This window comes from Brasilonema sp. UFV-L1 (genome assembly GCF_012912105.1).
Classification (GTDB): Bacteria; Cyanobacteriota; Cyanobacteriia; order Cyanobacteriales; family Nostocaceae; genus Brasilonema.
Genome location: NZ_QMEA01000048.1, coordinates 1 through 41,771, shown reverse-complemented (window position 1 = coordinate 41,771; position 41,771 = coordinate 1). Strand labels below are relative to the sequence as shown.

The window sequence follows — 41,771 nt, the reverse complement described above, 5'->3', positions numbered from 1 at the left end:
CCTCCCCATCTTCCCCTACTCCCCAATAGCTGTAAGCGCTCATCAGGCGTATGCGTACACGATTTGATTGCCAAAGGACACAAAGCAAAAACTGGCTACTGGGCACAAAAAGACGGTGGCATGATGCTGAGGCATTCTCAATCGACGAAGCACCAAGCGATTGTAGCTCTTGATCCCTTGGTGCAAAACGACTGTGTTCACTATAAGCTTTACGAGTGGAAAATTGTTGTCGAATGACACACGCAAGAGAAAATTTAATGCTATGCTGTTGTATAGACTCGGATCTACGCGGCTTCAACGCCCAAACTTTGTCAGGACCGGAAGGTAGCAGCAATACGGGATGCTTGTAGCAGGCGTAGTCTCCGGGTCGCCCCATTTTAGGAGCGCAAAAGCAACAATGCCTGGTTTTGGAGATATTGTAAAAAAAGCTTTTTACCTTGGTGTTGGGTTAGCTTCTTACGCGGGAGAGAAAGCAGGTGGGACAATAACTGAACTGCGATCGCAAGTCCAAAAGCTGGCAGATGAAATGGTTGCGCGGGGTGAAATGACAACAGATGAAGCCCGGCGCTTTGTGGAAGATATGATGAAGCAAGCTCAAAATGCACCCACATCTGACACAGCACCAAATAAAACACCTCCTTCTGAACCGCGCCGCATCGAGATTGTAGAGGAAGATGAGGAGTCAACGACTGTGAAAGTGACTTCATCTACTGAGAATGTTGATAAACTACGCGATCAAGTCAGACAAATGCAAGAAGAACTGCGTAGGTTGCAACGCGATAAGTAGTTGGAGTGCTGATAGAAGTGCTTGAACTCAGTACCGAAACATTTCTCAACTCATGTAAAATTTTTGTTCAAATGCGCTCGTTATGGTATACAAAAGTGCTTCAAGCCATGTAGCATTAAGCGTCCAGTAAACAATTTATCAAGGACGTCAAGTTTATGGAAAAGTGGCAAAAAGAGTTTTGGGACATGATGGAAACAGTGGCAGATGAAGTAGAACGCTTCTTCGTGGGAATGACGGAGATAGTAGACACCTTTTTTGAGATGACAGAAGAAATTACCGAGCAAGTACAAAATACCGTTGCCACTGAGTTAGAGCAGTATTTGCAGGAATTGACTGATCCACTTTTGGAAGTTTACTGGGAATTAGAAGACACTGTTATAGATGACGTTGATTTGGGTTTTCCTTATCCTGTTGAACCCTGTCAAGAAAAAAATCCCGCTTGTATTGGTTGTCGTCATTACCACGGTCAAGTGTATAGTGGAAATTTATTAGTTTGTGGTATGCATCCCTACGGTTGGGAAGATGAAAATTGTCCAGACTGGGAACAGGAAGAGTTATAAGTTTGATGTTAGTCGTTAGTTGTTAGTGAGAGTGTTTAAAAACTAACTACTAACTACTAATATATAAATTATGTTTAATCAGTCAAGAGTCATAACTAAAAAACGAATAATTATGGAAATCAAATATGGAGAACGCAACATTGCGGAAGGGCAACTGATAACATTTCCCAATCCGCGTGTTGGAAGACAATATGACATTAATATTACTCTGCCAGAATTTACGTGTAAATGCCCGTTTTCAGGCTATCCTGACTTTGCCACGATTCACATCAGCTACATTCCTGATGAACGAGTCGTGGAATTGAAGGCGCTCAAACTTTATATTAATAGCTATCGCGATCGCTATATTTCCCACGAAGAAGCTGCCAATCAAATTTTAGATGATTTTGTTGCTGCCTGTGACCCAATAGATGTTACCGTGAAAGCAGATTTCACACCCCGTGGTAATGTACATACGGTGATTTCAGTACGGCACCAGAAGAAGGCGTAGAAATCTGACACTATTGTAAAAGATTAGACTTTTGCCCTTCAAGAAGAGGTAAAATGCAAGGACTTTGGCTCGAAGAGAATCAACTACAACTACGAACCGACATCCCCATTCCCGAACCTGCACCAGGGGAAACTTTGGTCCGTGTTCTGTGTGCTGGTATCTGTAACACTGACTTAGAACTGAAGAGGGGTTATTATCCGTACACTGGTATTCCAGGTCATGAGTTTGTTGGTATTGTTGAACAAGGACCAGAACATTTAATCAATCAGCGAGTTGTCGGAGAAATCAATGCTGTTTGCGGAAAATGTCGGTTCTGTCGTAGTGGACAACCTACTCATTGCGAAAATCGTACTGTCCTTGGTATTGTCAACCGTAACGGTGCCTTTGCTCAATACCTCTGTTTGCCAACACAGAACTTGCATCCTGTACCTGAAAATATTCCTACAGAAGTCGCAACTTTTACCGAACCTTTAGCAGCAGCCTTGGAAATTCAGCAGCAGGTACAGTTAAGTCCAGATAACCGGGTGCTTGTTGTTGGTGATGGTAAGCTGGGGATACTGGTGGCACAAACAATAGCTTTAACAGGCTGCGATCTCTTGGTAGTAGGGCGTCATCGAGACAAGCTTGCTCATTTAGAAGCACGGGGCATAAAAACTGGTTTTGCTGATACAGTGTCTGATAGAGCTTTTGATATTTCTGTGGAATGTACTGGTAACTCAGAAGGTTTTGCGCTTGCTCGCCGTGCCTTGCGTCCACGCGGTATTTTGGTACTTAAGAGTACTTATGCTGGTAAACTGAGTCTTGATGCTTCATCTTTAGTTGTGGATGAAATTACTCTCATTGGTTCCCGGTGTGGTCCTTTTCTACCTGCACTAGAACTTTTAGCACAAGGAAAAGTTGACGTCAAATCTCTGATTCATGCTCGTTATCCTCTAGCTGATGGACTGGCTGCTTTTGAACGTGCTCAGACAAAGGGGGTTTTAAAGGTGTTATTAGAAATTGGAGTTTAGACTATGACACGAAAAATAGCCCAGCGATGCGCTCGTTAAAGATAGTTGATACCAGAAAATTAGAAAATTACTTAGCTAAGCAGGGATTATGTTCTTTAACTGCTGCAATTTTGATGAAATCTACAATTTTGGCAGTTTTTGATTTCTTTAATCAGAAATTTGGCTTTTAGTGTCGTGTCACGCAAGTGCGCTCACTTGCGGTAATTAGTCAATTGGAGGCTATTTAATCAATGAAAAGCTTTTTGGCTCTAGCCGCAGCGCAGGTAGCGACTAGTTTAACACTCTGTGCGACTTCCATCATTGCTTCTACTAATCTGGCTCAAGCTGCTGATTTAACATTTAACTGGAAGGGTGAAGCCGGTTATTCGGTTTCTGGCTCATTCAGCTACGATGAAACCACTACAAGAGCCATAATTTCCGAAAGAGGTGCAGGATCTACAAAAGCTTTGGAGTCACTATCAGTTTCTTTTTTCAATCCATCACAGCAATTGATTGGAAGTGGAAAGGAGGTTGTTAATGGTATATCAAGCAATCAGTTTTTCGAGTTTAACTTTGACACGACTACAGGCAATTTCTTTGGCGCTTTTGATGTAGGCACTGGTACAAGCATAGGTGATTTTTTTATCAGCAATGTTGAGGCTCCCGGTCGTATCTTCATCTCTCCAGGACAGACCTATTATCTTTACCAAAATGTTACACCAGACAATAGTCAATTACTCGATTCGAGTACGAATCGAGTTAAAGCATCTGCGGTTCCTGAACCGACAACTGTTTTGGGAATCCTGGTAGTTGGCATGTTGGGTGTTGCACTCAGCAGCAACAGAGTTGCATTCTTCTCAAGGAAGCCAAAGAAAATTCAGAAGGCTGTGCTTACAAGTATGTTTTCAAAGCTTTGCAGGTTGGAAGTCTGAGGGGACACAAACAAAGTAGTTGCTCCGCAGGCTAAGGCAGCGCATCTTAAGCTTACGCCACGCAAGCTATCATAAGGAAATGGTATTGAAATCAATGAGTTATGAGTCGTTCTTTTTCAAAACTCACAACTCATAATTCCTAATAAAGCATTGGATTCGTTTTTGGTTGATAATCCAGACAATTTATTGCTTCTTCTGTGTTAGCAACAGAGGGACGAACAGTGCATTTCAGGTGGTAATCATTGGTAAAATACTGGCAGCCTGTACAAGGAATTTGATGCATTTCCTGCGCTCTACTAACAGTGTCTCGCGTTGCTGTCCAAAGACTCCAAGCAACAAGAAGAATTAACGCCCAAGCACTGAGAAAGCAAATCGGGATGATCAATGGCTGAATAAAATGAATGAGGTAAGACAGTAGTTGCAACACGACAAGTCCTAACAAAAGTTACGAGTTTTGATTTTTGAGTTAGGAGTTTTTCATTTTGACCTTATCAATTATCAATTATCAGTTACCAGTTATCAGTTTGAAGAAGAATTCAGCAATTCTGAATTCAGTATTCACCAAGAAATAAATAAAGAATTGCGACTCCTGACTCCTGACTCCTGACTCCTGACTCCTGACTCCTAACTTCTCACTTTGTGATGTTTGACAGCGGTTTTCAGCTAAAGTGGGCATTGCTCGCCAATATCTTAAATGTATTATTACATAAGCTTTTGGTGGCAATGCCTACCCGATGATTTGTGGTTTAATCATAAGAATCAGCGCTGTCAGTTAAATACCAGCATGACCAATTGCTAACCCAGCAACGAGCATACCTAAAACGAGAAATGGTTGAGCACTTGCTTGATATTTGACATCATTTCCTAGAGGATCACGTAGGAAGTACATATCCTGGAAGGTGATTTGCGGAATGATGAGTAGTGCGAGAATTGCTGCATACAAGTTCTCATGGATGTAAACTAGATAAGCAGCGATCGCCACTTGAAAGACATCAATCATGACTACGCAAATCCACGCAGCAGTTGTCACACCAAACATCACAGGAAGTGATTTTAATCCGAACTTGCGATCGCCTTCTATACTCTTGAAGTCATTGACAATGGCGATACCCAACCCTGCCAAACTATAAACCACGGTGAGAACGACAATTTTCCAATTGAGTGTACCAAATAAAGCATGACCTGTACACCAAGGCAAAGCGATGTAGCTTGCACCAAGGGCATAAGTTCCTAACCAACCGTTCTGCTTGAGCTTCAAAGGTGGTGCGGAATAGATGTATGCTATAAAAGAACCCAATATGGCAGTCACTGTAATTGTGGGGAAGTCATGACCTGCCCAAACATCCAAAACAAAAGCTAAACCAATACCTGCAATAAGTAATACTAGAATCTGCGTAATAACCTGGGGTAAAGGAATTGCTCCGGAGGGGATTGGGCGATATGGTTCGTTAATCGCGTCAATTTCGCGATCATAATATTCATTAAGGGTTTGTGTGTAACCCGTCAAACAAGGTCCTGCTAGCAACATACACGTTGCTGATTTGAGGACATTTTCCAGAGTCCATGTGTAATCGCCGGAAGAAGCGGCACCGCAAACGACGCCCCATATCAGGGGAATCCAAGTGATGGGCTTCATGAGTTGCAGGCGGATTTTCCAAATAGATGTTTCCCCAGACGCTGCACCTTTCATACCCAGCAGTTGCCTAGTTTTGGCACTACGATCAACACTGGCTTTAACTTCCTCTGTTGGTGTTACCGAGTTGAGGACGTCTGGTGAATTTGGATCTGGAGTCATGGGAGTTGATTCAGACATAAAGCGTACTTCCAGTTATCAGTTATCAATGAACAGTTATCAGTTATCACTGTTGGGTGTTGATTGATAACTGTGTCCTGTTTTAACTCCTAGCTTGCTTAGAAAGAGATGATCAAATATTGGTTTTGAAACTTTGCTCCAATCACTGGTTTGCCACTGAGAGCAGGAGGTAGGAAGATATTACGTCGTTGGTCTCCTGCTTCTATGGTGACTTCTGGACCATACTGAGTTAGTTTAACCTGCTTTTTGTCAAAACCAGGCAAAAATAAGCGTACCTGACGCGTGTTTACGTCTATTTCTATAGGCTTAGGAGCCTGTAGTGCTTGCGCTGTAAAATTAGGTAGGGCATCGAGCAGCGGTTGCCACTCACCCCCTTTGACGTCTGGAACAACACTGATAGGTAGGGGAGTAAATTCCTCTGTAAGGTTTACACTTATGTCAGAAGACACTAGGATAACGCCGCCAATAGTGAGACCAACTTGTTGGGCACTACCCCAAAGATAACGGGTTGTTGCGACTTCTATAGGATCATTGGTTGTCACAAGGAAAGCAGCAATACGTTTGGGATCGGCAAGGGCAGCTTTTCCTTTGTCTAAGAAATTATTGACTTGGTTGGTGGGTAGGGAGAAGTTATCTGATGTCCAGTTGACATTGAAAAAGGTGCTAATGAGCGGTTGAATCAAGGGTGATTCGGAAATTGTTTTTCCTAAGTCGGAATTAACAAATAATTGGCGAAACCGTCGCACATACCAACTCAGAGACTCTGGCATTCCCAACATCCGTAAGGTGGAAGAGTCGCCTGAGCCATCATAGACTATCACGTCATATTTGCCGCTTTCGTCATACTCGCGGATGGCATTTAGGGCGAGGGCGCTGTCCATTCCTGGTAAGACTGCTAGTTCTTGACCGTAGATATCTTTTAGGATGGGTGTACGGAGGTATTGTGCCTCCAGTTTTTTGACTTCCTCCCAGCTGCGTTCTAGCAGTACTGCTGTTTGGAACTGTACGACTTGCAATCTTGGAGCAATTTCTTGAGGATCACAACCAACAGTTGCTCCCAAGAGGATTGACATTGCTGGTTCTGCCTGTCCAGCTAGAAGAACACGCTTTCCTTGATTTGCCAATAATTTGGCTGCGGCGATCGCAATTTTTGTGCGATCGCTACCGCCTTTGCCCAAAAATGTCAGTATCAGGGCCATTACCTTGATTCCTATTTTTACCGCTGGTTTTTCAATTCCAACTTAGCACTCAGCTTCTTTTAGCAGCTTCATACCCAAGTTCTGATTGCCAGACGCAGTTCAAATTCAAAATTCAAAATTTTTGGAATTTTGAATTTCATCCTTAGGGGGGTTGACTTTTCTGCTACTGGATGATTTTGAGTTCATCTTCAAAAAACCAAGTGGCAAAATTATCTTCAAACTCGACCACTACGCCGACACCGCTACTATCGGTCATTTTGTAGCCTTTGATGGTGCCGACTGGATTTTCCTTTATCTTTTTGATCACATTAGCAGATAAGCGATCGCGCAAACGAACGACTTTAACTTTTTGTCCGATTTCCATGCCAACTTAAAATACAACAAACCAAGACTCAGTGTAGCTGAATCTGTGACTCAGAGGGAGTAGGCCAGACTAATAACTCATGAGTACTGACTAGAATGAAATCAATAAGTCAGCAGGTGTAAGCAGATGTATGTCACAGCGCAGCAGCTAGAACAACAGATGCCCGATGCAAGTGGGTTGTTAAGTGATGAGCCAGAAATGGAAAGTTCTTTGCACTATATGCAGCTACTGCTCTTGGTGAGTTGCTTGGAGTGGTTGTGGCGCGATCAAAATGATTTCTTTATCGGTGCGAACCTAACTATATATTTTAGTCGCCAGCAATTGCGGAATCGGGATTTTAGAGGACCAGACTTTTTTTTGGTGAAGAACACGGAAAAAAGACCTCGTAATTCCTGGGTTGTTTGGGAGGAAGATGGGCGTTATCCAGACTTGATTATTGAGTTACTTTCTCAAAGCACAGCCCAAGTTGACCGAGATCTGAAGAAGAATCTATATCAAAATCGATTTCGCACTCCAGAGTATTTTTGGTTTTCACCGGAAAATTTGGAATTTGTTGGTTTTGAGTTAGTAGGGAATGAATACCAAGAAATTATACCAGATGCACAGGAATGGCGCTGGAGTCAAGTGCTAGGTCTATATTTGGGTGTAGAGGCAGATAAACTGCGGTACTTTACACCAGAAGGGGATTTAGTACCGACACCAGAAGAGGCAGCAAGAGTAGCACAACAAACGGCGATCATTGCACAGCAGCAGGCTTCCCAGGCACAGCAGCGGGCTTCTGAGGCAGAATTGCTTTTGGAACAAGAACGCGAGCGATCGCAATTGTTGGCACAGCAGTTGCGAAAATTGGGTATTGATCCAGAAAGTTTAACTTAACCGTTATAAATTTGAAGTCAGAGGTAGCACCTTATGTATCAGACTGATCCACCCCGTCCACCACAGGAAGTCTTACCAACGATGTATGATTTGCCTAGTGAATTAGTGGGAGAATCCGGATTGCCAGATGAATTTCATATTTTTCAACCAAGACTACTCAGCGAAACCTGCCAACCTTCTAACTATCCTAGCGAGGAAATTTTAATTGCTACTGACTTAAATCTCTACTACGATCCTCGTCATCCATTGTGGTACAAGCGACCTGATTGGTATATAGTTTTAGGTATTTCTCGTGCTCAACAACAACAAGACTTGCGCTTGAGTTATGTGATTTGGCAAGAGGGAGTTGATCCGTTTTTAGTCGTTGAGTTACTTTCTCCTGGTACAGAACAGGAAGATTTGGGACAAACTCTGCGAGAAGTCAACAAACCTCCAACCAAGTGGCAGGTTTATGAGCAAATTTTACGTATTCCTTACTATGTTGTGTTTGACCGATACAGCAATCGACTGCGAGGTTTTCGATTAGAGGGAACTCATTACCAAGAATTATCTTTATCTAACCAACGTTTGTGGCTAGAAGAGATACGACTAGGTTTGGGAGTTTGGCAAGGTTCCTACGAGAATATAACAGGTTTATGGCTGCGTTGGTACGATGCGAATAATCAATGGATACTAACATCTACACAACAAGTTGAACGAGAACGCCAACGGGCTGAACAAGAACGCCAACGAGCCGATAGACTAGCAGAGTTTTTGCGTACTCAGGGAATTGATCCGGATAATTTGCCTCAAATGTGAAAAAATGACTGACTTAATATTCAGCATTGAGTCAGCACAAGCAGCTATTTGTTTAGCAACAGTTAGCACAACAGTTCCGATTGTTAAGAAGTGAGTGAGCTACAGAGTTTCGTTTAGTTCTCCATAGCTAAAACCAAAGATAAAATCTGCTGCAAAATATTCAATTAATCGTATAATTTACGAGGTAATTTTAGTACACTTTTAAAAAAACTTATTCTTCCAATAGAAGTACAACGGGAACTTTCATAGCTCTTGGGCTTCATTGAGAGAAATTTGGTGTGTAGGTTGTGAGCGAGGAAGCTAGAATTGTTGCGAACAATGCGAGGAGTTGTCCGAAAGGCGGGGAAGTTAAAGCGCATCTTGCCAATTAATGAACAGTGGTTGGCAAAGTTCGATTTACTGAGAACTCTGGTACGACGAGATTTAGAAGCACGCTACAAGGGTTCAATCTTAGGAAACTTATGGCCTTTGTTGAATCAGCTATCGCAGTTGCTGATTTATACTTATGTATTCTGGATTGTACTAAAGGTAAAGCTGAGCCTTAAAGGTTTACCAGAAAACAACTTTACCTTTGGTTTGTGGTTATTTTCTGGCTTAGTGCCGTGGATTGCTTTCAGTAGTGGTTTGATGCAGGCGGCTTATTCTGTGATCACACAGACAAACTTAGTCAAAAAGGTCGTATTTCCCTTATCTTTGTTGCCGCTAGTGCCGATTTTCTCAATGTTCATTGAGAGTTCTTTTGGTTTAATGGCATTGATTTTTTTTGTAGCGGTCACAACTCATACTATACATGTAACTTTGGCGCTATTACCGCTGATTTGGATACCACAATTATTACTGACAGCAGGATTGGGTTACATAGTCGCAGGGCTGAGTGTGTTTTTGCGAGATATTCCGCAAACTTTGGGAGTTATTTTAAACATTTGGTTGTATTTAACACCAATTTTTTATCCAGCAACGGCAATACCAAAAGAATGGCGGAATTGGGTTTTTTGGTTAAATCCGATGACGGCTTTTGTGGAAGTTTATCGTGATTTGGTTTTAGTGGGAGAGATGAAGCATTGGGCAGAGTGGGGAGTTGCTTCTGTCATTTGTGTGGTTGTCTTTAGTTGTGGTTTTTGGATGTATCAACGGTTACGACCTGCTTTTGCTGATGTGTTATAGCTTTAAAATTAAACTTATGTCCTAGCATCAGTAGAGCTACCATTCGACACAGTTCGGATAGCTTAATAATCTCTTGTTGAAAAAGAAAGATTGTTGTGAATTGTGTACTTTGCTTCCTGTATATGTGGTGTTATGAGTGATGAGATTGTAATTTCACTTAAAAATGTATCAAAGTGCTATAAGCGCTATGCTCGTCCGGTAGATAGACTCAAGGAAATTTTGCTACCTGGTAAGAACCATGCACAAGAGTTTTGGGCTTTGCGAGATATTAACCTAGAGATTTCCGAAAGGGAAACTTTAGGAATTATTGGTCAAAATGGTTCAGGTAAAAGCACAATGCTGCAAATTATTGCTAAAACCCTGATACCAACCACAGGAGAATTACACGTGCGTGGCCGTGTTTCAGCACTATTAGAACTTGGTAGCGGGTTTAATTACGAATTTACTGGAAGGCAAAATGTCTTTTTTAACGGTAGATTGTTGGGATTAAGCAAAGAGGAAATAGAACAGAAGTTTGATAGCATTGCTAAGTTTGCAGACATTGGAGATTTTATTGATCAGCCTGTAAAAACATACTCAAGTGGTATGTTTGTGCGCTTAGCTTTTGCAGTTGCCGTGAGTGTTAATCCGGACATTCTTATTATAGATGAAGCTTTAGCAGTTGGTGATATTTACTTTCAGCAGAAATGTTTTCAAAAAATCAGACAACTTCGAGATTCAGGAACAACACTTTTATTTGTTTCCCATGATCCGGTTGCTGTATATAAACTTTGTGACCGAGCAATTTTGCTGGAATCAGGGCAATTAATTTTGGATGCTAAACCAAGACAAGTTATTGATTTGTATGAAGCTAGACTTCTGAAAAAGAATGACGCAGCACCTGAGAAAGTTGAAATTCAAATGTCATCTCATGCGAATGGAAACAAATTACAGGAAAACACAAGTGATGTAGCTAGTTCAGAGAAATCTGAAGAGGTCGTTATTAATTTACCAGAAGTTAGTATAAAGTTTATTAAATTTTTAGATGAAAAAGACAAAGAAATTGAATCTGTTATCAGTGACCAGAGTATGCAGCTATCTATAGGATTGCTGTTCTTAAAGTCTTTTGATGATCCACATATTGGCTTCAAAATTAGGGAGCGAACTGGAGAAGTTGTTTTTGAAACAAACACAGCCTGTATGGGAGAAAAAGTAGGTAGAGTGAATTGTGACACTTTATTGGAAATTCGTTTTCAATTTCAAATACCTATCAGACCAGGCGAATATACAATTACAGTAGGTGTAGCTGACGGTTACCTTGGAGAAGGTTTATTTAGACAAACATTACTTTATGCTCATAATTTTGCGGTTTTAAAAGTACTAAGAAATCAAGAAGCAATACTTTGGTCAGGCATTGTCAATCTTTCTCCTACTATATCTCTTTTTACAAGCAATCATGTTTGACTTGATAATTCAAAAAGCAAAAGAAACAGAATATGATTTTAAAAAAAATGTATATCCAAACGAACAACTTGAATTTAGTTTCAATCATCGGATTGATGACTACAAGTTAAAGTGGTCAGTTGCTCATGTCTTGAAACCTTCTTCAATTTTAGAAATAGGAGTTGGGTTTGGTTATTGCGCTGCAGCGTTTCTACATGGACACCCTGCTGCTAGCTATGTTGGTCTTTTAGATATGGATTCTCATAAGAGTTTAAATGGAGTCGTTGATTGGGCAAAAAAAATTACGACTCAATTTACGACTGAATTTATGATTACTGATACACAAGCAATGAAACGCTTGCCCGGTGATATTTACGATCTCATTCATGTTAAGAGACAACAAAATGAAGATGCTTCTTTTCATGATTTAAAGCTTGCTATTCACCAGGGACGCTATGTACTACTCGATGGTTTCTTGGGTACACAGCAAAATTTTATGGCTATTGGCTGTTTTCTATTTCGTTATGCAAATATTTTAGATTGGTATGGAGTAATACCAGGATATTCAGAACAACTTCTGATAAAAGTTTCTGAGGATTATTTAAGGCAAGTTGCTCAAGAAGAGCAATCTAACGTTAATTCCAGTTTAGAGATTCGTGAAACTTACACATCTGAGTATTATACCCAAGACTGTGGTGGTTATGATGCTTACAAAAAAAATCAAGGGAAAAAGTTAGAAGATCCAAGACTAAAAGCTGTTGCGACTATAGCTAGTTTAAAACAATCAGGACGCGTACTCGACCTTGGATGTGGTCGTGGTGAACTGAGTTTCTATTTTGCGCATCGAGGTTTTTCAGTCACAGCTATTGACTATTCACTCAATGCTATTGAGTTGGCAAAGAAGTGTTTTGATGGTGAAGACCAACTCAAGGAAAAGGTAGAGTTCATTTGTCATGATGTTTGTCATGTGCCTTTGTCTGGTAAGTATGATTTAGTCTTTGCGTCTGATGTGATTGAACACTTATCCTTTGAGGAAGTGGATACGCTTTATCAGAAAATAGCACGACATCTTCAACCAGATGGATTATTTGTTGTGCATACGTTTCCGAATCTTTGGTATTACAAATACGATTATCAACGCAAAAGGAAAATAGCTGCTTCTGTGGGAGCTTATTTACCAACAGAACCACGTTCAAGATACGAACTGCTGATGCATATTAATGAACAATCTCCACGGATTTTGAAAAAGCAGTTAAGTAAAGATTTTAAGAATGTCTTGTTATGGTTTGGTACTCCAGAAAATTCAGGCGGAAGTCTCATCAGAAGATTCTCAATCAGAGAAATGTCTGCTGCTCCTAGTCTATTTGCGATCGCCTCACATAAACAGATAAATCAGGAACAGCTAAAAAATACTTTACAAATGTCTCAGTTACCAGCTATTCCTAGTGGACAAATCAAGATAATAGTCATGGATTATCCAACCAAAGCAAATGTGAGTAGTGAGTTTGAAATTCAAATAGCAATAGAAAACAATAGTGATTTTATCCTGAATAGCTTTGGTTCTTATCCTGTTCATATCGCCTATCACTGGATGAATGCTCAAGCGAGCGAGTGTCTTGTGTTTGATGGAGAGAGAACAGGTTTATTTCCGCCGTTACAAAGAGCTGAAAAGACTGTTTTGCAATCTTTCCTGGGAGGTCAAAAAGCGAAAGAAATATTATATACTGCCAAAGTGAAAGCACTTCCTGAAAAAGGTGATTATGTTTTGAGAGTCACACTGGTGCAAGAAAATATACGCTGGTTTGATAATGTACCAACTCAGTTGATGAAAGATGTTTCCATCACTTTAGTCTAGAAGCGGAACTAATAACCAGTAAATAAAAGTTTTGTAGGAAAATTATAAAAATGATTAATGCTAACAATCCTGAAATCAATATTGACGAATTAATGGAAAAAATACGGGCTGAGGTGGCTAAGCGTCACAGTCAATCTCAGTCAGTAGAAACGACACAATCAGAAACGAAGACAACATACAAAGAATTACCTTATATAGCACCAACATTTAATTATAATTTCATCCACTTAGAAACTTTGCTAAGAAATGCGGAATCTAGAGCGATCGCCCGTACGAAATGGCCAGATCATCTTAGTAAGTTTCCTTATAATTTCATTAAACCTATACAAGTCATAGCTTTCAAAATACTAAATTTTATTTTCAAAGACCAACGAGAAGTCAACTTTAATGTCATTCGTGCTTTAAAAGAATCTGTCGCTCTTAATCGACAACTCATAGAACAAATCAAAGATTTAAAAACACAAATAGAATACTTGAATGCTGTAGATGCTCGCCTGGAAGGAATAGAAGAACGCTTCAGTACAGTGGATACTTGTTTGCAAGTCATGGAAGAGGGTTTAGGCGTTGTATCGAATCGTGTTCCAGGGATAAATGAGGACTTGAATAATTTCAACAGTTGGATTGGTGGTATACAAAAGCGCTTGGATGCTGTTAATAACCAAGACCATCTCATCAATGAACATTTAAGTACTGTTGATTCTCATATTCAAGGATTAAATGAACATTTAAGTACTGTTGATTCTCATATTCAAGGATTAAATGAACATTTAGGTACTGTTGATGCTCGTATTCAAGGATTGAATGAACATTTAGGTACTGTCAATAGTCACGTACAAAACTTGCACGAGCAACATCTGAGAAACGACAGTTTCCTTAAAAACGACTTAGTGCAGCAAAAGCGCTTGATAACCATGTTTTTGGAAGAAGCGCAGCGACGATTAAAAGAACCTCTGAGTAAAGAACATCTAGAAACTTTTGTCAAAGAAGAACAACATTTGTTAGACGCCTTCTACGTCGCTTTTGAAAACCAATTTCGAGGTACCCGTGAAGATATTCATAACAGATTAAAAGTTTATCTACCTTTACTTGAGGAAGCTAAGGTTGGTACACCCGATTCTCTAATTCTGGATGTGGGTTGTGGACGTGGCGAATGGTTGGAACTACTGCGGGAGTCTGGCTACACAGCAAAAGGTATAGATATAAACAGAGTCATGTTACAGCAGTGTCGCGCTATTGGACTAGATGTGATTGAATCAGATGTTATTGAATATTTGCAGTCTTTACCGGATGCAAGTCTCGGTGCAGTTACTGGTTTTCATATTATCGAGCATTTGCCATTTGAGACGTTGATGAAGTTATTTACTGAAACAGTTAGAGTTCTTAAACCTGAAGGATTAGTCATTTTTGAAACCCCAAATCCAGATAATATATTAGTTGGCAGTAATGCCTTTTATACAGACCCAACTCATCGCAATCCTTTACCAAGCCCCACAATCAAATTTATTGCTGAATCTTTTGGTTTATGCAAAGTCAAAATCATGAACCTTCATCCTTTAGAGAATCAAAAATTAGCTGTAGATGGTTCTCTTCTCGCTGAACGTTTTAATCAATATTTTTATGGACCTCAAGATTATTCTCTGATTGGATACAAACATGGGTAGCTACAGAATTGCAGTCGTAGTGCCAAAAATGGCAAGTGGTGAAATCGGTGGGGCTGAACGCTTTCACGAAGGATTGGCAAACTCATTGAACTGTTTGGATACTCATGCAGATCTTGTAAAAGTTGTCATTGATGAATCAAACTTTGAAACAATAGAGGAATCCTACCTCCGTTGTTATGACTTAGATGTGTCTGCATATGATGCAGTCATTTCAACAAAAGCGCCTACCTATCTTGTGCGTCACCCTAATCATGTATGCTATCTACAGCATACTATTAGAGTTTTCTATGACATGTTCGACAGAGAATTTCCCTATGCCGATGAAACTTTAAAAAAACAGAGAGAACTGATACATAAATTAGATACAGGATCCTTAAGAACTCCAAGAACTCGAAAAGTTTTTTCCCAAGGACACGAAATCCGAAATAGACTTCTCAAATGGAATGGTATAGACAGTGAAGTTTTGTATCCTGGCATAGTTTTGAATTGTACTCAACCAAGAAATTATGACTATATATTTATGCCAGGAAGACTACATCGTTGGAAACGGGTAGATTTAGTCATTGAAGCGATGCGCCATGTGAAACATCCCGTTCATCTGAAAATTTCAGGTATGGGTGAAGACGAACAACAATTACGCAGTCTTGCTGGTACTGAAGAACGTATAGAATTTTTAGGGCGAGTTGACGACTCAGAACTCATTAATTTGTATGCAAATGCTTTAGTCGTACCGTTTGTACCAATTCAAGAAGATTATGGCTATGTGACTTTAGAAGCTTTTGCTCATGCAAAACCAGTGATTACCTGTGAAGATTCTGGTGAACCCTTGCAATTTGTGAAAAACAGTATAAACGGTTTTGTTGTTCCACCTCAAGCAGAAGAAATTGCGAAAGCCATAAACTACTTGTTTGAAAATCCAGAACAAGCAAAAATCATGGGTAACAGAGGCAAGCTTGATACAAGTTATATTACCTGGTCTAATGTATCTCAAACGCTTTTGAATTTTTTACGAAGGTAAATGGAGGTCACGTGACTCAGCATTCATCATTCCAAGTTACTGTCTTAGATATGCAGCCTATTGATCCGCCTGTTGGTGGGGGAAGACTGAGGCTACTGGGTTTGTATCATGGGATGGGTGATAACCTTCCAACAACCTACATAGGAACCTATGATTGGGAAGGTGAAAAGTATCGAAAGCACCGTTTGAGCAGTACTTTAGAAGAAATAGATATTCCTCTGAGTGAAAAACACTTTTCTGTTTGTGGCGAATGGCAAGCACGGGTAGGTGGTAAGACTATTATCGATTCTTGCTTTAATTTACTAGCTTACCATTCACCTGAATTTGTGGAAACAGCTCTTGATAAAGTCGCTGAATCAGATATTGTCATCTTTTCTCATCCTTGGGTATATCCTCTGGTTAAAGAGAAGTTAAGAGTACGTCCACAGCTTGTGGTTTATGATTCACATAATGTAGAAGGCTTTTTGAGAACTAGTTTATTAGATGATGGTGCTTATGGCACTGAAATTGCTAAAAACGTCGTCAGTATAGAGTATGAACTTTGTCAAAATTCAGATTTAATTCTTGCCTGTTCGCATGAAGACAGAGAATTATTTCATAGACTGTATAATCTTCCTTTTAGCAAAATAGCTGTTGTCCCTAATGGCGTGTTTACTGATAAAATTCATAAGAGTGCCAGTCTCAAACAAGCAGCCAGAAAAAAATTAGGTTTAGGAAACAGTCCACTCGCTATTTTTCTTGGTAGTTCCTATCCACCAAATATTGAAGCAGCAAGTTTTATTATTGAAAAGTTAGCTCCTGCTTTGCCTCATGTCAAATTCGCTATCTGTGGAGGCGTAGGTGGTAACTTCAACCAAAGAGAAATTATTGAGAGAAATATTAATAACGTCATTATCACAGGTTTTTTACAAGAAGAAGAAAAACTGACTTATCTAGCAGCAGCTGATCTTGCTCTGAATCCAATGTTCTCTGGATCAGGTACGAATATCAAAATGTTTGATTACATGGCGGCTAGTCTACCTGTTATTTCAACACCTATCGGAGTACGAGGTATATTTCAAGGTTCAGAACCATCATTTCTGATTTGTACTGAAGAAAAGTTCGTCAACAGCATTGAGTCTTTGCTTAAGGATCAAAAGTCTGCTGAAGCTTATGGCGCTGCAGCTAGAGATGTCGTAGAAAGAAAGTATTCTTGGCAATTAATTTCCAAAAACTTAGGGCTTCTGTTGTACAGAAATAGAGTGAAGCTGGATAAACAGCGCCCATTTTTTAGTGTGATTATTCCGACATATGAAAGACACAGCAAGTTAAAGGAGTTACTTGACTGTTTACAAAATCAGGTTTTTAAAAATTTTGAAGTTATTATCGTTGACCAAAGTCAGACTTCATGGAATCCAGTTCAAGAATATTCTCAGCTAGATATTCTTTATATCCACACTAACATTCGAGGAGCTGTTACAGCGCGAAACACAGCCGCCTTTTATGCTAGAGGAGAAGTCTTAGCTTTTACTGACGATGATTGTTTACCACAGGTTGATTGGCTCAAGAATAGCAGAAAATATTTTGAAAATAAATATGTCGTTGGTGTAGAAGGGTTGATTGTTTCAGATAAACTCGAAGACAGTAATTACCGTCCTGTGACGAATCTTGGATTTGAAGGAATTGGTTTTATGACTGCCAATTTATTCCTCAGACGGGAAGCGTTTCTAGCAGTTGACGGGTTTGATGAATGTTTTGAGAATCCTCACTTTCGTGAAGACACTGATTTGGGTTGGCGAATTTGTCATTATGGAAAAATTCCATTTGCACATGATGTGTGTGTCTTTCATCCCCCTCATCTTCGGACTGAGATTCGTGAAAGTTGTGAAGAAAGAAATCGTTTTTTTGAAAAAGATGCACTGTTAATGAAAAAGCATCCTGAACGTTATCGAGAACTCTTCTTAAGGGAATCTCATTATACGAAAACTCCGGGTTTTCGAGAAAACTTTCTGAGAGGAGCAAGAAAGTATGGTGTAGAGATTGATAATTTTTATTTAGAACTTTTCGGGGAACAAAGAGTTTATTTAAAATTATCTAAAATAGGCAAATAACCTATCTATTTTGGGGTCAATTTTAGATAAAGAACTTGAAATCTAGGTGTGTGTGGTCAAGAGGAGATTTTTAAATGCATCTATCTGTCATAATACCCTGTTATAACGAACTAGGAACCATCGGTCAAGTTGTTGCAGCCGTTAAAGCATCTCCTGTAAAAGGGTGCGAAATTATTATAGTTGATGACTGCTCAACAGACGGAACGCGTCAACTACTCAAATCTAAGATAGAGTCACAAGTCGATCAAGTTATTTATCACAGGAAAAATCAAGGTAAAGGCGCAGCTTTGCGTACTGGCTTTGCTGCTGCAACAGGAGATATTGTCATTGTTCAAGATGCTGATTTAGAGTATGATCCACAAGAGTATCCTCTCATCATTCAGCCGATTATTGATAACAAAGCGGATGTCGTTTTCGGCTCTCGTTTTCAAAGTGGTAGACCTCATAGAGTTGTCTATTATTGGCACAGAGTCGGCAATGGATTTTTAACAATGTTGTCTAATATGTTCACTAATATCAACCTTACAGACATGGAAACATGTTATAAGGCATTTCGACGGGAAGTCATTCAAGCTATCAAGATACAAGAGAATCGATTTGGATTTGAACCGGAAATAACTGCCAAAGTTGCAAAAATGGAATGTCGCATTTATGAGGTGGGTATATCATATTATGGTCGCACTTATAAGGAAGGTAAAAAGATAGGTTGGAAAGATGGATTTCGAGCTATATGGTGTATTTTAAAATACAATTTGTTGACAAGTTAAAAAATTAGCTTCTATGAGGTAAACTGAAAAATAATCATTAACATCTATAATATGAAGTTTTTGTTCAGACCTCAATTTCTGGTGTATGTCATCTTTTGTATTGTGGGTGTGTTTAACGCATTTCGTCCTACAATCATGTCTGGATTTGCACATATGCAAACAGATCCAGGTGATACACGCTTAAATCATTACTTTTTAGAACATTTTTTTCAGGTCATTTTTAATAGGAACTACGTTGGTGAATTATTTTCACCAGCGTTTTTTTATCCATATAAAAATGTTCTGACTTTTTCAGATAACTTGTTTGGTTCAGCTCCTATCTACTTTATACTGAGGGCATTTTTTTCACCAGAATTGTCATATCAGTTGTGGATGATTGTCGTTTGTGTGCTATGCTTTGTTAGCTTTGCTGTATTGATGCGATATTACAAAGTCGGTCATATAAGCGCGGTAATTGGTGCTTTCCTTTTTGCATTTGGAATGCCAAGAATTGTTCAAATAGGTCATCAACAGCTGCTTCCTCAGTTTTTCACACCACTCGCTTTTTTGTTTGTCTGGAATTTCCTGAGATACCCAAGGAATAAACCACTCGCATATTCACTACTGTTTATCTATTTTCAAGTGCTTGCAGGCATTTACTTGGGTTGGTTTTTAATGTTCTCTTTAGCTATTTTTACTGCAATAGCTTGTCTATTAGATAAAAGTATTTGGCAGCGTTTCATTGTCTATTTTAAGCAGAATTATAAAGCAGCTATTTTGATAACTGGTGTCTGGCTGTTACTCATGCTTGGGTTACTAGGACCTTACATAAAGGCTAAGGGAATACTTGGTTCTCCCTCCTACGGACAAGCAGACTCTATGCTACCAAGGTTTTCCTCATGGTTTTTACCAGCACCTGATAGTTTTTGGTGGTCTTTGTTATCAGGGAATTCCAAGAACTTACCAATGTCTCATGAACACCACATCTTTCTCGGATTTTTGACTTTATTGCTGATTGCTCTGTCTATACATACCCTACTGTATCGCAAAAATATATTGAATGATGAAAGAACTCTACTCGTAAAAATTTGCTTACTTGTAGCTTTGACTATTTTTATTATGACTCTGCATGTGTCAAATACTTGGTCGATTTGGAGAATAGTCTATGCAATTGTACCTGGCGCTTCGGTGATTAGAGCAGTCAGTCGTATATGGACAGTATTTTATTTCTACATCCTGATTGCGGTGATGCTTTGTCTAGACTCTGTGCTGCTGACTATTCTTAATCAGCGGTTGCGTATGATAGTAGTCAGTCTACTTTGTATTGGGTGTGTCTTAGAACAAATTGTCACTAACTCATATAATTTTGCACTTGCACCTATAACAAAAGACGTTGCACAAATTCAGGAACTAATGGAAAAGGATTGCGATGTTGCATATGTCATTCTAAAACCTGAAGAACCACCTTGGTCATCACAACTCTCGGCTATGTGGGCTGGTATTAAAGCTAATGTACCTGTTGTCAATGGTTATTCAGGTAATGTACCACCTAACTATGGTACTATGGAAGACTCTATGAGTACACCTCAACTCATCAATTGGCTAGGAGAAGACAAAAGAGGACAACTTTGCATCATATCTGACAAGTCTGTGAAAAACGATCAGAAGTTAGTCTCTATGTACTCGGTGAAACAAAATTCAAAGACTTCAGGTAATTGGACTTCTTCTCAAATACAACTGCCGATTAATAAAATCTTCTCACAAGAAATCAAATTTTATGAAATTCCTAAAACTGTAAAAATAGATTCAGCGATTACAGTCCCAGTTATCGTTAAAAATATCAGCAACTTCTTATGGTCTACTAAAGGTAAGTATCATACAAGCTTCAGTTATCGTTGGCTAGACTCTGAAGGAAAGTTAGCAGTTTTCGATGGCGATGGCGATCGCACACCTCTTCCTTTTGATTTATCTCCCACAGAGTCAGCAGCAATAAACGCAGTTATTAAAACTCCTGTAAAACCAGGACAATATAGCTTGATTTTAACAATGGTTCAAGAACACGTTGCTTGGTTTCATAACAAACAAGCACAGTCTCCTAAATTTGAAGTGTCTGTGACTTCAAATTCTTAATCAAGGATAAAAGTCTGGCTAAAAACAAAAGTCAATGGTTGTGAGGAAACTTTATGAGTCTACAAGAATTTTTTTTACTGCTGATGTCTGTCATCGCTAGTGTAGCAGGGCAATTTTTTTTAAAGCTTGGTGCGCTGAAATTAGGAAGCTTAAATCCAGGAAACACTGTTAGCCAAATTCTTAGCATTGCTACAACGCCTGAACTACTAGCTGGATTAAGCTGCTATGGTTTAGGAGCTCTTGCTTATATTCTACTTTTAACTAGAGTCAATCTGAGCATTGCAGGTCCATCTGTGTCTCTGGTTTATGTTTTCTCTGTTTTAATGGGTTATTTCATATTTAGAGAACCTATTCCTATGACGCGTTTGGTAGGCTTAAGCTTCATTGTCAGTGGAGTGATATTGGTGATTTGGCAAAAGTAAATGAAATCACAAGAAAAAATATGCATTCAGAAGCTGAAATTTCATCTGTCAACACGAGTATTGCTTTTGGTGTCAATATCTCCGGTTACGTTAACAGCGAATTTGGACTGGGTGAAGGTGTCAGATCAACTCTTCGATCACTAGAATCAGTTAATATTCCTTTCGTGATTAATAACTGTACTTTTAATACGAATCACCGAAAATTAGATTCTACTTATACAAATTTTTCAGACGAAAATCCCTATCCAATCAATCTTATTCATATCAATGGAGACATGATAAACTTTTTTGTCTCCTCTGTAGGCATTGAGTATTTCAAAAATAAATATAACATAGGATTTTGGGCATGGGAACTTCCTGATTTTCCTAAAGAATGGCTATCTGCATTCAATCTTTTTGATGAAATTTGGACTCCCAGCAATTATAGTGTAGAGGCGATTGCACCAGTATCACCTGTACCAGTCATCAAATTCATGCACAGTCTTTCGCTACCACAACCTCAAGTCAGCAAACAAGAACTGGGACTCCCAGATAATAAGTTTATTTTTCTGTTTATCTTTGATTTTTACAGCGTCTTTGAACGCAAAAATCCCATAGCAGTTATTAAAGCTTTTCAGCAAGCTTTTGGTAAAAATGATGATGTCTTACTCGTGCTTAAGTTTTCTAATGCTAAACACTTTCCGGAAAAATCTAAGCAGCTAAAAGATTTCGTGAAAAACTTTCAGAACATTAAATTAATTGATAACTTTTTACTGAAAGATGAGATTAACGCACTCATTTACAATTGTGATTGCTATGTCTCTCTACATCGTTCTGAAGGGTTTGGTTTAACTATTGCTGAGGCTATGTTCTATGGAAAGCCAGTCATAGCCACTGACTACTCAGGAAATACAGACTTCATGAATATCACTAACAGTTTTCCGCTCAAGTATTCTTTAACTACCTTAACAGAAGATTACGCACATTACAAAAAGGGAAATACATGGGCAGAACCAGATGTTGACCATGCTGCATCTTTAATGCAAGAGGTTTTTAAAAATAAGGAAGAAGCTAAGCAGATAGGTACAAAAGCATCTGAAGACATTAAGTCTTGGTTAAGCCCAGAAGTGATTGGTCAAAAGATGAAAAATAGGTTGGAATATATAAGACAGAGCAGTCAAAAATCGAAAGAAAATCCTCAATTCCATACAGAGTTAAAACACAAAGACGCAGAAATTGAACGATTAAAAGCTTTAGTCAATTATATGGAAAGAAGTAAATTTTGGCAACTGAGAAATCAGTGGTTTAAGCTAAAAGAAACATTGCAATCAAAATTCAATTGATGTCTGAAATTGAAAACATTAAACCTCGTCCACACTTACTGATTGTCAGTCATGATGTGGTAGATACTAAAATGGCAGGTCCAGGGATGCGTTACCTAGAATTAGCGCGTGTCTTGAGTCAGGATTTAGATGTTACCCTCGCGATTCCGTCACAAACAAGTCTCGAAGTCCCCAATATAAAATTAGTGCGTTACTGGGATGAACGTCCGAAGAGTTTACAAGTCTTGGTAGAAAACAGTGATATCGCTTTGGTGTCTGGTTACATGGTAGAAAAATTCCCCTTTTTACAAAAGACACAAAAACGCATTGTCGTTGACCTTTATGATCCGTTTATTTTAGAGAATTTACATTATCATCTCAACAAGCCACTCGCCGCACAAGAAAGTTTGAACAACCGCGCCGTAGACGTAACCAATAACTTAGCTCGTTTGGGTGATTTTTTCATTTGTGGAAGCGATCGCCAGCGAGATTTCTGGATTGGTTTACTTGCTTCCAATGGACGCATCAACCCCCGCAACTTTGCCAAAGATACTAGCTTACGCTCTTTGATTGATGTTGTTGGAATTGGTTTTCCTAACCGAGAACCTCGTCCAAACCCTACATTACGCGGTATACATCCTGAATTTGGCGAAGATGCTCGTATTGTACTATGGGGTGGGGGCATTTGGGACTGGCTCGACCCGTTAACTTTAGTAAAAGCTTGGACTGGTGTCATCACTCAATACCCACAAGCACGACTCGTCTTTTTAGGAACACGTCATCCTAATCCTCAAGTTCTTCCACATAAAATGGCAGAACAAGTTCAAGTGCTTGCTGCTGAAATTGGCGAAAAAGACCGTACCATTTTCTTTTACGAGTGGATACCCTACGAACAACGAGAAGCGCTGTTATGTGAAGCTGATATCGGTGTCACTCTTCATCCCCCACACATAGAAACCCGTTATTCCATTCGCACACGAGTACTAGATTATCTTTGGGCGCGTTTACCAGTACTTGTGAGTGAGGGAGACGTCACGAGTGAGTGGGTAAAACAGTATGGTGTTGGTAAAGCTGTCCCACCTTTGGATGTAGAAGCAGTGCGAGTGGCGATCGCACAAATATTAGAACGTCCGAAATCATCTTGGGCTTCAGCATTTGAACCCTTACGCGACTCCTTAAGTTGGTTCCAAGTCGTCGAACCTCTGAGGCGCTACTGCTTACAAGCAGAGTATGCACCTGACCGACAAACACGTAAACTAGTCACACCGACTGTGGTAAAACGAGGTAAACTGGCGCGAGTCATTGAAATTTGGCGTACTGAGGGAAGTCGCGAACTTGTTAAACGTATAAGGCAAAAGTTTCGGCGAGGACTAGCGAGGTAACTAGCTTGACAATAGAACTCACCAACTCACAAGGGAAAAATCTTTTTCATGGTAAGGTTCGTGGCCTTTTCCTGTGAATGACTGGCTTGAAAAAAGCTATTCAAGAATTTCCGGCAGATATTATTGCTGTTTTATCTTTCCTGACTCGACTAATTTGAAACTTTTTGAATCCATACTTGATATTCTTTGTGCAACAATTTAATTTTGTGATCGTAGATTGAAAGAAACGCATCAATAGCTGGTTTTGGAAATGTTCCGTCGCTGTATCGAGCGTCGTTCCATGGATAGTCATCAAAGGCTATAATTCCATTATTTTTGAGTAATCGAAACGACAAAACAGCGTCCTCTAGTACATCTACTGCACTGTGACTACCATCTATATAAATGAAATCAAATTCTTCAAACTGAAAAGTTCTTAACACTTTCGTTGAACTACCTTGATGCAAGGTCACTTTATTACGGACCCCCGTTTTGTCCAAATTATCGGAAAGAACATCTAGGATGCATACGTCAATACAATCGATCTGGGCGTGTGTGTGAGTGAGAATATTGTCTAAAAGCCAAGTTGTTGCTCTTCCCTCATGCGTTCCTATTTCAAGAAAGTGACACGGTTGACCTACATATGCCGATAAATACTTCTCAAATAGAAATGTACTTCTGCTAAACCAATCGTCCTTAAATGTATATTTGTTGACCATTGTGAGTACAAAACTTTGGCTATCATTGTTCCATAATAGTGCAGAATATGTTTTAGTACAAGTCAGCTAACTCTAGCTGAACTCTACTAATGGTGAATGCACCGAAGTGAAAAATATCGATGATTTCGGTTTGGTAGCAGGTGTTATTGATGAAAATTCTGCACGTTACTCAAGGTTATACCCCAGCAATTGGGGGTACAGAATTACTTATTCAACGCGTTTCTGAAGAACTCGTTCAGCAATTTGGCGATGATGTCACAGTCTTCACCACAAATTGCTTCAATGGAGAAGGTTTTTTCAATCCAAAACTACCCCGCTTGCAACCAGGTAACGAAGAAATAAATGGTGTCAAAGTGCGGCGGTTTCCAGTCAATAGCCGAATCAGCCAAATGGTTCGATTTCCCCAGAAAGTCGCTTATCGTCTAAACTTACCATTCAACGAATATTTAAGAACAATATCTGGAGGACCAATTATTCCTGGGTTGAAAAAAGCTATCCAAGAATTTCCGGCTGATATTATTGCTGCTTCATCTTTTCCCTTACTACATATGTATGCGGCGCTGAACGGTGCAAGAAACTCTAGAAAACCGTGTGTCCTTCATGGAGGGATACATCCTGACGATGATTGGGCATTTCAACGTTCTAGAATCTATCGTGCGATTGCTCAATCGACCTATTATTTATCTAATACAAAATACGAAGCAGATTACGTTATTCAACAAGGAGTTTCACCTGAACGTGTTGTTGTCGTCGGAGTTGGAGTTGATCCAGAACCCTTTGAACAAACTTCCTCAACTCAAGCCAAAAAACATTTTGGTTTTGAAGAGCAACCAGTCGTAGGTTTTATTGGACAATTTGGCGGACATAAAGGAGTAGATACACTTTTACAAGCAATGACGCTTGTCTGGGAAATTTTCCCTGATGTGCAACTTTTACTAGCTGGAGCAAAGACAATGTTTGCCCAGAAAGTAGAAAATATTATCCATCAATTACCAGAAGTCTACAAAAAGCAAATCAAGCTTTATTATAACTTTTCTAATGAGGAAAAACCTCTCTTATTTTCTGCTGTAGATGTGTTTGCTTATCCTTCTGGTTTTGAGTCTTTTGGAATTGCATTTCTAGAAGCTTGGGCTGCAAGTAAACCTGTTATTGGTTGTCGTGCTGGAGCAATACCTTGGGTTATAGATGAAGGAAAAGATGGACTTTTGGTAGATTATAAAAATCAACAAATGTTAGCAGAAGCAATTATAGAGTTTTTAAAAAATTCTTCTTGGGCAAAAACTTTGGGTGAAGTTGGTCGTCAAAAAGTTTTATCAAGATACACTTGGAGTAAAGTGGCTCAAAAGTTTAGAGAAGTTTATCTTGAAGCGATAAAACAACATGGAATACAAAATTAGTACTTCGGAAGAATCAAATCATAACTCAAAAAGACTTTCAATATCTCTTGCACCGTGGAGGACTCGAATGACTTCGATCCCGTTATCTATAGGACGGTAGAATATAACGTAATTATTTACAGGAAAACTCCGCAGTCCCTCAAGAAGTTCAGCACATTCTTTTCCCATTAATGGAAATTGTGCCAGTGTCTGCATTTTTTCATCTAACATTCTCAGGTAGGAGTCAGCACGTTCCTCGCTGAAATCTGCAATGTAATTCCAGAGTTCCTTAAGATCGTTTTTCGCTTCAGGTGTTCTGATAACTCGGCTCATGCGGTAAGTTTCCTTCTCGCTCTTTTTTCGCCTCTTGAATGATTTCCTCAATATTGAGAGGTTCTGAGGTACCGCTGTCTAAACCACGTTGAATTTCCCGACGTAGTTCTTGAAGTCTTAGCTTACGCAAGTCCTCTTTCTCTTTGAGTAGCCGCAGCCCTGCACGAATCACCTCACTTTGTGACTGATACTCACCACTTGCAAGCATTTCTTCGACAAACTTATCAAATGTTTCTCCTAGATGTACGTTCATAGGATACCTTTCGAACATACTATAAGCACTTCTTATAGTATGTCAGATACTAACAATAAATGTCAATTGTTGTTAGCAGCTTCAAGCTATGGATACTTTTTGGACGAATCCAGAATCCTCAAAAAGCAATTTTGATGTATTTTGACAATCGGTGTATATTTAACAATTTAAACTTCAGTACCAATTGCTAGCCGCACTCCCCAGAATAAAATTAACATGGCGATCGCCAGCCAATCACCTCTTCTCAATCGTAAGTCGTGCCATTGCACTCGATGTGTACTAGGAGTCGTAAAACCGCGTACTGTCATTGCGCTAGCCATTTGCTCTGCCCGGAGTAGTAAATTTTCCAAAAGCCGTTGTGCTACTAACATCCAAACTTTGACAGCTCCTTTCAATCCTAACTTTTTCCAATTAATCGCCCTTGTCATCACAGAACGAATTAAATTCTGGATTTCTTCCAAAACCAGGGGAATAAACCGTAACGATAAAGTTAAAGTTAAAGTTATCTCAGTTACAGGCACCTTCAACCGTCGCAAGGGTTGCATTAAGCTTTCTATAGCAGCGGTGATTTCTTCTGGTGCTGTTGTCAGCAGATATAAATTGGAACTGTAAATCAGGGTAAACACCATTGTACTCACACTGATTGCCAAATCCAATGAACGGCGAGTCACTTTGACTGGACTTTTGTCAAATAGCACGTATTTATAACGTTGCTGCTTATTTGCTGACAAAGGTGGTGGAGTTGAAGGAGTCGAAGCGGATTTTTCTGTTAAGACTTGTTGCTCGATTGGCAGGCGTGGTTGATACTTAATACCAAGTCCATCAGGACTGATAGCTAAAATGACTAAAACAAGAAAGCACAATGTTACCAGCCAGCCCATTTGTTGCTGCCAAACTCTTCGAGGAATACGTGCTATTAAGGTAGTGATAATCAGTACTACCACCAACACCACGCGCCATACGTTGTTAGCAAGAATGTAAGTTGTCAGAAAGCTCATCAACCAAATTAACTTGACTCGCGGATCGAGTTTGTGTAACCAAGTTTGAGGTTGTTCTAAGTAAAGTCCAATTGGGAGCGATCGCAGTAAATCCATTTTCTAGTCATTAGTTATTAGTCATGAGTCATTAGTCAATTGCTAAAAACTCATGACTGATGACTTGTGACCACTATGACACGCGGGTGGCTCGATTGACATTAGTACTCTCGGCATCGCGGGCTTTTTTACTCCGCCATAATATACGGATAGGAGTTCCTTGAAAGCCCAAATGCTGCCGAAATTGTCGCTCAATATAGCGGCGGTAGTTGTCATTAAAGCGTTTGGAATCGTTCACAAACAATGCTATTGTAGGTGGTTGACTACTGACTTGCGTACCATAGTAAATTTTGCCTTGACGTCCAGCGCGAGACACTGTTGGCGAGTGCCAGCCAACTGCTTCTTCTAAGACTTCGTTAATAACTGCTGTACTCACACGACGTTTGTGTGATTCGGCTGCTTTATCAACCAACTCCAAAATCTTTTCTACCCGTTGTCCAGTCAAAGCGCTGACAAAAATAGTTTGGGCCCATTCAGTAAAATGCAGTCGTTCTTGCAAATGTTTTTCGTAATCGTAAATCGTATGAGAGTCCTTTTCGACAGCATCCCATTTATTAACCACTAAAACACAAGCTCGACCTTCTTCAATAATCCGCCCAGCTAATTTTTGGTCTTGCTCGGTGACACCATCTAGGGCATCTATTACTAATAAAACCACATCGGCGCGACGAATCGCTTTAAAGGCACGGTTGATACTAAAGAATTCTGGACCATATTCTACGTTCTTCTTTTTGCGAATTCCTGCCGTATCAATTAAACGATAAATTTGCCCGTTTCGTTCCACCACAGTATCAATTGCATCGCGGGTTGTACCAGAAATTGGGCTGACAATTGCCCTTGTTTCTCCTACAAAAGCATTCAATAAACTGGATTTTCCTACATTTGGGCGTCCTACAATTGCCACTTTTATTTCATTCGTTTCTGGGATTTCTTGAGTTGGTGGAAGGTGTGAAATCAGGACATCTAGTAAGTCTCCTGTACCGCTTCCATGAATAGCAGAAATGGGGAAAGGTTCACCTAAGCCCAATTCCCAAAATTCAGCAGCTTGAATCAAACCTTGTTCTGGGGATTCACATTTATTAACAGCTAGCAAAACAGGAACCTTTTGTTGGCGCAACCACTCGGCAATTTCTTGATCAGCGGGTATTGGTCCTGTACGACCATCTACCACAAATATAGCCGCACTTGCTTCTGCGAGCGCTGTCATTGCCTGTTGGCGAATCAATGGTAAAAATTCTGTATCATCATTAAACACCAAACCACCAGTATCAACAACTGTAAACTCGCGATCGCACCAGTATGCTGGTTTATAAGTGCGATCGCGTGTCACCCCTGGTTGATCATGAACAATAGCAGATTGTTCCTCGGCAAGACGATTCACCAAGGTGGATTTGCCCACATTCGGGCGACCAATAATAGCAACTATAGGAAGACTCATAACCGGATACACAATGCTCCAAATCTTTATTGTAGCGGTTGAGGCTGATACTATTTGTCCGCCTGCTATTTAAATAGCAGGCGGTTGAGTCACGCGTCCTCTCAAGAGGACTAGTGTTATTGGTTGAAATTGAAAATTCTTGCGTTTATAGACTCATTTCTAGCATTCGTTGAATTGGTCGCAATGCTGCTCTACGAATATTCTCTGGCAATATGATTTCAGGAGAGCGATTTTTCATCACATAGTAAAGTTTTTCCAGAGTATTTAAGCGCATAAAAGGACACTCGTTACACGCACAGTTATTCAATGGCGGTGCGGGTATAAAGCGCTTGTCGGGCGCTTGTTTTTGCATTTGGTGAATGATTCCAGGTTCTGTAGCAACAATAAATTCTTGAGATGAACTTTGTTGACAATACTTAAGTAAAGCTGCTGTAGAGCCGATAAAACTTGCATGGCGCAAGACACTCGTTTCACATTCTGGATGAGCGATCGCCTCTGCTTCTGGGTGTGCGATTTTTAACTGCACAATTTTCTTTTCAGAAAAGGTTTCATGGACAACACAGCTTCCTTCCCACAGCACTAAATCTCGCCCAGTTTTTTCCATCACATATCTTCCTAAATTTCGGTCTGGGGCAAAAATAATTGGCTGGTCTTTGGGAATTTGCTGGACAATTTTGACAGCGTTAGAACTGGTACAGATAATATCGCTCATTGCCTTAATCTCGGCAGAGCAGTTGATGTAAGAAACGACCAAATGGTTTGGGTGCGCCGCTTTAAAAGCTGCAAACGCCTCTTTTGGACAACTGTCGGCTAAAGAACAACCAGCATTCAAATCTGGTAAAAGAACCATCTTGTCAGGATTGAGAATCTTTGCTGTTTCTGCCATGAAATGAACACCAGCAAAAACAATGACATCCGCATTTGTATGAGCTGCTGCTTTGGCAAGCTGTAGCGAATCTCCTATAAAATCTGCAATATCTTGAATGTCTGGTTCTTGATAGTAATGTGCCAGGATAACCGCATTGAGTTCTTTTTTAAGATTCTCAATAGCTGCAAATAAATCTAGTGGTAGATCACCCTGTTCGGTTTTCTCGTTTAAAGCAAGTGCAGTCGTAAACACTAGTTTTCGTTACTGAATGTTACAAGTTTTTGTCTCGTGGATTCAATTATAGTAGTTTTTACCAAAAATGTTTGATGGGTCATACTCCTCGCCTCGATTGTGTCAAAACCTTGTAATTTTCCTATGCTGGAAACAGATGGCAAGGAAAATGGCATGACCAGTCAGAAAACAAACTCAAAAACGTTGAAAATTGCTGTAGTCGGAGATATTCACGACCAATGGGAAGAAGACGATGGCATTGCTCTGAAGCATTTGGGTGTTGACTTAGTGCTGTTTGTTGGGGATTTTGGCAATGAGTCGGTGGAAGTGGTCAGAGCGATCGCATCCCTGGATATTCCCAAAGCAGCAGTGATGGGAAACCATGATGCCTGGTACACTGCCACAGAATGGGGACGTAAGAAGTGCCCCTACGACCGCACAAAGGAAGACTGGGTACAGCAGCAACTCGATTTATTGGGTGAAACCCAAGTCGGTTATGGTAAGCTAGATTTTCCAGTTCTGAATTTAACGGTTGTTGGAGGTCGTCCCTTTAGCTGGGGTGGACCAGAATGGAAATATACTGATTTCTACCAAAAATGGTATGGAGTCACCAATTTTGAAGAGTCCACAGCCCGTATTGTGTCAGCAGCTAAAAATGCAGCTTACCAGACGGTCATTTTTATCGGTCATAATGGTCCAACTGGGTTAGGCGATCGCCCAGAAGACCCCTGTGGAAAAGATTGGCATCCTATAGGTGGGGATTTTGGCGATCCAGATTTAGCAGAAGCGATATCTGGAACCATCACCGCTGGTAAAACTATTCCCCTCGTAACATTCGGTCATATGCACCACACCCTGCGACACACAAAGAAAGAACCGCGAAAGCGCATCTTTAGAAGTCCAGAGGGGATAGTTTATTTGAATGCCGCAAGCGTACCCAGGATTGTAGAACATGGTAGCCATAAGCAGCGTAACTTCTCGATTGTTCTACTTGAAAGTGGTATCGTCTCCCAAGTCTCTCTCGTCTGGATTGGCAAAGATTTCACCATGATCTGTGAAGAAATTCTTTATCAAAAACCCACTCCAGTTGTGCAAACTGCGTAGAAGATGAGATATAATGCATATTCGGTCGGCATTGTTTTAGCTGACGCTTTACTGGAGAGGTGGCAGAGTGGTCGAATGCGCTCGACTTGAAATCGAGTGATGTGAAAGCATCCGTGGGTTCGAATCCCACCCTCTCCGTTGAATTTTGAATTGATTTGTCCCCGTGTTTTGTTCAACTGTGAGACGGGCGAAACAGATGATTGTGTTCGGGATGATATAAACGAGAGCGTGCTGATGCTTGCGAAAGTGCAGGACTAACTACGTAAAGTGTAGTGCGAATCAGCTTTTCTTGGTGAGTACAATCTGCCATTTGATTGAGGGGAACAACTCTGATTTTTTCATCACACCAGCCTAAGCGATAGCAAATCGCTACTGGTGTTTCAGCACAGTAGTGTTGCAGCAGTTTGGCTTGGGCTGCTTCAACGTGACGTACACTCAGATATAAACATAGACTAGCCTGATGGGCTGCTAGGGTTGTTAATTCTTCTGTTTCAGGAACTTCTGTGCGTCCGCTGATGCGCGTTAGTATGATTGTTTGGACTAAACCGGGAACAGTCAGTTCAACTTTGAGTTTTGCAGCTGCAGCTTGAAAAGCGCTAATACCTGGCACCACTTCAAAAGGAATTTCCGCTTCTGCCAAAAGATACATTTGCTCATGAATAGCACTGTAAAGACTGGGGTCACCAGAATGGAGGCGAACGACAGATTTGTGCGATCGCACTCGTTCTATCATCAGCGGTAAAATATCTTCCAAAGTCTTGTTGGCAGAGGGAATAATTTCTGCATCCTCGCGGCAAAGCTCTAAAATCTGTTGGGGTACTAAAGAATCAGCAAATAAAATCACATCGGCAGACTGTAATAGTTTCTGCGCCTTAACGGTTAATAAATCTGGGTCTCCGGGACCTGCGCCTACTATGTACACCGCAGAGTCTAAAGATTCATAGTTCTTTTTATTATTCAATCGGCTCGTAGATTCATGCATACAGGAACACACAGCAACTTCTCAAAAAAATTTTTTGGCATTCTATTCAGTATCTTTCCGGATAGAACCTCTGCTTCTAGAAGAGTGTATTGGTAGATGCACCCTGGTTAAGCCCTGGAGAACCCTCTAGGGCATTTTTTATTTTTAGTCATTAGTTCTTAGTACAGCAGCCCACCATAAATGAGGTACGCAATTAATTTGAATTGGGAAATGCCATCACCTAAAATCAGCTTGTCAGGTGGCTTTCGAGTCCCTCTGTTCCGGATGAACTGAGATTCTGATCGCCTCGCTGCTGCGCTGCTTTGCAGATCGCTTTTGATCATGATCGTGAAATTCAGGACTTGGCTCAAACGCTTATTCTTTCGTCAACTTTCAAAGCTTTTCGGTAAAGCTGAACTTGTCTCATCAGCTTTTGGTGCTAATAGTGTGATTGCACAAGTGCGAATTTTGAGTTTTGGTTTTCCCAGGACGACATAATTGTCACGACTCGGTTAAATTAATTGTCGTTCAATACCTATTCTCAACAAGTCCCGCTTTTTGCTGTGAGCAATTATCTTTTCAATAACAATTAGCATCTTACTTAAGAGTTATGTTTTTTCTTTACTAGAATCACAACATATCATAACATTTTATAGATTTTCTAACATTGTTTAATAAAAAGTCACAAAAATTTCAAATTCTGTATTAAGTATTTTTGTATATTCTATATATAAAAAAGTAAAAAAAACAGCAAATATTACTATGCTGTTGATATACTTTCCACAGTAGTCTTAGCTTCATGGACAAAAGTTCCAACGAGACTAGTTACTAAAGTGAAATATCTTAATCTTAGACGTTTTCAAAAGAAGTCAATTTTTACTTGTTTGACACCGGAGTTTGAGACAAGTCAGCTATTAGTTAAAAGCAGTATGATCTTAGTGTTTCTAAAAAAGTTTAATATAAATTCCTAGCTATCCCGACGAATTTTTATTTTTACTGATTTTGTATGCCTCGCAAATTTTAGAATAAAAAGTTTTCACAATCATCAAAATAAAAATTTTAATTGAAAAGCTTGAGAAGATGAAAATGCTAAACGGAGTTTCGATTTTTTTAAGTAATGTAACGGTTGTTGATCATGCATTCATTGACAATCAGGGTAATATAGTGGGAGGGTCATTTAATCCTGGTTTTGTAGTGACAGGGAAAATAGATCCTATAGAAAAAGTTATTGTGGATTTTTCTACAATTAAAAAAACTATTAAATCCCTCATAGATGACAAATTAACTGGATTTGACCATAAGTTATGGATTCTAGAAGGATATTCAAAATGCAAAAAGGAATTTAAAGAAGATCGAGTTAATATTCAATCTGTTAGTTTGCGGTTAGATATACCATCAAATGCTGTCAAAGTATTTAATGCTAAAGAATACTCTCTTAAAGAAGTTGAATTTGCATTTGAGCAATACTTAAATCAAAAAATTACTGAACTTTATCCTAGTGTCAGTATCAAATGTTTTAATACGATTAACTTTCAGCAATTAGTACCGACTCAAAAAAAAGTATCGTATTTTACATATTGTCATGGTTTAAGAAATTCAACATCTTGGGGATGTCAAAACAACTCGCATGGTCACTTATCGTTTATTTCTTTACTTAGTCATCAAGTTGATAAACAGCATGTAGGAAATTCAGAGATTTTCAAACTTGAACAAGAAATTGCAAAAGAGCTAGATAGAACTATTTTTATTTGGAAAGATACTTTAGTTCAACAAAAGAGCGACTGGATTAGAATCGAGTATACAACTAAAGAGAGGGGTTTGTTTTGCGCAGAGTATCACACACAAAAGAACAAATTAGCTTTTTTAGAAACGGAAACAACTGTAGAATTTCTGGCAAATTACGTTTGTCAGAAATGGAGAGATGAGCTTAATTCTTCTGGAGCAGATATTCTTTTCTTAAGCGAAGGCTTATCAAAGGGTGGATATGTGGATTTAAAAAGCAGAGTTTCTGCATAAAGCAGAGTTTCTGCATCAAAGTTTATATTTGGTTGGAGAGGATCCAAAATGTGTAAATTCTATGTTTTTATACCAAGTTGCAGTCAAACAGCCAACTTGTCATACTGTAGACGCTTTGCGGTGAGACAGCGCTGCAGGAGGGTTTCCCGACAGAGGCGACTGCGAATCCGAAGGGCTTCCCGCAGGGTGCGTAACGTAGTGAAGCGAAGTATCTCGCGAGATTCTTCCCTCCGGTCAGAATGACACATTAGAACGCAACTTGGTATTACATAAATTGGGATGCTCCCTTCGGTTGGAAATTTAAGTCTTGGTTGAAATTGACTATGCAATTACAGAAAATCAAAACTATTCCCATACATGAAACATTTCAAGAAACAATCCAAGGAGAGGGTTATTGGTCTGGTACTCCTGTAGATTTTATTCGATTAGCAGGATGCCCAATTGGTTGTAGTTGGTGTGATACTGGATATGGCGATGGAGGAAAAGGATTGCCCAGGATAGAGCGTTCCTTTGAGGATTTAATTTCAGAACTGAAATCTCCAAGAGTAGTCATTTCTGGGGGAGAACCTTTTATCCATGCTAGTCTTCCAGATTTAGTCAAATCTGTTAATTCAACAGGTCGTCAAGTCTCAATAGAAACTTCTGGAGCATTTTGGCAAGATATACCGCCTTCAGCATGGGTAACCTTAAGTCCTAAAGAGCATATGAATCCTCGCTATCCAGTTCATCCTAAGATTTTGAAGCGAGCCAACGAAGTCAAAATTGTTATAGCTGATGGTAAAGAATTGGAGTTTTACAAGGAAAGCCTGCTAAATGGACCATCTCTTGTATTTCTTCAGCCAGAATGGTCTGAACGTGAAAAGACTCTTCCGATTGCTTTGAAGCTTCTCAAACAATATCCTACGTATAGATTGTCTGTTCAACTTCATAAGATGATTGGTGTCTTATGATGGTTGTGCTGACTTTGTTTTTAAAAACTTTAAAATCTAACATCTTTGGAACCAATGCTCTTGTTGAAGCCACAACAACTTATTGGAAATCATGTCCTTGTGGGGAAGAGTGAGTTTCTTCCCCATTTCCCCTTACCTCCTGTGTTGATCTCCTTGCAGGGTGGAAATAACATCTGGTAAAGGACGTTTGGCTACGTAAAGCCAAGCTAACCCAGCTAAACCGAAGCCTATTCCCAGTAAACTGACAACTTGTGCTATCCTTAGTACCCCAAGCATCAAACTATCTGTCCGAAGACCTTCTATCCACAGGCGTCCTAAGCTGTAAGCTGCTAAATAAACCAGAGACAGCGTACCTGTTTTCAAAGCGAGTTTGCCCGACAAACCTCTAAAAAATAAAGTGATCAGCAAGGCGAAAACCATAACATCCCACAAAGATTCATAGAGAAAAGTGGGATGGAAGTACTCAAAATTAGCCAGTTCTGGGGGACGATGTTCTGGGGGAATATATAGTTTCCAAGGTAAATTGGTGGGACGCCCAAAAGCTTCAGAGTTGAAGAAGTTGCCCCAACGTCCAATAGCTTGACCTAAAATCAGCGAAGGAGACACCAAGTCAGCCAATTGCCAAAAAGAAATCTGTTTCATTCTGGCAAATAACAATGCTGCGATCACACCACCGATAATTGCTCCATGAATCGCTATACCTCCTTGCCAAATAGCAATGATACGTTCTGGGTGCTGAACATATTCTGACCATTGAAACAAAACGTAATATAAACGTGCTGCTGGGATTGCTGCAATCACCAGCCAAATGGACAAGTCGCTGATTAACTCTGGATTAACGTTACGGCGCTTTGCCAAGAATTGAGAAAGTGTAACGCCAATTAATACTGCTGTAGCAATTAAAAAGCCATACCAGCGGATAGTTAATGGTCCTATTTTCACCAGAATCGGTCCTGGAGAAGTAAATTGAAATGCCAAGGGCAAGGTAGAAATATCCAGTGCCATGTAAAAGTACCTAAAAAACTATAAAAAGCTAATGTACATTTGACGTATTTATAGCAGTTTGCATTGGATTGGGTGCGATACATCCAAAGAATGAAGTAGTAGAGCGTCAAGATTGACTTAAGGGGGAAATTTTTAATAATTTCTTCCTTGTCCTCCGAGTCTTGCCCTGTGTTTTTGTCCTACCTACACTCATCAATCTAAAGTTGACACAGTAGTAGGGTGCAGCAGAGCTTATAAAGACTAACATCTTGATGATTTAAATGAGAACTTGCATTTTGTTACAAATAACCTTTGGTTTAGATATAATCACCTAAACAACTTTGAGGCATCTGTGATCATGATTGCCATTTATCCAGGAAGTTTCGATCCTATTACTTTAGGACACCTTGACATTATCCAACGCGGCAGTCGATTGTTTGCCCAAGTGATTGTCGCGGTTTTGCGGAATCCGAACAAAACTCCACTGTTTACAGTGCAAAAACGGCTAGAACAAATTCGTGTGTGTACGAAACATCTCACCAATGTGGAGGTAGACGCCTTTGCTGGTTTGACCGTAAACTATGCCCAAGTGCGGGGAGCACAAGTCCTATTGCGGGGTTTACGAGCAATTTCTGACTTTGAAGTAGAACTTCAGATGGCTCACACAAATAAAACTCTTTCTCATGAAATAGAAACCGTTTTCTTCGCAACCTCAAATGAGTATAGTTTTTTAAGTAGTAGTGTGGTGAAAGAGGTTGCTAAGTTTGGTGGCTCTGTTGATCATCTTGTCCCCCCCCACGTTGCCCTGGATATTTACCAATGCTACGCCGAAAACCATCGAATATCGAACTAAATCAAAACGGAAGCAAGCCTCCCCAGCAAGAGTTTGCCGAAGAAGTCTCCTATAACGGAGATGCTACGCGCACAACAAGTGTAGACATTCAGCAGGAACTCAATCGCTTGGAGGAGATGATTCTTGCTGGTTTTAACATTCCACTGACGCGACGCACGATAGTGGATGAAGACAAACTGCTTGATCAGCTTGATGAAATACGACTTTCTTTACCTGAAGTTTTTCAGGAAGCAGCAGCAATCATCCAACAAAAGGAGGAAATCTTCCTAGAAGCAGAAGAATATGGGCAACAAATTGTTGACGCAGCACAAGCCAAGCGATCGCAAATTTTGGATGAAAGCGACATAATCCGACAAGCAGAACGGGAAGCAGCTGAACTCAGGCGACAAGTTCAACAAGAATGTGAGGGGATGCTGCAAGACACCCTTGAAGAAATTGATCGCAAACGACGCGCCTGTCAGCAAGAAATAGAGGAAATGCGGCGTCAAGCAGTTGCAGAAGCAGAAGCAGTTGAACAAGGCGCTGATGACTACGCTGATAGTGTCTTAGAAAATATTGAGCAGAATCTTCTGGATATGTTGCGAATCATCCGTAACGGACGTCAGCAATTACAACCAGACTCTTCTGAAGAAGATCATTCTCAATTTCCTAAAAAAAAATAAGTAAGTGGGTCAAAATAAATATAAAACCTCCCTCTACCTACGGCTTCCCTCCGTAGGTGATTTATCCCTGAACGTGGTTAGCCACGTTTAAACAAGATTTCTAGATTTATCTAGATTTCATTGAGTTGTGAGGTCTTACCTTACACTGAATTTTTATATTTTCTGACGACTATTCCGGGTTTTTTATCCCTTACTTTAACGTTGTAGAGACGGGAAATTTCCCATCTCTACAGCGTGTATTAAATTCTTGACAAAATTTACTTGTTAGGCTGCGGAGTCAAGCGAAGATAAGGCTTCACTTCCTGATACCCTTTGGGGAATTTCTCCTTCAGCACTTCTGGATCTTTCAATGAAGGAACAATCACACAGTCATCGCCGTCTTTCCAGTCTGCTGGTGTCGCTACGCTGTAGTTGTCTGTCAACTGTAGCGAATCAATCACCCGCAGAATTTCATCAAAGTTACGTCCAGTGCTGGGAGGATAAGTTAAACTCAGACGTAGTTTCTTGTTGGGATCGATGATAAACACCGTACGCACAGTCAGCAATGCATTGGCATTCGGGTGAATCATGTCATAAAGGTCAGAGACTTTGCGATCGCCATCTGCCAAAATTGGATAGTTGAGGGTGGCGTTTTGAGTTTCCTCAATATCTCCAATCCATCCTTTGTGAGATTCTACATCATCAACACTCAGAGCAATGACTTTGACATTGCGTTTGTCAAATTCTGGCTTCAGTTTAGCGACTTGGCCTAATTCTGTTGTACAAACAGGTGTGTAGTCTGCGGGGTGAGAGAAAAGTACAACCCAGCTGTCGCCAGCCCATTCATAAAAGTCTATTTCTCCGGTGGAGGAGGCTTGGGTAAAGTTTGGTACTGTATCGCCTAGATGGAGAGCCATATGAGATTCCCTGTAGTTCAAAAAGGCATATGTATTGTATTTTGTCATGATGCCACAAAACCCCGGTTTACCGATTGGGCTTTAGCAGGATGAAACAAAATTTTAGGTTGTGCAAACTTGCACAAACAGACTTATTATTCTACATCTGAGTGGGACAAGATATTATTGTACGCCTGAATGGTTTGACGAGCGATCGCATCCCAACTGTAATTTTTCAAGGCATACTCTTGAGCACGTAGTCCCCGCCTTTCACGTTCCGAAGGATTTTGTAAAGCGATACGAAGTATGCTAGTGAATTCCAACACATCTGTTGCACTCACCCATCCTGACTCGCTATCACGTACTTCTTGACAAATATGCACTTGATCTGATATCAGTACTGGTGTTCCTGCTGCCATCGCTTCAGCGACAGCAATACCAAAATTTTCGTAGTACGATGGCAAGACAAAGATATCAGCAGCTTGAAGAAGAGCAGATTTTAATTCACCAGTGACAAAGCCAGTGATTGTGGTGTGCGATCGCAACTCAGAAGCTTGTACTTGTAATTTTATTTTTTCTTCATAACTTGGATCCTGAGGATTAGTCCCAGCTAAGACAAAGTGAAAATCGAATCCTTCAGATAAAAGCGCCTCTAACGCTGGAAGCAGGAGATTTAACCCTTTTTTTGGGTCAATGCGGGACATAAACAGCACCAAAGGTATATCCTTTGATATACCAAACTGACTACGTACATCTTCTTTCCCTGCATCTTTAATTGGGTTTACACCCAAAGGTATTACCAAATCTCGTGTCGATACTCCAAATCTTTCTGAGACTTTAGCTTCTTGAGTGCTAGTAAAGTGAAGTGCAGCTGCACCAGCTAAATTCGGACGTTCTAAAATTGCAGCATAAAGCTGTTTGAGTTGTTTTTTCTTACGTAAATCAGCTGGGTCTAAAGTTCCCAAAGGACGCAAAATGTAAGGTAGCTTTTGCTGACGACAAACAGTTGCAGCAAAACTACTAACAGGGGAAAATAAAGCATGAATATGGGCTAAGTTAAATGTGTGAGCGTGACGATTTAACCACCTGAGTAAGTCAAGAGAAAATTTATAGCGACGAAAAGGGGCGCAACGGAAATAAATGATTTTATAACCATCTTGTTCGATGGGATAATTTAAAGGAACATCCAAAGGTTTTTGACCAAAATCACCGTTACTGTCAGTTGTGAGAACTGTAACTTCTACTTTTTGCCGTGCTAATGCAGGAGCGAGTCCTAGTACCATTTGACTAGGGCCACCATAAATCAGGGAAATTGAGGGGATGATTTGTATAACTTGCATAATTTTTCATTTTTCATGGGTTATTTCTTGTTTACTAATGACCAATCACTAATCACTATTTATAAGTTCTTTATAAAAATCCAACTGCTGTCTTGCTAAAGCTTGATTCGTGTACTGAGTCATTGCTTTTTGATAACCCATTTCACCTAAATTTTTAGCCAATTCAGGTTTTTCCATCAATTGGAGTATGCAATCAGCCAGTGCTTTCTCATCTCCTTCAGGAAATATTAATCCAGTCTTACCAATCACATAAGGAATTTCGCCAGAATTAGAACCAATAACAGGTACTTTGCAAGCCATTGCTTCTATTAGTACATGACCAAATTGTTCTTTCCAGCCAACAGAAGTGATATTTTTGAGATTATAGTTAGTTTCTGATGGGAGAACTAAAGTACTCATTAAATTAATATATTTTGGAACTTCATCATGAGGAACACTTTCTACCAAGATGATTCTGTCTTGAATCTGATATTCTGCTGCTTTGTTTATTAACTCTGACTTTAAGGTACCACGTCCCAAAAGCAAAACTTTCCAAGATTTCTCTTTCAAACTAGCTAAAGAATTTATCAGAGTCAGTAATCCTTTTTCTTGAACAAAGCGTCCAACAAATCCCACAATAAAATCACTTGGTTGAATTCCCAGCTGAGTTGCTAATTCTGGCTGTGGTGTCGGAGTAAACAGACTTTCGTTTACACCCAGTTGAGGCATGACTTTGATTGAACCTGTGTATCCATGTTGTCGTAAAATTTCTGCGCCATCTTGGTTACCTGAAATAATGCCGTGGCTGTGACTTAAATTATATTTCTCTAATAAAGAAACTGGAAATTTCAGGTTATATGGTAAATTCCACCAAGTAAAAAATATATTTTTTGCCTTGAGTCCTAATAGTTGATTTAAGGTAATCATCTCAGCATAAGCTAATCCCTTGGAACCTTGTTCTACCTGGATAATTTGGGGACGAAATTTCCACAACAAAGATATCAAATCAGCACCAAAAGTCAGAAGTCCTTGATGGTTTTGACTAAAGTTAGAAATTGGAACTATGCGAAACTTGCCTTGATCACGAAATTGAGTTTCAATAATTTTGTTTTGAACACCGCCCGGTTTCCATTTTTTGGGAACGACAACTGTGACTTCAATTTCCGGTTCTAGTTGAGATAGAATGCGTAATTTCTCACAGTTAAGGTCTACTATATACGTGTGGCTTGCGACTAAAATTTTCATTGATATTTGTAATAATTTGTTTAGAATCACAGATGCACACAGAATAATATAGCAATCCGCGCAGGATTTGTAAGAAAATTTACTCCTTAGCCAACGCCCCGTTGACTTATCTACACTCACTCAGTTGATTGTAAGACTTCAGCAGCAGGGCGTTGTGATTTATCCGCAGTTTAGCACTCAGGGAAGTTTAAAGAAGCGCTTGCTTTTAAGGTAGATGCAATTGTTGTAGTCGGGCGGGGGGAACCATTTAGAGACTAGAGAAAATAAGTTTTAAACTTTATACAAATAACACATAGATGGAGACATTACAATTGGCATTGAAACGACAGTATATGAAGATTTTTGAGAGTTTGCGTTCAAATTTTAACAATGTGTCTTACATGACACGTATTTTGTCATGACCCTTGATCGCGTTACCAGTCCTGATCGTTTTCTCCTCAATCGTCAAGTAGACTGCATAAAGTAAACCTTAAATTGTAGGGTGCGTTAAAGCAACGCGTAACGCACCGCAT

Annotated in this window: 39 protein-coding genes, 1 tRNA gene, 1 other RNA gene and 1 pseudogene; 27 read left to right on the top strand and 15 right to left on the bottom strand. The window is 39.8% G+C overall.

The window, feature by feature from the left end; translation table 11 throughout:
• From DP117_RS15740 to DP117_RS15710, 7 genes are all read left to right on the top strand, one after another.
• On the top strand, positions 1-237 hold a 237-nt coding region (locus tag DP117_RS15740), incomplete at its 5' end, for a hypothetical protein (protein ID WP_169219237.1).
• A 38-nt stretch (positions 238-275) separates the two neighbouring features.
• Positions 276-372, top strand: an RNA gene (gene ffs, locus DP117_RS15735) — signal recognition particle sRNA small type.
• A gap of 25 nt (positions 373-397) precedes the next feature.
• The gene (locus DP117_RS15730; RefSeq protein ID WP_169219236.1) at positions 398-787 is read left to right on the top strand and encodes a phasin family protein; all 390 of its coding nucleotides are present in this window, start codon (positions 398-400) and stop codon (positions 785-787) included.
• Positions 788-942: 155 nt separating this feature from the next.
• Positions 943-1,347 (top strand): hypothetical protein, encoded by a 405-nt coding sequence (locus DP117_RS15725; RefSeq protein ID WP_169219235.1) that lies wholly within the window; start codon positions 943-945, stop codon positions 1,345-1,347.
• A gap of 112 nt (positions 1,348-1,459) precedes the next feature.
• Complete coding sequence (gene queF / locus DP117_RS15720; RefSeq protein ID WP_169219234.1) at positions 1,460-1,837, top strand: preQ(1) synthase; 378 nt, start codon at positions 1,460-1,462, stop codon at positions 1,835-1,837.
• Between the two features lie 53 nt (positions 1,838-1,890).
• Positions 1,891-2,847, top strand: a complete 957-nt coding sequence (locus DP117_RS15715; RefSeq protein ID WP_169219233.1) for an alcohol dehydrogenase catalytic domain-containing protein — start codon at positions 1,891-1,893, stop codon at positions 2,845-2,847.
• A gap of 230 nt (positions 2,848-3,077) precedes the next feature.
• Positions 3,078-3,758 carry a PEP-CTERM sorting domain-containing protein gene (locus tag DP117_RS15710; protein WP_169219232.1) on the top strand — a complete coding sequence of 227 codons (681 nt, stop codon included), beginning with the start codon at positions 3,078-3,080 and terminating at the stop codon, positions 3,756-3,758.
• Between the two features lie 139 nt (positions 3,759-3,897).
• On the opposite strand, the gene DP117_RS15705 is transcribed toward DP117_RS15710, so the two are convergent.
• The 4 genes from DP117_RS15705 to DP117_RS15690 all read right to left on the bottom strand — a co-directional run bounded on the left by DP117_RS15705 (position 3,898) and on the right by DP117_RS15690 (position 7,134).
• Entirely contained in the window at positions 3,898-4,185 is a 288-nt protein-coding gene (locus tag DP117_RS15705; protein ID WP_169219231.1) for a hypothetical protein, read from the bottom strand.
• 345 nt (positions 4,186-4,530) lie between these two features.
• On the bottom strand, positions 4,531-5,571 hold the full coding sequence (chlG, locus tag DP117_RS15700; RefSeq protein ID WP_169219230.1) for a chlorophyll synthase ChlG: 1,041 nt from the start codon (positions 5,569-5,571) through the stop codon (positions 4,531-4,533).
• Positions 5,572-5,669: 98 nt separating this feature from the next.
• Entirely contained in the window at positions 5,670-6,770 is a 1,101-nt protein-coding gene (locus DP117_RS15695; RefSeq protein ID WP_169219229.1) for an ArsA family ATPase, read from the bottom strand.
• A gap of 163 nt (positions 6,771-6,933) precedes the next feature.
• Positions 6,934-7,134: a DUF2862 domain-containing protein gene (locus DP117_RS15690; protein WP_169219228.1), complete on the bottom strand. Its 201-nt coding sequence runs from the start codon at positions 7,132-7,134 to the stop codon at positions 6,934-6,936.
• Positions 7,135-7,260: 126 nt separating this feature from the next.
• On the opposite strand from DP117_RS15690, the gene DP117_RS15685 reads away from it, so the two are divergent.
• The 13 genes from DP117_RS15685 (at position 7,261) to DP117_RS15625 (ending at position 23,999) form a co-directional block, all read left to right on the top strand.
• A complete protein-coding gene (locus tag DP117_RS15685) occupies positions 7,261-8,010 on the top strand; it encodes a Uma2 family endonuclease (protein WP_169219227.1) in 750 nt (249 codons plus the stop codon).
• Between the two features lie 33 nt (positions 8,011-8,043).
• On the top strand, positions 8,044-8,808 hold the full coding sequence (locus DP117_RS15680) for a Uma2 family endonuclease (protein WP_169219226.1): 765 nt from the start codon (positions 8,044-8,046) through the stop codon (positions 8,806-8,808).
• Positions 8,809-9,126: 318 nt separating this feature from the next.
• Entirely contained in the window at positions 9,127-9,972 is an 846-nt protein-coding gene (locus DP117_RS15675; protein ID WP_169219241.1) for an ABC transporter permease, read from the top strand.
• A gap of 132 nt (positions 9,973-10,104) precedes the next feature.
• Positions 10,105-11,415 carry an ABC transporter ATP-binding protein gene (locus DP117_RS15670; RefSeq protein WP_169219225.1) on the top strand — a complete coding sequence of 437 codons (1,311 nt, stop codon included), beginning with the start codon at positions 10,105-10,107 and terminating at the stop codon, positions 11,413-11,415.
• Positions 11,408-13,249, top strand: coding sequence for a class I SAM-dependent methyltransferase (locus DP117_RS15665; RefSeq protein WP_169219224.1), 1,842 nt, complete (start codon positions 11,408-11,410; stop codon positions 13,247-13,249). The genes DP117_RS15670 and DP117_RS15665 overlap by 8 nt, the downstream gene beginning before the upstream one ends.
• Positions 13,250-13,299: 50 nt before the next feature.
• The gene (locus tag DP117_RS15660; RefSeq protein ID WP_169219223.1) at positions 13,300-14,910 is read left to right on the top strand and encodes a class I SAM-dependent methyltransferase; all 1,611 of its coding nucleotides are present in this window, start codon (positions 13,300-13,302) and stop codon (positions 14,908-14,910) included.
• Positions 14,903-15,928: a glycosyltransferase family 4 protein gene (locus DP117_RS15655; RefSeq protein ID WP_169219222.1), complete on the top strand. Its 1,026-nt coding sequence runs from the start codon at positions 14,903-14,905 to the stop codon at positions 15,926-15,928. Before DP117_RS15660 ends, DP117_RS15655 begins: the two co-directional genes overlap by 8 nt.
• A gap of 11 nt (positions 15,929-15,939) precedes the next feature.
• Complete coding sequence (locus DP117_RS15650; RefSeq protein ID WP_169219221.1) at positions 15,940-18,018, top strand: glycosyltransferase; 2,079 nt, start codon at positions 15,940-15,942, stop codon at positions 18,016-18,018.
• A gap of 74 nt (positions 18,019-18,092) precedes the next feature.
• Complete coding sequence (locus DP117_RS15645; protein ID WP_169219220.1) at positions 18,093-18,785, top strand: glycosyltransferase family 2 protein; 693 nt, start codon at positions 18,093-18,095, stop codon at positions 18,783-18,785.
• Between the two features lie 153 nt (positions 18,786-18,938).
• The gene (locus DP117_RS15640) at positions 18,939-20,894 is read left to right on the top strand and encodes a hypothetical protein (protein ID WP_169219219.1); all 1,956 of its coding nucleotides are present in this window, start codon (positions 18,939-18,941) and stop codon (positions 20,892-20,894) included.
• A gap of 53 nt (positions 20,895-20,947) precedes the next feature.
• Positions 20,948-21,316 (top strand): EamA-like transporter family protein, encoded by a 369-nt coding sequence (locus DP117_RS15635; RefSeq protein ID WP_211176137.1) that lies wholly within the window; start codon positions 20,948-20,950, stop codon positions 21,314-21,316.
• 20 nt (positions 21,317-21,336) lie between these two features.
• Positions 21,337-22,638, top strand: a complete 1,302-nt coding sequence (locus DP117_RS15630) for a glycosyltransferase (RefSeq protein WP_169219218.1) — start codon at positions 21,337-21,339, stop codon at positions 22,636-22,638.
• Complete coding sequence (locus DP117_RS15625) at positions 22,638-23,999, top strand: hypothetical protein (RefSeq protein ID WP_169219217.1); 1,362 nt, start codon at positions 22,638-22,640, stop codon at positions 23,997-23,999. The genes DP117_RS15630 and DP117_RS15625 overlap by 1 nt, the downstream gene beginning before the upstream one ends.
• Before the next feature lie 149 nt (positions 24,000-24,148).
• On the opposite strand, the gene DP117_RS15620 is transcribed toward DP117_RS15625, so the two are convergent.
• Entirely contained in the window at positions 24,149-24,697 is a 549-nt protein-coding gene (locus tag DP117_RS15620) for a class I SAM-dependent methyltransferase (protein ID WP_169219216.1), read from the bottom strand.
• 149 nt (positions 24,698-24,846) lie between these two features.
• On the opposite strand from DP117_RS15620, the gene DP117_RS15615 reads away from it, so the two are divergent.
• On the top strand, positions 24,847-26,094 hold the full coding sequence (locus tag DP117_RS15615) for a glycosyltransferase family 4 protein (RefSeq protein ID WP_169219215.1): 1,248 nt from the start codon (positions 24,847-24,849) through the stop codon (positions 26,092-26,094).
• An 18-nt stretch (positions 26,095-26,112) separates the two neighbouring features.
• On the opposite strand, the gene DP117_RS15610 is transcribed toward DP117_RS15615, so the two are convergent.
• The 5 genes from DP117_RS15610 to nadA all read right to left on the bottom strand — a co-directional run bounded on the left by DP117_RS15610 (position 26,113) and on the right by nadA (position 30,311).
• Positions 26,113-26,406, bottom strand: a complete 294-nt coding sequence (locus DP117_RS15610) for a type II toxin-antitoxin system RelE/ParE family toxin (RefSeq protein WP_169219214.1) — start codon at positions 26,404-26,406, stop codon at positions 26,113-26,115.
• Positions 26,381-26,659: a type II toxin-antitoxin system ParD family antitoxin gene (locus DP117_RS15605; protein ID WP_169219213.1), complete on the bottom strand. Its 279-nt coding sequence runs from the start codon at positions 26,657-26,659 to the stop codon at positions 26,381-26,383. Before DP117_RS15605 ends, DP117_RS15610 begins: the two co-directional genes overlap by 26 nt.
• Positions 26,660-26,826: 167 nt before the next feature.
• On the bottom strand, positions 26,827-27,753 hold the full coding sequence (locus DP117_RS15600) for an energy-coupling factor transporter transmembrane protein EcfT (protein ID WP_169219212.1): 927 nt from the start codon (positions 27,751-27,753) through the stop codon (positions 26,827-26,829).
• A gap of 73 nt (positions 27,754-27,826) precedes the next feature.
• Positions 27,827-29,191: a ribosome biogenesis GTPase Der gene (der, locus tag DP117_RS15595; protein WP_169219211.1), complete on the bottom strand. Its 1,365-nt coding sequence runs from the start codon at positions 29,189-29,191 to the stop codon at positions 27,827-27,829.
• Between the two features lie 145 nt (positions 29,192-29,336).
• Positions 29,337-30,311: a quinolinate synthase NadA gene (gene nadA, locus DP117_RS15590; RefSeq protein ID WP_169219210.1), complete on the bottom strand. Its 975-nt coding sequence runs from the start codon at positions 30,309-30,311 to the stop codon at positions 29,337-29,339.
• Positions 30,312-30,434: 123 nt separating this feature from the next.
• On the opposite strand from nadA, the gene DP117_RS15585 reads away from it, so the two are divergent.
• Together DP117_RS15585 and DP117_RS15580 are read left to right on the top strand one after the other, a co-directional pair.
• Complete coding sequence (locus DP117_RS15585; protein WP_248277675.1) at positions 30,435-31,394, top strand: TIGR04168 family protein; 960 nt, start codon at positions 30,435-30,437, stop codon at positions 31,392-31,394.
• Positions 31,395-31,447: 53 nt separating this feature from the next.
• A tRNA-Ser gene (locus DP117_RS15580) sits at positions 31,448-31,532 on the top strand.
• A gap of 34 nt (positions 31,533-31,566) precedes the next feature.
• Here the strand turns inward: DP117_RS15580 and cobM are convergent.
• The gene (cobM, locus tag DP117_RS15575; RefSeq protein ID WP_169219209.1) at positions 31,567-32,376 is read right to left on the bottom strand and encodes a precorrin-4 C(11)-methyltransferase; all 810 of its coding nucleotides are present in this window, start codon (positions 32,374-32,376) and stop codon (positions 31,567-31,569) included.
• A 1,065-nt stretch (positions 32,377-33,441) separates the two neighbouring features.
• Here cobM and DP117_RS15570 point away from each other — a divergent pair.
• Positions 33,442-34,371, top strand: coding sequence for a hypothetical protein (locus DP117_RS15570; RefSeq protein WP_169219208.1), 930 nt, complete (start codon positions 33,442-33,444; stop codon positions 34,369-34,371).
• A 323-nt stretch (positions 34,372-34,694) separates the two neighbouring features.
• Positions 34,695-35,321, top strand: a complete 627-nt coding sequence (locus DP117_RS15565; protein ID WP_169219207.1) for a radical SAM protein — start codon at positions 34,695-34,697, stop codon at positions 35,319-35,321.
• A 132-nt stretch (positions 35,322-35,453) separates the two neighbouring features.
• Here DP117_RS15565 and lgt read toward each other — a convergent pair whose 3' ends face one another.
• Positions 35,454-36,326 carry a prolipoprotein diacylglyceryl transferase gene (gene lgt / locus DP117_RS15560; RefSeq protein ID WP_169219206.1) on the bottom strand — a complete coding sequence of 291 codons (873 nt, stop codon included), beginning with the start codon at positions 36,324-36,326 and terminating at the stop codon, positions 35,454-35,456.
• A 337-nt stretch (positions 36,327-36,663) separates the two neighbouring features.
• Here lgt and coaD point away from each other — a divergent pair.
• Positions 36,664-37,155: pseudogene (gene coaD, locus DP117_RS15555) on the top strand (pantetheine-phosphate adenylyltransferase); the annotation flags it as partial.
• Complete coding sequence (locus DP117_RS15550) at positions 37,125-37,820, top strand: DivIVA domain-containing protein (protein WP_248277674.1); 696 nt, start codon at positions 37,125-37,127, stop codon at positions 37,818-37,820. The pseudogene coaD and the gene DP117_RS15550, both read left to right, overlap by 31 nt.
• A 257-nt stretch (positions 37,821-38,077) precedes the next feature.
• Here the strand turns inward: DP117_RS15550 and DP117_RS15545 are convergent, their stop codons facing one another.
• The 3 genes from DP117_RS15545 to hpsO all read right to left on the bottom strand — a co-directional run bounded on the left by DP117_RS15545 (position 38,078) and on the right by hpsO (position 41,259).
• A complete protein-coding gene (locus DP117_RS15545) occupies positions 38,078-38,716 on the bottom strand; it encodes a peroxiredoxin (protein WP_169219204.1) in 639 nt (212 codons plus the stop codon).
• 134 nt (positions 38,717-38,850) lie between these two features.
• Positions 38,851-40,035: a hormogonium polysaccharide biosynthesis glycosyltransferase HpsP gene (gene hpsP, locus DP117_RS15540; protein WP_169219203.1), complete on the bottom strand. Its 1,185-nt coding sequence runs from the start codon at positions 40,033-40,035 to the stop codon at positions 38,851-38,853.
• Between the two features lie 48 nt (positions 40,036-40,083).
• Positions 40,084-41,259: a hormogonium polysaccharide biosynthesis glycosyltransferase HpsO gene (gene hpsO, locus DP117_RS15535; RefSeq protein WP_169219202.1), complete on the bottom strand. Its 1,176-nt coding sequence runs from the start codon at positions 41,257-41,259 to the stop codon at positions 40,084-40,086.
• Between the last annotated feature and the right edge of the window lie 512 nt (positions 41,260-41,771).

What these genes read in the sequence shown, in the direction of transcription:
- der (WP_169219211.1), bottom strand. Translation starts at nt 29,191, where the DNA reads ATGAGTCTTCCTATAGTTGCTATTATTGGTCGCCCGAATGTGGGCAAA.
- DP117_RS15715 (WP_169219233.1), top strand. Translation starts at nt 1,891, where the DNA reads ATGCAAGGACTTTGGCTCGAAGAGAATCAACTACAACTACGAACCGAC.
- DP117_RS15615 (WP_169219215.1), top strand. Translation starts at nt 24,847, where the DNA reads ATGAAAATTCTGCACGTTACTCAAGGTTATACCCCAGCAATTGGGGGT.
- chlG (WP_169219230.1), bottom strand. Translation starts at nt 5,571, where the DNA reads ATGTCTGAATCAACTCCCATGACTCCAGATCCAAATTCACCAGACGTC.
- DP117_RS15655 (WP_169219222.1), top strand. Translation starts at nt 14,903, where the DNA reads ATGGGTAGCTACAGAATTGCAGTCGTAGTGCCAAAAATGGCAAGTGGT.
- DP117_RS15620 (WP_169219216.1), bottom strand. Translation starts at nt 24,697, where the DNA reads ATGGTCAACAAATATACATTTAAGGACGATTGGTTTAGCAGAAGTACA.
- DP117_RS15545 (WP_169219204.1), bottom strand. Translation starts at nt 38,716, where the DNA reads ATGGCTCTCCATCTAGGCGATACAGTACCAAACTTTACCCAAGCCTCC.
- cobM (WP_169219209.1), bottom strand. Translation starts at nt 32,376, where the DNA reads ATGCATGAATCTACGAGCCGATTGAATAATAAAAAGAACTATGAATCT.
- DP117_RS15645 (WP_169219220.1), top strand. Translation starts at nt 18,093, where the DNA reads ATGCATCTATCTGTCATAATACCCTGTTATAACGAACTAGGAACCATC.
- DP117_RS15670 (WP_169219225.1), top strand. Translation starts at nt 10,105, where the DNA reads ATGAGTGATGAGATTGTAATTTCACTTAAAAATGTATCAAAGTGCTAT.
- hpsO (WP_169219202.1), bottom strand. Translation starts at nt 41,259, where the DNA reads ATGAAAATTTTAGTCGCAAGCCACACGTATATAGTAGACCTTAACTGT.
- hpsP (WP_169219203.1), bottom strand. Translation starts at nt 40,035, where the DNA reads ATGCAAGTTATACAAATCATCCCCTCAATTTCCCTGATTTATGGTGGC.
- DP117_RS15625 (WP_169219217.1), top strand. Translation starts at nt 22,638, where the DNA reads ATGTCTGAAATTGAAAACATTAAACCTCGTCCACACTTACTGATTGTC.
- DP117_RS15685 (WP_169219227.1), top strand. Translation starts at nt 7,261, where the DNA reads ATGTATGTCACAGCGCAGCAGCTAGAACAACAGATGCCCGATGCAAGT.
- DP117_RS15660 (WP_169219223.1), top strand. Translation starts at nt 13,300, where the DNA reads ATGATTAATGCTAACAATCCTGAAATCAATATTGACGAATTAATGGAA.
- DP117_RS15570 (WP_169219208.1), top strand. Translation starts at nt 33,442, where the DNA reads ATGCTAAACGGAGTTTCGATTTTTTTAAGTAATGTAACGGTTGTTGAT.
- queF (WP_169219234.1), top strand. Translation starts at nt 1,460, where the DNA reads ATGGAAATCAAATATGGAGAACGCAACATTGCGGAAGGGCAACTGATA.
- DP117_RS15585 (WP_248277675.1), top strand. Translation starts at nt 30,435, where the DNA reads ATGCTGGAAACAGATGGCAAGGAAAATGGCATGACCAGTCAGAAAACA.
- DP117_RS15600 (WP_169219212.1), bottom strand. Translation starts at nt 27,753, where the DNA reads ATGGATTTACTGCGATCGCTCCCAATTGGACTTTACTTAGAACAACCT.
- DP117_RS15725 (WP_169219235.1), top strand. Translation starts at nt 943, where the DNA reads ATGGAAAAGTGGCAAAAAGAGTTTTGGGACATGATGGAAACAGTGGCA.
- DP117_RS15565 (WP_169219207.1), top strand. Translation starts at nt 34,695, where the DNA reads ATGCAATTACAGAAAATCAAAACTATTCCCATACATGAAACATTTCAA.
- DP117_RS15695 (WP_169219229.1), bottom strand. Translation starts at nt 6,770, where the DNA reads ATGGCCCTGATACTGACATTTTTGGGCAAAGGCGGTAGCGATCGCACA.
- DP117_RS15730 (WP_169219236.1), top strand. Translation starts at nt 398, where the DNA reads ATGCCTGGTTTTGGAGATATTGTAAAAAAAGCTTTTTACCTTGGTGTT.
- DP117_RS15635 (WP_211176137.1), top strand. Translation starts at nt 20,948, where the DNA reads ATGAGTCTACAAGAATTTTTTTTACTGCTGATGTCTGTCATCGCTAGT.
- DP117_RS15550 (WP_248277674.1), top strand. Translation starts at nt 37,125, where the DNA reads ATGCTACGCCGAAAACCATCGAATATCGAACTAAATCAAAACGGAAGC.
- DP117_RS15665 (WP_169219224.1), top strand. Translation starts at nt 11,408, where the DNA reads ATGTTTGACTTGATAATTCAAAAAGCAAAAGAAACAGAATATGATTTT.
- DP117_RS15710 (WP_169219232.1), top strand. Translation starts at nt 3,078, where the DNA reads ATGAAAAGCTTTTTGGCTCTAGCCGCAGCGCAGGTAGCGACTAGTTTA.
- DP117_RS15630 (WP_169219218.1), top strand. Translation starts at nt 21,337, where the DNA reads ATGCATTCAGAAGCTGAAATTTCATCTGTCAACACGAGTATTGCTTTT.
- DP117_RS15680 (WP_169219226.1), top strand. Translation starts at nt 8,044, where the DNA reads ATGTATCAGACTGATCCACCCCGTCCACCACAGGAAGTCTTACCAACG.
- DP117_RS15605 (WP_169219213.1), bottom strand. Translation starts at nt 26,659, where the DNA reads ATGAACGTACATCTAGGAGAAACATTTGATAAGTTTGTCGAAGAAATG.
- DP117_RS15610 (WP_169219214.1), bottom strand. Translation starts at nt 26,406, where the DNA reads ATGAGCCGAGTTATCAGAACACCTGAAGCGAAAAACGATCTTAAGGAA.
- DP117_RS15640 (WP_169219219.1), top strand. Translation starts at nt 18,939, where the DNA reads ATGCAAACAGATCCAGGTGATACACGCTTAAATCATTACTTTTTAGAA.
- lgt (WP_169219206.1), bottom strand. Translation starts at nt 36,326, where the DNA reads ATGGCACTGGATATTTCTACCTTGCCCTTGGCATTTCAATTTACTTCT.
- DP117_RS15675 (WP_169219241.1), top strand. Translation starts at nt 9,127, where the DNA reads ATGCGAGGAGTTGTCCGAAAGGCGGGGAAGTTAAAGCGCATCTTGCCA.
- DP117_RS15690 (WP_169219228.1), bottom strand. Translation starts at nt 7,134, where the DNA reads ATGGAAATCGGACAAAAAGTTAAAGTCGTTCGTTTGCGCGATCGCTTA.